We start from the raw sequence: 45,122 nt of genomic DNA, 5'->3' as shown, positions 1-45,122 counted from the left end.
ATCCCCCCCCCGTTGGGGCCCCCGGGGCCCCCCCCCGGCCCGCCGCCGCGCTCCCGGGGCCGGCACCGGTACCGGTGCGCCGCGAGGAGCGGCGGCACCCGTGCAGACCGCCGCCGCCAGCGCGGCCAGGACCTCACGGCGCCGGGGAGGCCGGGACCCGGCCGTCATCGGGCGCCGACCGGCGGCAGGGGCCGGCCCGCCGTCGCACCGGCGCCGGAGCTGGACACGGTGACGGGGGCCACCGGCCTCCTTCGTGCGGCGGCCGGGGCGCAGCGGTTGCGGTGCACGGGGCTCCTCCTCGGTCGGGAGGACCGTCCCCGTGCGGGGCCGCCGGGCCGACGGCCGTCCCGGCCCGTCCCCCGAACGGGAGACCGGATGCCGCCGAATGCCGGGCAGTGAGCCTCCGCCGTGCCCCGGAGTCAGCGGGGCGGGACCGGCGCACCGGAGACGGACGGCCGGTGACGGCGGGACGACCTGGTGGCGGAGGGCTCGGGCACGGAACGGGTCGGCTCACCGCGTCCGATCCGCACCACTCCCGTACCGCCCGCCCCCCGGTACCGCCCGCACTCCCGTACCGCCCGCACCCCCGTACCGCCCGTACCGGCACCGCCCGCACCCGCACCCGCACCGTCCGCGCGCCCGTTCCGGCCTGACGGGTTCCGCCCTGACCCGTCATGTCCGGATCCGGCTGCTCGGCGCCGGGCCGGCGCTGCGGTCGCACGCGGAAGCGGCGGCACGGTCCAGGACCGTGCCGCCGCACCGGAGTTGCGGGGATCAGGCGACGCTGACCGCGCTCCAGGCCGCCGCGACCGCGTTGTACTCGGCGCTGCCGGAGCCGTACAGGTCCTTGGCCGCGTTCAGGGACGCGGTGCGCGCGCCCTTGTAGTCGGTGGTGGACGTCATGTAGACGGTCAGCGCCCGGTACCAGATCTTGGCGACCTTCTGGTTGCCGATGCCGGTGACGGTGGAGCCGTTGCAGGTCGGGCTGTTGTAGGTGATGCCGTTGATCGTCCGGCTGCCGCTGCCCTCACTGGCGAGGAAGAACCAGTGGTTGCCCACGCCCGAGGAGTTGTGCACGTCCAGCTGGCCGACCTTCCTGCTCCAGCAGTCGGCCGAACGGCCGTCCAGCGAGGGCTTGTCGAAGCGCCGCAGCCACGGCGGGGTGGACTGGTCGCTGAACAGGTAGTCGGGGGTGTCGATGCCGTTGTTGGCGTACCACTCGACCATGGTGCCGAAGATGTCGCTGGTCGACTCGTTGAGGCCGCCGGACTCGCCGCTGTAGCGGAGGTTGGCGGTCGCGCTGGTGACGCCGTGGGTCATCTCGTGGCCCATGGTGTCGAGGTCGACCTGCTCCGGGTCGGTGGTGCCGTCGCCGTCGCCGGTCATCATGCAGAAGCAGGCGTCGGACCACTGGGCGTTGTCCCACTTGGTGCCGACGTGCACGAAGACGGTGGCGCCCTTGCCGTCGTTCTTGATGCCGTTCCGGCCGAAGGTGTTCTTGTAGTAGTCGTACGTCCAGGCGGTGTTGGCGTGGGCGTCGACGGCGGCGGTGGCCCGGTCGGTGGAGAACTTCCGGCCGTCGCCCCAGATGTTGTCGGCGTCGGTGTAGAGCGTGCCGGAGCCGGCGTTCAGGCTGCTCGCGGAGACGTTGCGGGCGTCCTTGGTGATGGTGCCCCGGGTCGGGTCGATCAGCGCGTACAGGCCGTTGGACTGCAGCGTGGTGTCGATGGTGACGGTGCCGGTGTACTCCGAGCGGCCGGTGCCGGAGGCCTCGTGCTCGGCGTCGAACTGCTCGATCTCGGCGCCGGTGACGGCGTCGGTGACGACGACCCGGCCGGAGGGCTGGCCCTGCTTGCCGAGGCCGCTCACCGTGGTCTGCCAGGCGAGCCGGGCGGTGCCGTCGGCGGCCCAGACGACCAGTTGGGGCTGGGAGGTGGCGGACGAGATGCCGGGTGCGGCGGCCAGCGCCTTCGCGGCGGTGGCCTGTGCGGGGACGCTCGGGACGGTGCTCCGGACGGCGGGGCTGTGGCCCTTGGCCCGGGTCGAGTCCTTGAGCCGGCCGCGGGCGTCCTGGTGCACCACCAGGTCGCCGCCGATCACCGGCAGTCCCTGGTAGGTGCGGTCGAAGCGGACGTGCTGGGTGCCGTCGGGGTCGATCAGGACGTCCTTGACCAGGAGGTCCTGCCCGGCGCCGAAGCCGAACAGCTCGGCGTTGCGGGCGACGTTGGCCCTGGCCTTGGCGATCGCGGTGTCGCGGCCGGGGACGGCGGACGCGGTGGAGACCTGGACGCCTGCGGCGACGAGTGCGGCGGTTGCCGCCAGGGCGCCGGCCGTGAGGGTGTGCCGGCGAGAAGAGGAGGTGGGGCCCACTCTGTACTCCAGTCGGTAGTTGCTGGGTGCCGACTGAGAGCGTGGCCGTGAACAGACAAACACTTCTACGAAACAGTATGGAACTTGACCATTCCGTAGCCAAAGATGTGATGAATTCCGATCGAATCAGATCGAAATGAACAGGTGTCAGGACATACAGAAGGGGCGCGTGGGATGTCCCACGCGCCCCTGTGTCGGGTGGAGCTAGCTCAGCGTCCGCAGAGCCGCGGCGTCGAAGGGCTTCAGCTCGTCGTGGCGGCCCTGAAGGACCTTCAGCGCCCAGTCCGGGTCCTGGAGGAGGGCGCGGCCGACGGCGACCATGTCGAACTCGTCGCGCTCCAGGCGGTCCAGCAGGTCGTCGATGCCCTGCACCGGCGAGCCCTCGCCGGCGAAGCCGCGGATGAAGTCGCCGTCCAGGCCGACCGAGCCGACGGTGATGGTGGGCCGGCCGGTGAGCTTCTTCGTCCAGCCCGCCAGGTTGAGGTCCGAGCCCTCGAACTCCGGCACCCAGTAGCGGCGGGTGGAGGCGTGGAAGGCGTCGACGCCGGCGGCGGCCAGCGGTGCCAGGATCGCCTCCAGCTCGGCCGGGCTCTCGGCGAGCCGGGCGCTGTACGCCTCCTGCTTCCACTGCGAGTAGCGGAAGATCACCGGGAACTCCGCGGAGACGCGCTCGCGCACCGCGGCCACGATCTCGGCGGCGAAGGTCGTCCGGGCCACCGGGTCGCCGCCGTAGGCGTCGGTGCGGCGGTTCGTCCCGGCCCACAGGAACTGGTCGAGCAGGTAGCCGTGGGCGCCGTGCAGCTCGACGCCGTCGAAGCCGATCCGCTCGGCCGCGGCGGCGGCCTCCGCGAAGGCGCCGATGACGTCGTCCAGGTCGGTGCGCGTCATCGCCCGGCCGGTGCCCTCGGTGCCGTCGATGCGCAGGCCCGACGGGCCCACGGCGGGGGCGTCGGCGTAGGGCGGCTCGCCCTGCTTGCGGACCATGCCGATGTGCCACAGCTGCGGCACGATCGTGCCGCCCTCGGCGTGCACGGCCTCGGCGACCTTCGCCCACCCGGCGAGCTGCTCCTCGCCGTGGAAGCGCGGCACGCGGTCGCTCTGCCCGGCGGACTCGTGGCCGACGTAGGTGCCCTCGGTGACGATCAGGCCGACACCGGCGGCGGCCCGCCGGGCGTAGTACGACCGGACGTCCTCACCGGGGACGCCGCCCGGGGAGAACATGCGCGTCATGGGGGCCATGGCGATGCGGTTCGGGACGGTCAGCCCGTTCAGTGCGACGGGACGGGAGAGCAGGTCGGCCGCGCGGGTGGCGGACGATGCGGTGGCGGTCATGGGTGAGTTCCTCGCAGGCACCGGACGACGACGTATGTACGTGCATGTACTGGTGTCTGCCAACCGACGCCACCGCGGCCGCATTCCTCCCGGCCGCCGGACGCCGGGTGATCCCGGTCACAGGCCCGGCGGTCGTGCCCCGGGGGCGGCCGCGCCCGAGCCGCGCCCCGGGTCGTGCTTCGGATCGCGCCTCAGGCCGCGCAGAGTCCGCGCGGGAGTTCGACGACCTCGGCGCCGGTGCTGTGCAGGAACCCGGCCACCGAGCGCGCCGTGGGCTCGTCCAGGGAGAAGGCCCACGGGCCGGGGACGAGCACGGTGTCCACGTCGCCGGCGGCGGCCAGGGCGAGCAGGCTGCGCAGGCCGTCCCGGGCGAGGCAGGACGAGCCGACCGTGTCGATCAGGACCCGCGGGCAGGCGAGGCCGAGCGAGGAGGCGTGGTCCTGGAGGGCGTGCAGCTGGGTGAGCATCTCCCAGCGGTCGTACGGATAACAGCGCAGGTAGATCGCCGCGCGGCTGCGGGCGGGGCTGAGGGTCATCGTCGTCCCTTCGGCAATGGGCTGCCCGCCCTCCGGGGCTCCGCGCCGTGTCCCGGGAGGGTCCGGGGGCCGGTGCGGATCCGCGCGGTGGCGGGTGCGGCCGTGTACTGCCGAAGGGGGCGCGGGGGTGGTGCGCGTCGCCCCGCGGGAGGTGGGTCACCGCGGCCGAGATGTCCATCGTGACCCACTGTGTCGGCATTTGTCTAGACCTACTCGGCGGTGCATCCGGGTTCCGGCCCCGCCGCGGGCGCCGGAACCCGTCCGGATCTGCGCGGGTGCCCTCCCGGCGCGGGGCCGGCTCCGGCCCGGCGTCCCGGGCCGACGGCGCTACGCAGCGTGTCGCACCGCGGCCTCCTCGCGGCGCCGCGCGGCCTCCGGCGGTAGCGTGCCGGGGGCGGGCGGCTGCGCCCGCCGGGCCGTACCGACGACGGGGAGACCGGAATGGCGATCCAGCGCATGGACAACGTCCTCGTCGTGGTCGAGGACCTCGACGCCGTGGTGTCGTTCTTCGTCGAACTCGGCATGGAGCTGGAGGGGCGGGGGCCGGTCGAGGGACGCTGGGTCGAGCGGATCATCGGGCTGGAGGGCGTCCGGCAGGACGTCGCGATGCTGCGGACCCCGGACGGCCACGGCCGGGTGGAACTGGCGAAGTTCCACGCCCCGGCGGCGGTCCGCGGCGCGGCCGAGGACGCGCCGACGAACACGCTCGGCATCCGCCGCATCATGTTCGCCGTCGACGACCTCGAGGACACCGTGGCCCGTCTGCGCGCCCGGGGCGCCGAACCGGTCGGCGAAGTCGTGCAGTACGAGGACGTCTACCGGCTCTGCTACGTCCGCGGGCCCGAGGGCATCGTGGTCGGACTGGCCGAACAGGTGGGCTGACCCGCCCGCGCGCCCCGGTCAGGCGGCGGCCGTCCGGCGCCGGGCCAGCCGGGGGCGCAGGCCGACCAGCAGTGCGGCGACGGCGGCCCAGAGCGCGAGCGTGACCACCGGTCCGGCCAGGTGGGCGCCGCCGAAGTAGCTCAGGTCGCTGATCGCGCGGACGGCGGCGCCCGGCGGCAGCAGTGCCGAGACGGCGCGGGCCGCGGCGGGCAGCAGGTCGGCACCGATGGTGGCCCCGCTGGTGGCGTTGCCGACGGTGAGCAGCACCAGGGTCGCCACCGGGAGGCCGACCGGGCCGAGGTAGGTGCCGAGCAGCTTGGTGGTGAAGGCCGCCGCCGCGGCCAGCAGGGAGAGCGTGAACGCCAGCGGCAGGACGGGGGCGGGCACCGCGCCGAGGACCGGGCCCGCGATGACCGCACCGACCGTGCCGATCGCCGCGGAGGTGCCGAGCAGCAGCCAGTACCGGTGGCGCAGCCGGAGCTGTCCGGCCAGGCCGAGCGCGTTCGAGCCCAGCACGAATCCGGCCAGCGTCACGCCGAAGGCCATGTAGAACCCGGCGACCCCGCGGGCGTCGAAGTGCGCGAGCGGGACGACGTCCACCGTGTCGACCCGGTCGCCCGCACCGTGGGCGTACGCCTCCACGAGTCGCGTCACGGCGGTCGTGGTGGACGCCCCGGCGGCGCCCGCGGTCTGGAGGGCGAGCCGGCCGGGCCCGTCGGCGGAGAGTGCGGCGACCACGTCGCCGTGCTCCACCGCGTGGCGCGCGGCCGCGGCGTCGGCGGCGGGGTGCACCTCGACGCTGTCGCCGAGCGCCCGGCCCACCCGGTCCGGCAGGCCCGGTCCGGAGACGGCGATCGGGACGCGGTGCGGCTGGGGGTCGCGCTGCAGACCGACGTAGGAGGTGATGAAGGCGGCGGCGACGATCAGCGCGATCACGACGGGCTGGAGCCAGGCCCGCAGCGGGGGGCGTCGGGGTGCGGGCGCGGGGGCGGTGTCCATGGCGGGGCTTCCTGGTGGGGCGTCGGTGCGCGGTGCCGGCGGCGGGCCGGGCGGTGCGCCGTCGATGAATACGAGCATATGCTCCTATTGAGGGAGCGGCAAACGGCCCCGTCGTACGTGCGAGCACATGCTCCTATCCTGGAGGGGAGGCTTGGAGGAGACCATGACACCTGCGCCGGCGAACACCGTCCCCGCGTGCAACAACCTCGCCCTCCGCAAGGCGGCGCGGTACCTCGGGGCCACCTACGACAAGGCCCTCGCCGAGGCCGGCCTGCGGGCCACCCAGTTCAGCATCCTCCAGGTGCTGAACGCGCACGGCGAGACCACGATCACCGGCCTCGCCGAGACCATCGCCATGGACCGCACCACTCTGGCCTCGAACCTCAAACCGCTCGCACGGGAGGGCCTGGTGACGGTCGGGGCCTCCCCGACCGACCGCCGGGCGCGGATCGCCGCGATCACCGACGACGGCCGGGCCCGGCTCGCCACCGCGGTGCCGCTCTGGCAGGAGGTGCAGGCGAAGTTCGAGGCGGCCTTCGGCGCGGGCGAGGCCGCCGCACTGCGCACCTCGCTGGACGCCGTCCTCGGCACCGGCTTCGAACCCTGGGCCGAGTAGCGGACGGCGTCCGCGGGTGTGCGCCCGTGGCCGGGGCTCAGGGGCGGAGAACCGCGCAGGTCGTCGTGCCGTGGGCGTAGACCTTCCCGTCGTGGGTGCCGACCACCCGCGCCTCGGCGGTGGCGGTGGTCCGTCCGACGTGGACGGCGCGCCCCTCGCAGCGCAGCGCCGGGGTGCCGGGCAGCACCGGCCGGACCAGGTGCACGCCCAGCTGGACGGTGGTGTACGCCGTCCCGGCGGGCAGCCGGGTCATCACCGCCGAACCGAGCGCCGAGTCCAGCAGCGTCGCCAGGAAGCCGCCGTGGACCGTCCCCATCGGGTTGAGCAGGTGGTCGCCCGGGTCGCCCTCGAACACGGCGAGGCCCTCGTCGACCTCGGTGAGCCGGAAGCCCAGGGTGCTCATGATCGAGGCGGCCGGCAGCCTGCCGTCGAGGGCGGCCCGGAGGATCTCCAGCCCGGTCATGCCGAGGAGCTCGGGGGTCGCGGCGGGGCGCGGGCGCCAGCTGTGCGTGCGGACGCGGTCGGCCGCGGTGGGTGCGGCGGGCATGTCGTACGTGGTCATGGCTCGACCCTAGGAGCGCCGGAGCCGGCCCGGGAGTGTCGGAACCGGCAGCTCACGCACCGAATCCGACACACCCTAACCGCCCCGGCCGGGCCGGTTAGGGTGTCCCGGTGAAAGCAGCCGTGCTCGTCCTGGACGGGGCCTTCGACTCCGGGCTCTCCGGCATCCTCGACGTCCTCCACTCCGCCAACGCCTTGCGCGGACACCTCGACGGGGCGCCGCCGCCGAGGTTCGACATCCGGACGGTCGGCGTGCGGCGGCGGGTGCGGACCGGGCTCGGTCACCGCGTCGACACCGAGAGCGTCACCGAGGCGGAGGACGCCGACATCCTCGTCGTGCCCGCCCTCATGGAACGCCGGCCGGAGGCGCTCCTCGACCTCGTCGCCTCGCCCGGCCAGCGCGCCGCCCGCCGCGTCCTGGCCGAGGCCAGGGAGCGGCGGACCCCGCTCGCCACCTCCTGCACCGGCACCTTCCTGCTCGCGGAGTCCGGGGTGCTCGACGGCCTGCGGGCGACGACCAGCTGGTGGCTGGCTCCGGTGTTCCGCGAGCGCTACCGCAGGGTGACGGTCGACGAGAGCCGGATGGTCACCACCAGCGACGGAGTCACCACGGCCGGTGCCGCCTTCGGCCACCTCGACCTGGCGCTGGCCGTCGTGCGGACGCACAGCCCCGCACTCGCCGACCTGGTGCGCCGCTACCTCGTGGTCGACGACCGGGCCTCGCAGGCCGTTTACACCATCCCCTCCGAGCTGGCCCGGCACGACCCGCTGGTCTCGGCCTTCGAGCAGTGGGTCCGGGCCCGGCTCGGCGAGCCGCTGTCGATCGCCGAGGCCGCCCGCGCCCTGGGCGTCAGCGAACGCACCCTCCAGCGGACGGTGACCCGCACCGTGGGCCGCTCGCCGATCCGGCTGGTGCAGGACCTCCGGGTGGAGCAGGCCGAGCACCTGCTGCGCACCACCTCCCTGCCGCTCGCGGCGGTCGCCCGACGGGTCGGCTACGAGGGGCCCGGCCCGCTGCGCGCCCTGCTGCGCGACCGCCGCGGCGTCGGCGCCCGGAGCCTGCGGGTCTGACGGGCGCCCGCCGCGCCGCCGGCCGTCAGGCGGACTCGGTGGGCAGGCCGGCCGCCACCCAGTCCTGGATGTCCTCGCGGTACTTGCGGACGTCGGTGTAGCCGAGTGCGGTGAGCCGGTCCGCGACCTGCCCGCTGTTCGGGCAGGCCTCGTTGGAGCAGTACGTGACGACGGCGGCGCCGAGGTCGGGGAGCAGGCCCGGGGCGAGCGCGTCCACCTCGGCGCGCACCAGCGGGACGGCGCCGGGCAGGTGCCGCGCGGCGTAGTACTCGCCGAGCGTGTCGAGGACGGTGACGGTGCCGGCCTCGATCGCGGCCGAGCACGTCGCCGCACTGCTGCCCGAACTCGGCGAGCAGCGGATCCGGGCCGGCGCCCGACGGCTCGCCGCCCGGCTGGCCACGCCCCGGCGCGCCTGACCGCCCGGCCGTCGCGGCTTCCCCATGTGGTTGCCCCGGGCTCCCACTGCCGTGGCCGCCGGGGGAGACGACAATGGAACGAGGTCCGGCCGGGCGACCCGGCGCCGTCGTCCGCCGTCGTCACGACCGTCGTCGTCACGACTGGGGGACACCCTCATGGGACAGGCAGCCATCAGCGTCGTCGGCCTCAGCAAGCGGTTCGGCGGGGTGACCGCGCTGGACGGGGTGGACTTCGACGTCCCGGCCGGCAGCATCTTCGGCCTGCTCGGACCGAACGGCGCGGGCAAGACCACCGCCATCCGGATCCTCACCACCATCCTGCGGCCGAGCGGCGGCCGGGCCGTCGTCCTCGGACACGACGTCGTCCACGAGGCCGCCGCCGTCCGCCGGCTGATCGGCCTGGCCGGCCAGTACGCGGCCGTCGACCCCAACCTCACCGGACGCGAGAACCTGCGGCTGATCGGCCGACTCACCCAGCTGCCCCGCGCCCGGGTCCGCCCGCGGGCCGCCGAACTCCTCGACCGGTTCGACCTCGCCGACGTCGGCGACCGCCCCGTGCGCACCTACTCCGGCGGACTGCGCCGCCGTCTCGACATCGCCGCCGCCCTCGTCCCCGAACCGCCCGTGCTCTTCCTCGACGAACCGACCACCGGCCTCGACCCGCACAGCCGCACCGCCCTGTGGGACCTGATCCGCGAACTCGTCCGCGACGGCACCACCGTCCTGCTCACCACCCAGTACCTGGAGGAGGCCGACCGCCTCGCCGGCCGGGTCGTGGTCGTCAACGAGGGCCGGATCATCGCCGACGACACCCCCGCCGCCCTCAAGACCCGGCTCGGCAACACCGTCATCGAACTCGGCATGGGCGACGAGACCCGCGCCGCGCAGGCCGCCACCGTCCTCACCGACCGCCTCGGCGAACCGCCCGAACGCGAGGGCGTGCTGCTCCGGCTGGGCTCCCGCGACGGATCCCGGCTGCTGCTCGACGTCCTGCACTCCCTCGACGGCAACCGGCTCGTCCCGCAGACCGTCACCGTCCGCGAGTCCAGCCTCGACGACGTCTTCCTCGCGCTGACCGGCCACCGGACCCGGGCCGCCCGGCCCACCGGGGACGGCGCCGACGGCCGGGCGACCACCGGAGGCACCCCGTGACCGCGACCGCCGCCACCGGCACCGGCCGGCTCGGCACCCGGATCACCGCACCCGTGCGGGACGGCCTCGCGGTGGCCTGGCGCAACCTCGTCGCGCTGCGCCGCGTCCCGCGGCTGCTCGTCTTCTCGACCATCCAGCCGCTGGTCTTCGTCCTGATGTTCCGCTACGTCTTCGGCGGCGTGGTGGCCCCCGCGCTGCCGCCCGGCGTCGGCTACGTCGACTTCCTGATCCCCGGCATCTTCGTGCAGACCGCCGTCTTCGGCTCGATGAACACCGCGATCGGCCTGGCCACCGACATGCAGACCGGCCTCATGGAACGCTTCCGCTCGCTGCCGATGGCCAGATCGGCCGTGCTCTCCGGCCGCACCACGGCCGACCTCGCACGGAACGTGTTCGTGGTGTCGCTGATGACCGCCGTCGGCTTCGCCCTCGGCTTCCGGATCCACGCCGGGGTGGCGGCCTTCCTCGGCGGCGTCCTGCTGGTGCTGGCCTTCGGCTTCGCCATGTCGTGGATCTTCGCGGTGGTCGGCATGGCCGTCGGAGACCCGGAGACCGCGCAGGCCGCCGCCTTCCCGGTGCTCGCACCCCTGGTCTTCGCCTCGTCCGCGTTCGTCCCCGTCAGCACCATGCCCGGCTGGCTGCAGGCCTTCGCCGAGCACCAGCCGGTCTCCAAGACCGCGGAGGCGGTCCGCGTCCTCGTCCTCGGCGGCCCGGCGGGCACCGCCGTCTGGGAGGCCCTCGCCTGGGACGCGGGCATCGTCGCCGTTTTCGCGCCCCTCGGCGTCTGGCTCTACCGGCGGGCCGTCTGACCGGCCGCCGGCCGGGGCCCCGCGACGGGAGCGCGGGAGCCCCGGACCGGGTCAGCCCCGCGGCAGCGCGCGCGGCTCGTCGACGACGGCGCGGGCCAGCACGGCCGTCTCGGCGATCACGTCGCCGGCCTTGCCCCGGGGGCCGTTGCGCAGCAGGACCTGGCGCTCGCCGAGGAACTCACTGGTGCTCCGGTCGAAGATCCACTCCTGCCGGACGCCGTCCGCCGAGGTGAGCCCCACCCCGACGCCGTGCCGGCCCACGGCGTCCACCGAGTCCGGGACCAGCTCCACGCCGGGGATCTTCGCCGCGGCCCGGTAGAGCGCGGCGGTCACCGCGGGCGGGGCGATCTGCTCCCCGAGCAGGTCGCCGATGGTGCCGAAGGGCCGCTGGTCCGTCCACTTCCGGTCGTGCGGCTCGGAGTTGAGCAGCTCGAACATCTCGTCCGGGTCGGTCGGCAGCCCCGCGAGGAACCGGTAGGTCGGCGCATGCAGGTCGGGGGTGGCGTTGGTGTCCAGCGGCAGGGTGCCGTCCGGGTTGGGCCGGCCGGTGTCCGCCGACTTCATGTCGGCCGCGTTCACCAGCGTGCGGTCCAGCAGCAGACCGGGCTTGCGGCCGTCCACCGAGAGCCAGACCTGCCGCTCGTGGAGCGTGCCCGGGACCGGCCCGTCGGGCGTGTGGTCCGGGAACCTGACCAGCGACTTCACGAAGACGAACTGGCCGTCCCTCACCTCCGGGGCCGGCTTGCTCGCCGCCACCGCGGCGATCCGGTCGAGCAACTGGACGGTGGCCGCCGGAGCCGCCGGAGCCGCCGGAGCCGCCGACGCCGGGGCGCCGGAGGACGGGGCGGACGGGGCGGGCGCCGCCGTGGTCCCCGCCGTGCCGTCGCCGCCGCCGAGCACCAGGGCCAGCGACAGCGACAGCGCGCCCGCCAGGGCGGGCAGGGCGATCCGGGCGAGCCGACGCCGTGGCCGTGCAGGCCCGACGTGCTCCGTGCCGATCTCGTTCATCAGATGATTCCTCAACAGCTGGTGGCGGTCGGCGGGGAGCGCCGGTCCGTCGTGCTCCGGGATGCCGTTCATGCGCCCTTCCCCTCCACCGACCGGACCGCAGGGACGCGGTCACCCCGTACCTGTCCGCTGCGCCCGGACGGTTCCGCACCTCTTCGCACCGCCGCCAACTCCTCCTCCGCCAGGCCGCGCAGTCGGGTCCGCGCCCGGGACAGCCGGGACCGGACGGTGCCGACCGGCACCCCGAGCGCCTCGGCCGCCGCCGCGTAGTCGAGGCCCGACCAGACGCAGAGCGCGAACACCTCCCGCTCACCGCGGCGCAGCCCGGCCAGCGCCCGCCGGGTCGCCGCCAGCCGGGCGTCGTCGTCGAGCCGGCCCACCAGCTCGTCGGTGAAGTCCGGCACCGCCTCCCGCTCCGGCAGCAGCGCCATCGCCGCCCGGTGCCGGCGGCCGGCCCGGGCGGTGTTGCGCAGCACGTTGGCGGCGATGCCGAACAGCCACGGCCGTACGCTGCCGCCGTCCTCCAGCAGCTTGCCGCGCAGCCGCCAGGCCTCCAGGAAGGTCAGCGAGACGACGTCCTCGGCGGCGGCCCAGTCCCCGAGCGTCCGCAGGGCGTAGCCGTAGAGGGCGTCGGCATGGTCATCGAAGATCTCCCCGAAGGCGCTCTGGTGCCCGGCGCGCAGCCGGGACCGCAGTGACGGTTCCACACCCCTACCTGTCCGCTCGTCCGGTGCGGTTCCCCGTCGATCTCCGCACGCCCGCAACGCCCTTCCGGACGCCCGGCGGGTCCGGTCGAGCGGCGGCGGTCAGGGCGCGGCCCGCTCCTCCGGCACGACCGCGAAGGCCTCGATCTCGACCAGGAAGTCGGGCCGGGCGAGCGCCGCGACCTGCACCGCGGAACTGGCGGGCGCGTGCTCCGGGTCGAGCACCTCGTCCCAGACCGTGCGGACCGCCGACAGGTCGGCGATGTCGGCGAGGAAGAACGTCAGCTTGACCACGTCCCGCCAGCCCGCGCCGACGGCGGCGAGGCAGCGCTCAAGGTTGGCGAAGACCTGCCGCACCTGGGCGAGCGGATCGCCCGCGCCGACCAGCTCGCCCTCCTCGTCCAGCGCCACCTGCCCGGCCACCGAGACGAACCGCCCCCGCCCGCTCACCACATGGCTGTACCGGCCGCTCGGCGCGACCCCGGCCGGCTCCATGATCCGGGTGATCTCCGACATGACGTCACTCCCTCCGACGGCCGGGCACCCTGCGCGGCCGTGCACGACCCCGCCATCCTCGCCGCCGGGCCCACCGGCCGACACCGAATATCGCACCGGGCGCGGCGGTGACGGGGCGTCTGTCGGTGGTGCCTGATCTGATTCCGGCGGGAACACCTGGCGGGGAGGGCGGCGATGGGCGTACCGACCGACTACTTCCGTGCGCCGGACGCGGATGCCGTTCGGCGGGTGCTGGAGCGGACGGAGGGCTGGTCCCCGCTGTCCGGCCGGCAGGCGGCCTTCGACGGCGTCCGGTCGAAGGGACTGGATCCCCATGTCGTCCTCGGGAAGCTCGTCGCGGCCGTCCGGGAGGTGCCCTGGGAGGTGGACCTCGTCGGGGAGACACCTGTCCGGCCGCCCGGCCCGGAGCCCGCCGCGGGCACGATGGTGGACGACGACGATCCCCGGGCGACCGGCCCCTGGGTGGCCGAACTCGGCGATGCCGCCCGCGACACCCTCGCCGGGGTGGCGGACGGGGACGTGCCGGCGGTCGCCGCACGCTGGGCGCGGGCGGAGGAACTGCACGGTGCCGACGGGGAGGACCTGCAACCGGTGGTCGGGCTGCTGGTCGGGCTGGCCCGACGTGCCCGGGCGGACGGTGAGTCGCTCTACTGCTGGACCTGCCTCTGAGACCGGGCTCCGACAGGTGGCGCGGCCACCGGTGGTGGGGCCCGGGAGGCTCTTCGCCGATGGGCGCGGCTTCCCGGGGCCGGGCCTGCGGGGCCGCTGACGGATCGGCCGCAGTGCTCCCGGTCGGACGCCCAGCGGATGCCCTCCGCCAGCCCGCCCCACGAGATGCACGTGTTCTTGGCGCTGAGCTTCACCGGGCCGGCGTAGAACTTGCAGTAGCCCCGGTCGGGGGGCTCCACGAGGTCGCTCTGGCGGATGGTCTGCACCCGCAGGTCGTACGTCCTGGTGCCGTTCGGGCTCCGCACCCAGGTGACGGCCCAGTTGCTGGACCCGTTGGAGAACAGGTAGGTGTCGGCCACCGTGCCGAGGGCGTGGTGGTCGATCTGGTAGTAGCCGCTGCCGCAGGCGCCGCTCGGCGTCGTCGCCGCCTCGGCCGGAGCGGCGACGGACACCGTTCCCGCGACCATGCCCGGAGCGCTGAGCGCGAGGGCGGCTATCCGCTGTGACGTGCGCATGAATCTCCCATTCGCATATCCCCGACCGGGTCTGACGTGGGCGCGACAGCAGCGACCAAGATCGTTCAGCTGCGGGCCGGGGCCGGCCGCCGGACCGATCTCGTCCGGTTCGGCTGCAACCTGACACCAGGTCAGGAGCGTTGTCCATGCAGGGACGGTCGAACGGGTGACCGGTCCGCGGGCGCGGCCGCCGAGGCCGGCCCGCTCGTACCGCAGCCGGCCGCCCCGGCTGCCCCCGAGGAACGAGGACGAGGATGAGAACCTCACGCGGCCTGGCCGGCCTGCTCGCGGTCGGCGTGGCCGGCGCCGTCACCGTGGCGCTGCTGCCGGGCTCCGACGGCGACCGGGAGTCCGCGGGCGCCGTCCCGGCCGCCGCGGCGGGCAGCGCGACGGCCACGGCGCCGCCGACCCGGACGCCCGTGCCGTCGCCCTCGCCGACCTGGGACGGCGTCGTCCGGTCGATCGGCGACGGCTCCACCTCCGACACCGGGCCGCAGCCGAACCGGCCGCCGGTCGAGAAGCTCAAACCCGGTGAGAAGCCGCCGCAGTTCGTGGTCTTCTCCTGGGACGGCGCGCTGGAGAACGAGGACCACCTGTTCTCGCACTTCCGCAAGGTCGCGCAGGAGAACGACGCCCACATGACGTTCTTCCTCAGCGGCATCTACCTGGTGCCCAACTCCAAACGGTCGCTGTACCACCCGCCGCAGCACGCGGTCGGCAAGGCGGACATATCCTTCCCCACCGACGCCCACCTGCGGGCGACCCTCGAACAGGTGCGGCAGGCCTGGGTCGACGGGAACGAGATCGGCACGCACTTCAACGGCCACTTCTGCGGCCCCAAGGGCGGCGGCGACTGGAGCGTCGCGGAGTGGCGGAGCGAGCTGGACCAGGCCCGCTCCTTCGTCACCGACTGGAAGACCAACACCGGGATGAAGGACGTCCCGGCGCTGCCGTTCGACTACACCCGGGAGCTGGTCGGCGGCCGCGCCCCCTGCCTGGAGGGCCAGAAGAACCTGCTCGCCGCGGAGAAGGCCTCCGGGTTCCGGTACGACGCCAGCTCGCCGGGCGAGTTCCAGGTCTGGCCGGCCAAGAAGGACGGCATCTGGAACTTCCCGCTGCAGATGGTCCCCTACCCGGGCAAGTCCACCCAGGTCCTGTCGATGGACTTCAACTTCCTCGCCAACCAGTCCGGGGAGAGCACCAACGGCGATCCGAAGAAGTACCAGGCCTGGGAGCGGGAGACCCGCGACGGCTACCTCAACGGCTTCGAGCGGGTCTACAACGGCAGCCGCGCACCGCTGTTCATCGGCAACCACTTCGAGACCTGGAACGGCGGCATCTACATGCAGGCCGTCGAGGACGTGGTGAAGGGCGTCTGCAAGCGCGAGGGCGTGCGCTGCGTCTCCTTCAAGGAACTCGCCGACTGGCTCGACGCGCAGGACCCGAAGGTGCTGGAGCGGCTGCGCGGCCTCGACCCGGCCCAGCCCGCCGACTGGTCCGCCCTGGTCAAGTAGCCGCCCCTCCGGGACCGGGCGCCGCCGCCCGGTCCCGGAGGGCGGACGGTCTACCGGCCGGTCCGGGCGGTGACCTGTTGCGCGTAGGCCGTCCAGATCCGGGTCGGGTAGGTGGAGACGGGGTCGGTGGTGGGTGAGCCGCCGAGGCCGTCCAGCGGGAGGAGCTGCATGCTCGTCGCGTCCATCCGGAACACCGTGACGGCGGTGGCGACCTGCCCCTGGTAGCCGACGAACCAGCCGGCGGTGCGGTCCTCGGTCGTCCCGGTCTTGCCGGCCGTCCCGGGGCCCGCCGCGGCGGCCTCACGGGCGCTGCCGGAGCGGACGGCGTCCCGCAGCGACTCGTCGACCCGGTCGGCGACCTGCTCCGGCAGCGCCCGGAAGGGAGCCGGCCGGATCAGCACGACCGGCGTGCCGTTGCGGGTCACCGACACCACCGAGTACGGGTCGGTGTGCATCCCGCCGGCCGCGAACGTGCCGTAGGCCGAGGCCGTCCGGATCGCGCTGGGACGGGAGTTGCCCACCGAGAAGGACGGCACCAGGTCGCCGAGGGTGTCCGGGAGCAGTCCGAGCCCGGCCGCGGTCGTCCGGACCCGGTCCAGGCCGACGTCCATGCCGAGCTGCATCATCGGGCCGTTCACCGACTGCGCGACCGCGTCGCGCAGGCTGATGCTGCCCCAGTTCTTGTGGCCGTCGTTGGCGGTCTTCGCCATCTTGCCGTCCCGTCCCCAGTACGGGCCCTCCGGCGTCATCACCGGGATCCCGTCGCCGCCGTCGTAGCGGGTGGCCGGGGCGACCGGGCTCCGGCCGCCCTCCCGGCCCTTGCGGACGCCCTGGTCGAGGGCGGCCGCGTAGACGATCGGGGTGAAGGCCGTGCCGACCGGGACGTTGGAGGTGTTGGCGTTGTCGAAGCCCTGCTTCAGGTAGTCGGGCCCGCCGTACAGGGCGAGGATCCGCCCGTCCGCCGAGACCGAGGCGGCGCCGATCCGTGCGTGCCGGTCGGCCTCCCGGGCCGGGTCCAGCCGGGGGCCGGCGCTCTGCACGGCGGTGGTGAGATCGGCCGTGCGCTGCCGGTCGAAGGTGGTGCGGATCTGGTAGCCGCCCAGGTCGAGCAGGGCGGGCGTGATCGCCGAATGGGAGACCAGGTAGCTCTCGGCCAGGTCCACCAGGTACCCGGTCTGGCCGCCGAGGCCCCGGGCGACCGGCGGTGCCACCGGTCGGGGGAAGTCGGTGTAGCGGGCGCGTTCGGCGGCCGAGAGCTTCCCGGTCTCCACCATCCGGTCCAGGACCCACGACCACCGCTCGACCGCCCGCTGGTAGTTGTCCTTGCTCAGCGACGGGTCGTACAGCGAGGCGCCCTTGAGCAGCGAGGCGAGGAAGGCCGCCTCGCTCGGGTTCAGCGCCGACACGTCCTTGCCGTAGTACGCGGCGGCGGCCCGCTGGATGCCGTAGCTGCCCCGGCCGAACCAACTGGTGTTGAGGTAGCCGGCGAGGATCTCGTCCTTGCTCAGCCGCTGGTCCAGCTTGACCGCGATCACGATCTCGCTGGCCTTGCGCGAGAGGTCGCGCTCCTGGGTCAGGTAGATGTTCTTGACGTACTGCTGGGTGATCGTCGAGCCGCCCTGGGTGTCGCCGCCGGTCACCATCGCCCAGACGGCCCGGGTGATGCCGGTGGGGGAGACGCCCGCGTCCGAGTAGAAGGTCGCGTTCTCCGCCGCGAGCACCGCCGAGCGGACGGACTCCGGGACCTTCTCCAGCGGCACCTCCTGCCGGTTCACCCAGCCGGTGCGGGCCATCTCGGTGCCGTCCGACCAGTAGAAGACGTTGTTCTGCTGGGTGGCGAAGGAATTGAGGTCGTCCGGGACGTGCGTGGTCGCGAACAGCCAGACGACCGCGCCGACCAGCGCCGCCACCCCGGTCAGCAGGACGGCCAGCAGCTGCCGCCAGGACGGCAGCCACCGCCGGAAGCCCCGCAGCCCGGGCCGCGGGTAGGCCGGTCGCATCCGCCGGAGCACCCGGCGGACCCGTCCCGTCCGCGCTCCGGCCCGCCGCCGGCGCCTCCCCGATCCTGCAGTACCGCTCCGGCGCCGTCCTGGGACACGCACACTCAGCTCCGATCCGTCGACGACAACGTCACCCCCCGCCCTATAGACGCGCGACGCACCCCGTCCCGGCCTTGTGATCTTCGCCATGCCGCGCTGCGGGGGTGTCGACTTGACGGATGATCAGCCGCCGTGTCCGGCGCCCGCACCACGTGGAAGCCGTGCATCCCGACGCGCCGGCCGTCCACCACCGGCTCGACGTCCTCGCCCGCGTCGACGCAGCCCTCGGCCCCGAAGCCGAAGAACTCCGGCAGCGCCCGCTCGCCCAGCACGAGCGGATGGAACGGCAGCGGGTACGGCGCCCCCCGCCGTCGAGCGGCGGGCAGGGCTCCACCGGGTGCCGGCCCCGGGGCTGGTGTCGGTGGCGGATGGGAGAGTCCGGGCGGACGCCGGGCCGGGGGAGAGGGACACCGTGACGGAACTGCCGGAGATCGTCGGACGTGAGGACTCCGACGCACTGATCGTCAGGACCGACTACACCGACCAGGCTGCGTGGCGTGCGGTGGTGGCCGCGGCGAGCCGGGCCCGGGGCCTGCACGGCGAGTACGAGGCCGAGGTCCACCTGGTCGACGACCCGGTGTGGACCGGGGCGACGCCGGAGGCGGTCCGCGCCGCGGCGGGCCGGGACACCGACCTCGGGGTGGTGTTCCTCGCCGACCGGACCACGATGGAGTCGGCCCGCCTCGCCCTGCTCGCCCTCGACACCGGCGACGAGGAGGATCCCGCCGACGACCCGCCGGCCCGTGAGTTCCGTGCGTCCCCGGCCGCCGTGCACGAGGTGCACGTCAACCTGATGATCGCGAACCTCGACTTCGCGGACTTCGCCGAGGCGGCGACGGAGGACCCGGAGGGCATCCTCGAGCACCTCTGACCTCCGGCGGCACCGGGCGGGAAATCCGCACCCATCCGCACCACCGGCCGAGCCGAATACCGGTTGTGAGCAACGACCATGACCACCGGACAGACCGCCGCAGGGCGAGGCTCGGACGGGCGTGCGCCGCCGGTGCGGTGGGCCTGGTGGCCGCCGGGCCGGCACTGGCGGCGGGCGAACTCACCGCGGCGTTCACCGGCCCCGGCAGCTCCCCGGTCCTCGCCGTCGGCTCGGCCGCGATCGACCTCGCCCCGACCTGGCTCAAGGAGTACGCGATCCGCTCCTTCGGCACCCACGACAAGGCCGCCCTGCTCGCCGGCATCTACACGGTGGCGGCCCTGCTCGCCGTCCTCTCCGGGCTGGTCTCCCGGCGGCGCCCCGGCCTCGGCACGGCCGTCGTCGCCTTGTTCGGCGCCCTCGGCGTCTGGGCGGCCGCCTCGCGCCCCACCGCCCGGGCCGCGGACGCGCTGCCCTCCGTCGCCGCGGGCCTCGCCGACGCCACCGCCCTCTGGTTCCTCTCCCGTTCGCTGCGCAACGCCACCGCGAGCGCCCCGGCCCTGCCCGTCGACCCACCGGGCTCCCCGGACCCCGCCACGACCGGCCCCCGCCGGCGGACCGTCCTGGTCGCCACCGGCGCCACGGCCGGCGTGGCCGCCCTCGGCGCCGCCGGGGGCCGCCACCTCGCCGACAGCCGAGGCGACGTCGGCGCCGCCCGTGCCGCCGTCCGACTGCCCGCCCCCGCCGTCCCCGCCCGGCCCCTGCCCGCCGGCGTCCACCCGGCCGTGCCCGGCCTCACCGCCTTCGTCACGCCGACCGCCGACCTCTACCGCGTCGACACCGCCCTCACCCTGCCCGCGATCGACCCGCGGGACTGGTCGCTGCGGATCCACGGCCTGGTCGACCACCCCGTCGTCCTCAGCTTCGACGACCTGCTGCGCCAGCCGCTGGAAGAGCTCGACCTCACGCTGACCTGCGTCTCCAACGAGGTCGGCGGCCGGTACGCCGGGACCGCCCGGTGGCTCGGCGCGCCGCTGCCCGCACTGCTGCGCCGGGCCGGGGTCAGGCCCGGGGCCGACCAACTGGTCGGCCGGTCCCGGGACGGCATGACGATCGGCACCCCGCTGGAATCCGTCCTGGACGGCCGCCGGGCGCTGCTCGCCGTGGCGGTGAACGGGGAGCCGCTGCCGGTCGCGCACGGCTTCCCCTGCCGGAGCCTGGTGCCCGGCCTCTACGGCTACACCTCCGCCACCAAGTGGCTGGTCGAGCTGGAGGTCACCCGCTTCGCCGCCTTCGACCCGTACTGGGTCAGGCGGGGTTGGGACCGCACCGGTGAGGTGCGGACCGCCTCACGGATCGAGGTGCCCGCGCCGTTCGCCCGCGTCCCGGCCGGCGACGTCGACCTCGCAGGGACGGCCTGGGCCACCCACCGCGGCGTCGCCGCCGTGGAGGTCCGCGTCGACGGCGGCCCCTGGCAGCAGGCCGGGCTCGCCGCCGACGGCGGCCCGGACCTGTGGCGCCAGTGGTCGCACAGCTGGCGCGGCGCCATCCCCGGAACCCACCGCATCGAGGTCCGCGCCACCGACGCGGCCGGCCGGACCCAGTCCGAAACCCGCACGCTCCCGTTCCCGTCCGGTTCGACGGGTTGGCACAGCACGGTCGTCACCGTCGTCCGATAACCCAGGAGGATCCCGTGTCCCGTCTCTCCCGCTCCAAGTCCTTCGCCGTCCTGCTCGCCGCCGGTGCCCTCGCCCTCGGCCCGGTCGCCTGCAGCAGCAGCGGTACCGACTCCTACGGCGGTGCGGACGCCCCCGCCACCGCCATGCAGACCCCGGCGGGCCAGTCCCCGGCCGGACAGGCCCCGGCCGGGGAGGCCGCGCCGGCGGCCGGGCAGCCGTTCGGTGCCGGGTGTGCCGCCGTGCCGTCCCAGGGCGCCGGATCGTTCGCCGGGATGGCCCAGGACCCGGTCGCCACCGCCGCGTCCAACAATCCGGCACTGTCCACCCTGGTGGCGGCCGTGACCAAGGCCGGGCTGGTCGACACGCTCAACTCGGCGCAGAACGTCACCGTGTTCGCGCCCACCAACGACGCGTTCGCGAAGATCCCGAAGGCGACGCTGGACGCCGTCCTCGCCGACAAGGCCAAGCTCACCAAGATCCTCACCTACCACGTGGTGCCGGAGCGCCTCGCCCCCGCCGCCCTGCCCGGCGAGCACAAGACCCTGGAGGGCGGCGCCGTCACGGTCACCGGCTCCGGCGAGGACTTCACCGTCAACGGCAACGCCAAGGTCGTCTGCGGCAACGTCCGGACCGCCAACGCCACGGTCCACATCGTCGACACCGTCCTGATGCCGGCCTCCTGACCGCGGCGCGTCCGATCGGCGGCCCGTGCGTCAGCGGCCGGCCGCCGATCGGGCCGGCCCCTCAGCGGGGCGGAGCGAACGGGGCGAAGCCGTGCGGCGCGGTGGGGAAGGCGTCCGTGAGGACGTCGGAACGGATCCGGCCGGTGAGGGCGGCGACGAGGAAGCCGGCGAACGGCAGGTCGTAGTGCTCCCACCGGGCTTCGCGGGCCGCGTTCACCATGACCGTCCATGCGTCGGGGTGCCGGCCGGGGCGGACGAGCCAGTACAGGAACTCGCCGTTGTCCGTCGACGCCCAGGGGATCAACCGGGCTCCCGGCTCGCGGAGTTCGGCGGGCGGCTCCTCCGAGCTCCCCCAGAGATGGTCGAAGGCCTCGGCCCGTTCTTCGGCCGCGTCGACGAGGTCGTGGTACGGGTTGGGGGAGTCCGGCTCCAGGACGTACAGGTAGCCGTCGACGTGCCCGCCGCCGACGCGTTCGACGAACTCCCGGTAGTCACCGGGGAGTCCGGACCCCAGCGCGGCCCCGACCGCCGTCCAGTCCTTGGCGCGGCTGCGGTGGGGCCCGGGGAGCAGCCGGACGAGCTGCTCGACCGCACCGCGCGCGACGGCCGCCCCTGCCGTGTCGTTCACCGGGTGGCGGCCGGTTCGGCGGCGGGCCCGGCGGCGAGCAGCGTCCGGGCCAGGGCGCGGAGTTCTTCGTCGGGGTGGCCCGTGGCGGAGAGTCCGGAGTCGGTGAGCAGGCGGAGCGGGGAGAAGGCGAGACCGCGGAGGGTCGGGCGGAGCTCCTCGGGGGTGCGGCCGATGGCGGCGAGGGCGCGCAGGGCCGCCAGGCCGACGGGGCTGGGGCCGGCCAGGCCTGCGAGGACGGGGACGGCGCGGTCCGGGGAGCCGGTGATCCGGTGGTGGGCCTCGGCGGCCGCGAGCCGCGTCCAGTCGCCGCCGTCCAGCAGCCGTTCGACGACCGGCAGCAGCGGAGCGGCGGCGGCGCCCAGTGACTGCAGGTGGGCCAGGTACCAGGAGGTCTGACCGCCGCCCGAGAGCAGCCGCTCGAAGGTGCGCAGCGCCGGGCCGGCCTCGCCGGTGAGCCGGTGGTGGGCGGCGGCCGCCGCGCCGCTCAAGGCGGAGTCCGTGCTCAGCGCGGCCTCCTGCAGCAGGCCGGTGACCTCCTCGGTCCGCTCGCCGAGGAGCCCGAGCAGGCGCGCGGCGACGATCGCGGCGCGGCCCGTCCGCAGGCAGTCGGTGAGCTCGGGCCGGGCCTGCCGGGCGGCCGGGCCGAACCGCTCCAGGGCGCCGACGAGGGCGACGGCCGCGTTGCCGTCGGCGCCGGCGGCCAGCGCGCGGCGGATCGCGGGCACCAGCCGGTCGGCGGCGTCGGGGAAGGACCGGGCCGCCGCCGAGAGCAGCGTGCTGCCGGGGTGGCCCGGCACCGGGTCCGTTGCCCGGCCCGGCCCGTGGTCCGGCGCCCGGTCCGGCGCCTCGTCCAGCAGCAGGTCCAGCGCCCGCGGGTCGCGGGCGTGCACCAGCGCGAGGAGGGCCGCCCCGGAGCTCGGGTCGTCGGCGACCGCGTGCCGGTGCAGGGTGTCGCGGAGTTCGGCGCCCGGCTCCGGCAGGTGCCTGATCCAGTCGGCGAGGACGTGGAGCCGGGCGCCACGGGTCTGTGGGTCCGGCTGGTGGGGCAGGGCGGCGAGCAGCAGGTCCACCACCTCGGGCTCGCGGTCGCGCCAGGCCTCCGCGACGTCCCGGGCCAGCCAGGAGCCGCACGAGCCGAGGTCACCGGCGGCGATCCAGCGGGCGGCCACGGCGAGGGCGGCGTCCGCGTCCCGGACGAGCAGTGCGGCCAGGCGGTCGCCCCTGACGGTGCCGTCGGCCCACGGGAGGTCGTCCTCCCGCGGGCCGGGTTCGGCGCCGTCCGCGGCGACCACCGCCACGAGCTCGGGCCGGTACGGCGGCCCGGACCGTTCGGCCTCCAGGACGGCGACCGCCAGCCTGACCTCCCGCAGCGGGTGGTCGAGCGCCCCCGTCCCCCGCCCGAGCAGGGCCAGCACGGTCGCCGCGTCCGCCCGGACCGCCGGCACCGGATCGGCCGCGTACACGCCCTCGACCAGCGTCGGAGCGGCGGAACCGGCGGGGAGCAGGTCGGCCACGGCCCCGACCACCCGGAGCGCGGCCCGCCGGACGGACGGCTCGGCGTCCCCCAGGCAGGGCAGCAGGTCCGGCAGGACGCGGCAGAGCTCGGTGCAGACGGCGGCCACGTCGGCGCCGAGTCGGGGCGGCGAGCCGGCGGCCGACGGGTCGTGGTCGGCCATCACGGCGAGCAGCATCAGCAGGTCGGTGCGGTGGCCCGGGGCGTGCCGGACGGCGTGCGCCAGGAAGGGGACGGCCGGGCCGGAGGCCTCGTAGACCGTGCCCTGGTGGTGGATGTTCCCGAAGAGTTCGTGGACCGCCTCGGAGGCGGCCTCCTCGTCCTCCCCGTAGAGCGCGCGGATCAGCTCGGGCACGTCCTCGGCGGGACCGTAGGCGTGGTCGAGGGCGTCCCACTGGACGCCGTCCAGCTCGTCCGGAGATCTCATGGTGCGCGTTCCCGTGGTGCTCGGTCGATCGGGTGCCGCCGACCCTACCCACCGCCGCCGACAACGGGCGGGGGTGTTGCGGGTCGGTGCCGCGCCCGGTGGCCGCGTGCGGGTGGATCTTGGGCTGATACGGTGTCACGCGCCGTTCGCCCAGGGCGACATGCCGGTCCGGGAGCCGGTCGTCGCGGCGACGGCACGTCCACGGTCCACGGGGGAAGGTCCATCACCATGTCCGCATCCGCACGCGTCCTTCGCGCCTGCCTCGCCACCGCTGCCGCCGCAGCCCTGCTGACCGCCTGCGGCTCCGACGGGGGCAGCGGCTCCGCCGGTTCCGCGGCGTCCGTCGCGCCCGCCACCACGGCCACGTCCGCCGGTACCTCCGCCGTCCCGCAGGCCGCGGGGACGCCGAGCACCGGCGCCACCGCGGGCAAGGAGCCGTGCGGGCCGGCGGCCGGTGCCAAGTGGGTGTACGTCGAGGGCATCCAGACCGAGACCACCGGCCTCCTGCTCAACGGCAGCGCCCCCAAGGTCACCTGCCACGACGGTGCCACCGCACCGACCGTCGAGCGGCAGCCGGACGCCCCCACCGACACCTACCCCGTGGCGTCCACCGCCAAGGTGCTGCTGCAGACCCCCGGCAAGCAGCCGGCGCCCGCCGCGACCGCCGCCGACCTCGCCAAGCTCTTCAAGGCCCACGGCGAGGGCAAGAACGCCTCCGGCGCGTTCGGCTGGCAGGGCAACGTCTTCACCGTCCGCACCGACGCCCACAACACCGTCGTCTTCATCGCGCAGGGTCTGAGCGTCAACCCGTAAGCGGGCTCCAGGCTGCCGGCCCTCCTCCGACGACCGGGGCGAGGGACCGGCGGCACACCTGCCCCGGCGCCGGCCGGAGCCCCGGAGCACCGGAGCCGAATTGACCCTCCCCCTGCGTCAGGCCCCAGGCTGAGGTCGACGAAAGGGCACGGGGATGAACTACTCCGTCGGACAGGTCGCGGCGTTCGCCGGGGTGACCGTCCGCACACTGCACCACTACGACCGGGCGGGACTGCTCTCGCCGAGCGGCCGCAGCGACGCCGGCTACCGCCTCTACGACGACGCCGACCTCGCCCGGCTCCAACAGATCCTCTTCTACCGGGAACTCGGGATCCCGCTCGACGGGATCGCCGAGATCCTCGCCGACCCGGACGCCAACGCCCTGCAGCACCTCCTGGACAGGCAGCGCCGGTTGGGCGAGGAGATCGCCAGGCTCCAGCGGCTCGCCGAGGTCGCGGAACAGGCGATCGCCGTCCAGCGGACCGGCGTCGCGATGACCCCGCAGGAACGCTTCGAGGTGTTCGGCGAGATCGCCTTCGACCTCAGCTACGCCACCGAGGCCCAGCAGAAGTGGGCGCACTCCGAGGGACAGCGCGAGTCCATGGCGCGCGCCGCCGCCCACAGCAAGGAGGACTGGCGCCGGCTCATGGCCGAGGCCGCCGCCTGGCGGACCGAACTGCTCGCCGCCTTCGACGACGGCGAACCGAGCGACGGAGAGCGGGCCGGCGACCTCGCCGAGGAGCACCGCCTGCACATCGCCCGCTGGTTCACCACCTGCCCGCCCGAGATGCACCGCCGGATCGCCGACGACTTCGCCGCCGACCCGCGCGCCTTCGCCCTGGTCGTCCCGCCCTCCCAGCAGCGGCCGGGCCTCGCCGAGTACCTGCGCGCGGCCGTCCACGCCAACGCCGACCGCCGCACCGCCGACCCCGGCCGCTCCGACGCCGGGGAGACCCGATGAGGATCCTGATCGCCGCCGCCGGATCACGCGGTGACATCGCGCCCTACACCGGCCTCGGCGCCGAACTGCGCCGCGCCGGGTACGCGGTCGCCCTCGCCGCCGCCGACCCCTTCGCCCCCCTCGTCCGTGCCGCCGGACTGGAGTTCCGCAGCCTGCCCGCCGACACCAAGGCGCGCCCCGGCATCGGCACCGGCCCCGGCACTGCCCCGGACCGGCGCGAACTGATGCGCACCGCCGCCGCGTTCGTCACCGAACTCGGCCAGGGCTTCGCCGACGCCGTGGACGGCGGTGCGGACCTGCTCCTGCTGTCCGCCACCACGGCACCGCTCGGCTGGCACCTCGCCGAGGCCACCGGCATCCCGAGCCTCGGCGTGCACCTCCAACCCACCGCCCCCACCGGCGACTTCCCGCCGACCGTCCCCGGCGTCCGACCGCTCGGCCGCTTCGGCAACCGCATGACCGGACGCCTCGCGCTCCGCGTCGCCGACCGCCTCTACGACCCCGCCGTCACGCAGCTGCGGCGCCGCCTCGGGCTGCCGCCGTGCTCCGCCGCCGCGATGCGCCGCCGGCAGGAACGGGCGAACCGGCCCGTCCTGTACGGCTTCAGCACCGCCCTGGTGCGCCGCCCCGCCGACTGGCGCCCCGGTCTCGAGATCGCGGGAACCTGGTGGCCCCATGTCGACGCCGACGACCGACTGCCTCCAGAGGTGGAGGACTTCCTGCGGTCCGGCCCGCCGCCCGTGCTCGTCGGCTTCGGCAGCATGGCCTCCGGCGAGGGGGAGCGGCTGAGCGACCTCGCCGTCCGGGCGCTGCGCCGCGCCGGCCTGCGCGGCATCCTCCAGGCCGGCGCCGCCGGACTCGCGGCCGAGGGCGACGACGTGCTGACCGTCGGGGACCTCCCGCACGCGCTGCTGTTCCCGCGGCTGGCCGCGGTGGTCCACCACGCCGGCGCCGGCACCTCGGCCGCCGCACTGCGGGCCGGCGTGCCCGCGGTCACCGTGCCGGTCACCGCCGACCAGCCGTTCTGGGCCGGACGGCTGGCCGCGATCGGCGCCGCCGCCGACCCGATCCCCTTCCGGTCCCTCACGGCCGAAGCCCTGGCCGAGTCACTGCGCCGGATCGTGCACCGGCCGGCGTACGCCCGGGCCGCCGCGGGGGCCGCCGAGCACATGGCGGGCGAGGACGGTGCGGGCCGCGTCCTGCTGGCCGTCCGGCAGCTGACGGACGGCTGACCGGAGCCGCGGTGGCGGGCGCTCCTCGGTGGCGGCCGTTCCCCGGTGGACGGACAATCCATCGTGGTCCTGGAGACACCGGAGGCGGCATGACAGACCCGCAGACCATCCTCGAACACGCCCGCCACGGCGCCGCACCGGCGAACTGGCGGGTCTTCACCAAGAAGCGGGGAAAGCTGTCCGGCCTGCTGCACGGGTCCTCGCGCGACCCCGACCCGCTGCTGGTGATCACTCCCGAGGGCGCCGTCGAGTACCGCGACGACCGGACGCCGCCGGACGTCATGGGCTTCGCCGACCTCGACGGGGTGGAACTGAAGGTCCGCGGGCAGAGCTTCTCCGACAGCAGCACGGTGAGCATCGCCGTCTGGCTGGACCTCCGCTACCGCGGCGGAGGCAAGGCGAAGTGGCGGCCCGCGGCCTTCGGCGACGACCTGCAGGCGATCCAGGGATTCCTGGAGGCCTACGGCGCCCACAAGGCCCTGCGCGGCGGCTGACACGCCCGCACGGCCGGAGGCGCGCGCCAGGAGGCGTCCGGTGCGCCTCCGAGGACACGCGCCAGGGTTCCGGCCCGTGGATGCTGCTGGTCTCGAGAGCCGGGCCCTGACCTTCTCCGGGTGGATTCCGCCGGAGCTGGTCTCGCTGCTGGTGGAGCGCGGCCGGCCCGACGACGGGTCGCCCTTCTGACGCACGCCGTCCCGCGGGGTGGTCCTGACGGTACGGCCGCCCGGGAGTTGCGGCAGTGCGATACTCGCGGACGAATGATCAGCATCCGCCGTGGCCGGGCCGGCCGGCCCGCCGTCGACAGTGGAGCCATGGACCGTACCGCAACACCCCCAGCACCGGCCCGCCGCATCCGCCGGGCCGTCCTCGCCGGCCCGGCGGTCCTCGGTGCCGCGGTCGTGGCCTTCCTCGCGCAGCGGCCGCTCCACCACCACCGCGACGGGTGGCACGCCTGGCTCGGCACGATCAACGGCGTGGTGTTCCTGACCACGGCCGGGCTGCCGCTGGCCGCGCTGGCCGTGTGGGCGCTGGCACGCCGTCGGAGTGCCACCGGCACCTCGCCGGGGTGGGCGCGGCGCACCGCGCTGGCCGAGGTCGGCATCGCCTACGGGACGCTGCCGTGGGTGTGGATGATCATGCTGCCGGGTGCCGGGGCCGGCACCGCTCCCCGCCGGGTGAGCCTGGTGCCGCTGCGGGACCTGATCGAGGTCCTCGCGGGCAGCCCGGTCACGGCGGCCGTCCAGGTCGTCGGCAACCTGCTGGTGTTCGCGGCACTCGGCTGCTTCGCCCCGATGCGGTTCGCGGCACTGGCGTCCGTGCCGCGGATCCTGGCGCTGGGGGCGGGCTGCTCCGTCCTGGTCGAGACGGCGCAGTACGTGCTGTGGCTGGACCGGGTGTCCTCCGTGGACGACGTCCTGCTGAACGCCGCCGGCGCCGGGCTGGCCGCCCTCGCCTCCCGCCGCCGGTGGCGTGCCGCCGACCCGGCACCGTCGGACCGGCCCCGACCGGCCCCGCTACCGGCACGCTGAACCAGCCCGGCGGACCGCGCGGCTCGGCACCGTCAGGCGCCCGACCGTGAGGGAGGACCCGGCCGTCTCCCTTCGGCCGGTCAGAAGCGGCGGCGCCACCATCGTCCGGTCGACCTGAGGGTGACCACCAGCAGCAGGACGAAGACGAGGCTGCGCCACAGGTCGCCGGAGTCGCCCGACCGGCCGGTGTAGGCGAGGGCGCCGTAGAGGAACGCGGCGCCGTCGATGCCGAGCAGGATCAGCAGCATCCGGGTGTCGGGCGCGAGGGCCGCGAGGCCGCCGGCCGGATAGGCGGGGGCGCGGCGGCCGGGGTAGCCCGGGCTGCGGGAGGGCTTGAGGCGGGTCTCGCACACCGCTGCCAGGAGGGCCCGCTGCGCCGCCCTGCGGTCCAGCCCGACGAGCGACACCGGTTCGAGGTTGTCGAGCAGCGCGCCGCCGTGGCCGGGGACGACCTCGACCGGGACGATGCGGCGGCGTTCGCCCGCAGGGTCGGTGCGCAGGAACGCGGACCACTGGGCGCGGGAGTCGGCGGACAGTCGGTAGTCCGGCGACAGGACGGCGATCAGGCGCTCGACGTTCCCGAGGTCGCTGTCCTCCGCCAGCACCCGGTTGGTGCCGGGCAGGGCGTGGTCCCAGGCGCGGAGGCGGACGCTGTACCCGGCCGATTCGAGCTGCCAGCCGATCCATTCGGCCCAGGACAGGTCGTCCTCGGCGTACGAGACGAAGAAGTCGATCACGGTGTACCGGTCCGTTCTCCGCCGGGCGGCCGGCGGATGATGTGCGGTCAGGAGCGACCGGGGAAGGGCGGATCCGGGTTCCGGGTGGCGCGCGGGTCCTGCAGGCCGTCGAGCAGCCGCCGGCGGGCGGTGGCCTCGTCCACGTCGTGGAGCGGGATGTGGATGCGCGGCCCGAGCAGCCCGTCGAGCTCGAAGTCCTCGACGAGGAGCGGGACGAGGAGCCGGCGCCGGCCGTCCGGGTCCAGGCGGAAGACCGCCGACCACTCCGCCGCGGTGAATCCGGAGCGCATGTACGCCTGGCTGAGCAGCAGGACGAGGCGCTGCGAGCCGGCCAGCGCGCGTTCCATGGCGAGGACGAAGTTGTCGCCGACGGCGAAGTCCAGGAACTGGACCACGACCGTGTGGCCGGCGTCCTCCATCACCTCGGCCGTCCACTCGGCCCAGGCGCTGTCCGCCCGGGTGTAGCTGATGAAGAAGTCGGCCTTCCGCGGTGCTCCGGTCGTCATCCGGGTTCTCCTCTCGTCCAGGTGCACACATCGGGTCGGTGCGGGTCGCCGGGGCCGCGCCGGTCAGCGGGTCTGCAGGTCGGTGTCGAGGACGACGGCCCTGTCGTTGCCGAGCATCCCCAGCCCGTAGGCGGGTACGGCGCCGATCGCGCCGGAGCCGAAGACGAGCGAGGTGTCCTTCACCTCGGACCGCACCGAGCCGTCCTCGGCGCTCAGCAGCACCACGCCGCGCGGCCCGTTGACCCCGACCAGACCGGACCGCACCACGGCGGGCTTCGTCTCCTCGACCGGGATGCTCCAGACCGGCGCCGTCATGTCGGTGACGCGGTAGAGCGCCAACCGCTTCCCGCCGTCGGCGGTGGCGAGGATCCTGCCACCGCCCTGGACGACGTCGGCGAGCCCCTTCGGAACGGGCCCCCGGGCGACGACCCTCCCCGTCCGCACGTCGTAGGCGAAGACCGCCCGGTCGGTGCTGTGGAGGATCCTGACCGGGCCGTCCGGGTACTCCTGCGGGTTCGGGAGCGGCGGCACGTCGACGGACCACCGCTGCCGACCGGTGACCAGCGAGAAGCCCTTGACGGTCATGCCGCTCGCCGGATCCACGTCGGGCTGCTCCAGCCGGACGCCGTACGGGGAGTACTCGGCGCCGCTGCGGGACGCCTCGCCGTGCCACAGCTCCTTGCCGGTGTCGCCGTCGAGGAGCGTGCTGCCGTGCAGCGAGACGAGGACGGTGTGCGGGTGCCCGTCCTCCTCGTCGGTGCCCTCGACGGCCTCCGCGCGGCCGGCCGAGTCGTCGTCGCGCTGCTCCGCGGGCACCCAGTCCTCGACGGGACTCCTCCAGAGCGAGCGGCCCGTCCGGGCCTCCAGGCACTCGACGAAGAAGTGGTTCTCCGCCTTGGTGAGCGCGCCGGCGGGAGTCACGGCCCGGGAGACGACGTAGACGTGGTTGCCGGCGGGAATCCGCGCGGTGCCCTGCGGGTCGTCCCGGGTGAAGGCCAGGGTGCCGTGGACGACGTCCACGACCGTCGTCCGGACGGGGTCGTCGGTCCAACAACCCGTCATCATGAGGCCGCCGGCCAGGAACTGCGTGCTGATGACGGGGACGCCGCCGGTGCCGGGGCAGGGTGCCAGCGAGGTGAGGCGGTCCAGCGGCAGGACCGTCCCCGGCGCGGCGCCGGCGGACGCCGTCGTGGCACTCGCACCGGCACCGGCGGACGGAGCCGCGGCGGCACCGCTCGACGGTGCAGCCGCGGAGGCGAGGCCGCCGGAGCCGGACGGCGGCGATCCGCCGGAGGAGCAGGCGGCCGACAGCAGCAGGGCCAGCGGCAGGACGAGCAGCCGGCCGGCGGCCCGGCGGCCGGGACGGTTCCCTGCGGCAGTCCGGCCGCCGCGTGCTTCGGATCGCACCATGCACCTCGCTTGTGTCCGTCGCCGGGCTGCCGCCGTCGCGGCGGTCGGCTCCCCGGGCTCGTGGGCCGTACGCCGGAAGGGATCCGGGCACCGTGCGCGCGGCCGCGGTCTTTCCACGGGCTGCGCCGGGGCGGCCGATCGGGACAGATCCTGCCACCGGTCCGGAGCACGGCAGGCGGGGATTTCGGACCGTACCGGTGACCGCGGCCCGCCGTTCCCGAGGTCCCGGTGGCGCGCGCCCGGGCGGCGGACCCGCCCCGCCCCCGCCGCCCGGCGGACCGACGACCACGAACGGAACGGGCCCCCGGCGGCCGCACGCCGGGCGCGCGGCTCCCGACCGGCCCGTGCAGCGGCGCACGGCGCGGCAGGGGAGCGCGCGGGCAGCGCAGAGGAGCGCGGCACCGGCGGGTGGGGGCCGGCCGGCGCCGTGCGGGCCGCGGCCCGCCGCCGCGCCGTCTCCGTACACCCGTTCGGAGGCGGCGACTTGGCCAGTTGCGCATCTGTTCACTTCTGCGTGTGGCAGCGCCCGGTGCCCCCGGGCCGATACGGTCCCCGGAGCGCGTCGCGGAGGCCGCCGACACCCACGAGCCCTCGTGCCCGGTCACAGGCCGGGCCTGTGACCTGCGTTGCTACAGTCGAACCAGTACGCGAACCCACGACACGGACGGTGACCCCATGCATGCCGGCGCCCCGCAGCAACCCTCTGTCGCCACGGTGCCGCTCTACCAGATCAAGGCGGAGTTCTTCAAAACCCTCGGCCACCCCGTGCGGATCCGGGTCCTCGAACTGCTCAGCCAGCGCGAGCACGCCGTCGCCGAACTCCTCACCGACGTCGGCGTGGAGGCCTCCAACCTCTCCCAGCAGCTCGCCGTGCTCCGCCGCGCCGGGGTGGTCACCTCCCGCCGCGACGGCGCCACCGTGATCTACCGGATCGCCAGCCCCGAGGTCGCCGAACTGCTCGCCGTCGCCCGGTCGATCCTGACCGACGTGATCACCGGCCGGGCGGAGCTGCTCGGCGACCTCCGCCCGGGCCCGCTCGGCTGACCGACCGTCGTCCGGGCCGTCCGGGGCGGCGTCACACCTCCCGGCCGGTGCCGTGGGCGACGTCCGCGACCAGCCGGGCCGTGGCCGGGGCGGCGATCCCGTGGGCGGCGGCGGCTCGCAGCACGGCGCCGCCGATCGCGTCGAGTTCGAGCGGCCGGCCGGCCTCCGCGTCGCGCTGCATCGAGGACTTCATCGCGTGCGGCGAGCGGTCGAAGAAGGCGAGCACGTCCTCGGCCGTCACCGCGGTGCCCGCGGCCCGGGCGACACCGGTGATCTCCTCGACCACGGCGACGAGTTCCGGGCGCAGGTCGCTGCGGACCGTTCCGGCGTCCGTCCGGTACCGGGTGGTCAGCAGGGCGAACGGTGCCAGGAAGGCGAGCTTCTCCCACAGCATCGAGGTCTCGTCGGACCGCAGGGTCGCGCCCAGGCCCGCCCCGCGCAGGGCCTCGGCCAGGTCGTCCGCCGGTCCGGCGAGTTGGACGTCGGCGAACGGGCTGCCGTGGCGGATGCGTCCCGGAGCGGTGCGGGTCGCCTCGACCCTGATCGTGCCGGCGACCACCCGCGTCGCGGGGCGGCGTCCGCGCAGCACGGCGAGGTGGTCGAGTCCGTTGAGCAGCGGGACCACGGCGGCGCCGCCGAGGACCCCGGCCGGGACCCGGTCGAGCGCCGACTCCAAGGCGGTCTGCTTGACCGTCACGAAGAGGGCGTCCACCGGCTGCCGCAGCAGCGTGTCGGCCTCGACCGCGACGGTGAACTCCCCGAACCGGGCGCTCTCGACGTGCAGACCGTCCCTGCGCAGGACGGCCGCGGTGGACTCGCCGGCCAGGCAGACGACGCGGTGTCCGGCACGGGCGAGCAGCGCGCCGATCAAGCCTCCGACGCCGCCCGGTCCGAGGACGGCCACGGTCAGGGGGGTGGTGGTCACATGTGCTCCTGTGGTCTGCGGGTCCGGTGCGGCCGAGTGCCGCGAAGTGCCCCACGGATCACCGCACTTCACGGCCGGCGCCGATGCGGCTCTCCGCGCGGGCGAATTGCGGCTCTCCGTGCGGGCGAACAGGGGACCGTGCGGGTCGACACCCGCCGCCGCACCCGCCCGTCCGGATCGGGTGGAGGCGGCGGCGGGTTGCCGCCCTGGGCCCTGCAGCGATGATCAAGCATGGTGAAAACCCAAGTCAATCCTCGGATTCGCTGCCACGGACCCAAGCGATACCTTGGGTCACCGTGACACTCGACGACCTCCGCGTCTTCACCGCCGTCTGCCGGACGGGCTCGCTGAGCGCCGCCGCCCGGGACCTCTCCTGCACCCAGTCCGCCGTCAGCCAGCACGTGAAGCGGCTGGAACGCGAGCTGGGCCTGAGCCTGCTCGAACGGCACACCCGCGGCGTGCTGCCGACCGCGTACGGGCGCATGCTCGACGCGGCCGTCACCGAGGGACTGGGGTGCATCGACCACGCCCTGCGGCGGCTCGAGGACGCGGCCCGCGCCGGTGTCGGCCCGGTTCGGGTCACCACGGGTGCCACCACCGTGCGGCATTTCATGGCCGCGGCCGTGGTCGACTTCCGGCGGCACTTCCCGCGGGCCAGCCTCGAGTTCCAGACCGAGACCGCCAGCCGTGGCTGCTTCGACGCCCTGGCCGCAGGCAGCGTCGACCTCGCCTGGATCACCCTCGGGCCCGCCGCCCGCGCCGTCGAGCAGCGCCCGGTGGTCGAACTCCCGTGGTCCCTCGCCGTCTCCGCCGCCGACCCGCTCGCCACGAGGACCGAGGTATCGCCGACCGACCTGCAGGACGCGCGGCTCATCGGGCTCCCCGAGAACTCGACCGCGCGGCGCCAACTCGGTGCGTGGCTGACCGAGTCCGGGATCCGGCCGGTCTTCGACACCAGCGTCACCGACTGGGACACCGCGATCCTCCTCGCCGAACTGGGCCTCGGCCACGCCGTCGTCCCGACCCTGCCCGCCTGGAGCGGCCCCGGCCACCCCGACCTGCGGCTGATCCCCGTCCCCGGACTGCCGGCCCTCACCGCGGGCTGGGCCGTCCGCCGCTGGGACGCCCTCTCACCGCTGGCGCTCGCCTTCGCCGAGACCGTCGAGCGGCACTGCGGCACCGCAACCCTCCCGCGACACCCGGCCGACCGGCTCACCCCGCCGGAACCCGGGCGCCGGTAGGCCGCTCCTGCCGGCTCCTTCCGCCCATGGCACACCGACCGGTGGCCTGTCCGGGATTCGCCGTACTCCGGTACGGGTTCGCCCGGGCCGTGCATGATCGGGCCGTGGAGAGACCTGGGGGGACGTGGTGGGAACACCGCCGCGACCGCGAACTGGCCGCGCTCGTCGACGAGCTCGCGCTGTGGGGCCACGAGGACCTGGACGACCCGGGCGCCGGGGAGCTGGCCGCACTGATCCGCCGGAGCGCCCGCGAGGCGGCCGGGCCGCATCCGGCCGACGCCGTGCCCGGCACGGCCGCACACCTGGAACTCGCCGCCGCCGCGGCCCGGGAGGCGGACGCCTTCCGCGGCTCGTTCCTGCCCCAGGTCGTCCGGAACCTCACCCGAGCCCGCAACCACCTCCGACACGCCCGCGCCACCCGCCAGGCGGACCACCCGGGGTGACCCTCGGCGCCCCCGCCCGACCATCCTGCCCTCCGGCCGCCACGGAAAACCGGGGGACACCCCCACGGCCGGTGCAGCAGGATGACGCGGTGACTCCCGCCCTGCTCGGCCTCGCCGCGAACCCGGCCCTTCCGCCCGCCCTGGTCGACCGACTGATCGCCGCAGCGGACGAGGAGCTCGCCCAGGAGCTGGCGCTGCGGCCGGACCTGAGCCGTACCCAGGTCCGCAGGCTCGCGGCTCGGTCCCAGGCGGCCGCCGTCGGGCTCGCCCGCGAGGGCAGCCTGCAGCCGGCGGACACCGATCCGGCCGTGCAGCCGCTCGCCGCACTCGCCCTGCTCGACGAAGGAGCCGGACTGCCCCGATGGGCCCGCCACTTCGCCTCGCACCCGCGGGCGGAGCACCGGGAGAAGCTCGCCGCCTGCCCGGACCTCCCACCGGACGTGGCCCGCACCCTCGCGGACGACCCGGACCCCGCGGTCGTCGCCGAACTCGGCTCCTGGGCCCCGGCGCACCTGGCCGCCGAACTCGCACGGCATCCGCACGCGCAGGTCCGCCGGGCGGTCGCAGGCAACCGGTCGACCCCGCCCGACCTGCTGGCCGCGCTGCTCACCGGTGAAGGACTCCCGCCGGCCCGCTCCTGCCGGGTCTGCGACCAGGAGGACGTGCCCTTCGTCCACACCGCCGACTGCCCCCGCCGGGACTGTGCGCTGCTGCCCGGCGACGAATGCGACGGATCCCACCGGTCCGCCGTGCACGAGATCCAGTGGCAGGCACTGCACAACCCGGCCACCCCGGCAGCGGCCGTGGCCCGGTTCGCCGACTGCCCCTCCGCACTGCTGCGCCGCCTCGTCGCGGCCCGCGGAGGCCTGCCGCAGCGCGTCTACAGCCGGCTGGCCGGGGACCAGATGCCGATGGTCCGTGCGGAACTGGCACGGAACCCCTCGACCGGCGAGGCCCTGATCCGGCAGCTCGCCGAGGACCGCGGCCACGACGTCCAGCGGTCCCTCGCGCACCACCCGCACCTGCCGCTGGACGTCCTGGCCCGGCTGGCCCGCTCGACCCGGCTCGGTCCGGTGCTGCTCCCACGCGTCGCCGCGGCCACCCCCGCGGAGACCGCCGGTCTCGCCGCGGCGGCCGACCCGACGCTGCGGATGCTGGTCGCCCTGCGCCGTGACCTGCCGGACGCGGTCCGCGACGCGCTCGCGTGCGACCCTGACGCCAAGGTGCTCAAGGCGATCGCCCCGCACCCGGGCCTCACCGAGGTGCAACTGCTCGCCATGATCGGTCGTCACGGTCCCCGGGTGGCCGGGCAGGTCGCCACCAACCCCGGTGCGACCGCGGCCGTCCTGGAGGCGCTGACCCGCCCGCCGGCCGCGGTCCGGAAGGCCCTGCGCGAGATCGCCCGGCACCCGAATTCACCGGTCCCCGCACTCCTCGCCTGCCTGGACGACCCCCGCGCCCGTCCCGTCGCCGCCGCACGTCCGGAACTCCCCGCCGGAGTCGTCGTCGGACTGCTGGCCGACGAGGACCCGGAGGTCGCGGCGGCGGCCGCCGCCAACCCCGCCCTGCCCGCCGACGCGATGAGGGCGCTGCTGCCCTGAGGCGTGTGGCGGGAGGCGGGCTCGGATACGTGGCAGTGCGGTCCGGTCGCGTTCGGGCCGGGGGAGTCCGACGGTGCCGGGTGGCTGTTCGAGCTGCTGGTGGACGGCAGCGCCGAGGCCGTCCGCCGTGACGCCGAGGACCACTACGGGCGCGCCGTCGACCCGCAGGCCGTCGCCGCGGTGCTGGCGGGCGTCCCGCTGGACCGCCGGACGGGCCGCGCGGTGGCGGACGGCTGACCGCGGACCTCAGTCCCGGCCGGGGACGCCGGTGCGCTGGCGGTCCTCGTCGGGTGTGCTCGGGCGCTCGCCGGGCTCGCAGTGGTAGCAGCGGTAGGTGCGCTCGTCCTTCCGGTACCACTGGTGGTCGCCGCAGTCCTTCGCGCCCTTGGGGAACATCCACATGAGGGCGGCGGGCAGTGCGCCCCTGGCGTCGGTGCGCCACCGGTAGCGGCCGGTGCTGCTCAGAAGAACCACCCCGGGGTCTCGCGGTAGGCGGGCATCGGGTAGTCACAGACGGAGCCGGCCGAGCGGTACTCGGCCGCCGTCCGGGCGGCGATCCCCGCGCCGGCGTGGTCGAGCGCGTCGGAGCCGACGACCGCGGTCAGCGCGATCGCCGCGTAGACCAGCGGTGCCGCGATCCGGCTCGGGGTGTCGATGACGAGGTGCATCACACCGATCGCGCACACCAGGCCGGCTCCGATCATCACCGAGACGACCACCCAGAAGACGGCGCCGAGCGAGGCCGGGTTCTTGCACAGCAGGTACTCGTGCGGCGGCTCCACCCAGGTCCGCTCGTAGACGGCGGCGGCGACGAGGAGCACGCCGCCCATCGGGAGCAGCGCCCAGCGCCGGGAGACGGGTCGGGTCCGCTCGGTGGTGACGTGCAATGCGCTGTGCCTTCCGGTTCGGCGGGGCCGGAGGGAGCCCGCGCCGTTGATCCGGGAGAGCGTAGCGGACGGCGGTGAAGCGGCCGCGACCAGTGCCGATGCGCCGTCACCTGGTGCTGCCGGGCACGGCCGCCGGCGGGTGACGGGTCGTACCGGAAGGCGAGGAGTCAGTACGGTCCACGCGGACGATCGACGGCGGACGAACGGGGGACTGATGACGGCGGGACGTCGCAGACGGATCACCCGGGGGCTCAGGGGCCTGGCGCTGGCGGCGCTGCTGGCGTACCTGCCCGGGGTTCAGGCCTCGCACTCGGGCGGGCTGGTGGAGGCCGAGCGCTGGTTCGACCACCCGGTGCTGCTGGTCGGGGCGGCGGTGGTGCTGACGGTGGCCTCGGTGGTGGTCGAGTTCGAGTTCCGTACCCGGTGGTCGCAGATCGGCTGCGCGGCGGCCCTGGCGGCGCTCGTCCTCGTCGGCACGCCGATCGTGTTCCTGGCGGTCACCCTCGGCGGTGACGGGAGACCGGTCGACCGGAAGGTCCACCCGGGCCACCCGGACCGGGTGCCGGCCGTGACCGACATCGCCTTCTCGATCGACCCGACCTACCGCGTGGAGCTCCTGACCGGCAGCGGCTGGTCCGCCCGCCACTGGGAGCCGGGGGTGTGGGACGAGCGCGACGGGCGTGGCTTCTTCACGTCGGCCGAGTGGTCGGGGCCGGACCGGATCACGGTGACCACGGAGAAGGAGATCGCGGTCTTCACCCTGGATCCGGCCACCGGCCGGCCGGGCGAACCGAGCGTCGTGCGCCGATAGGGGCGTCGTCAAAGGTCGTGGGCGCCCCCAGCCGCCCCCGGCGCCCCTGAGCCGACCGTCCGAGCGCCCTTCGACGGCGCGTCCGAGGCCGGCTCGGGCATGATGGCCCGGTGAAACTCGACGTCGTGCTCGCCGGTGACCACGTCCGCCTTCCGGGGCCCGTCCCGGGTGCCGCCTCCGGCGGGGAGCGCATCGTCCCCGCGACGGCCGTGCGGGACGCCGATCCGCAGGCCGACCCGCCGGAGATCCGGACCGTCCTGGGCGAGACCCTCTTCGTCCCGGCCGGCAGGCGGGCCGCACTGGAATCGTTCTGCACCGCCAACGGGATTCCCCGGCGGTCCAGGCCCGACGTGTGGGGCGACCTCCTCGAACCCTTCCTCGACACCGAGTTCACCCCCGGGCGCCTGGCCGCCACACGGGCCCGGCTGCGCCGGGTCGGTCTCGGTGACGAGGAGGTGGCCGCGATCAGGGCGAGGGTCGCCCCGCTGATGCGCGCCTACAACGCCGTCCACCAGGACTGGCACCACCTCGGCCTCGCCGACCTCCTGGACGCCGCCACCGCCGCCCGGATCCCTGAGCACCGGCCGGTCGGGTCCACCGACGCGGACGCGTTCCGCACCTGGGCCATGGAGATCGCGGACCTCGGCTTCCCCGGCCCGGGCGTTGAGGTCGGCCCGGGGCATTGAGCCCGGCGGGGCGTCAGTTGCGCAGGGTGGCGGCGGCCTTGAAGGTGCGCAGGACGGGGGCGGTCTCGATGCGGGTGATGGCGTCGAGGGCGATGCGCCGGGTCAGGTAGTGGTGCAGGGCCTCGGCGTTGCGGCAGAGGGCGTGGGCGACGAGGTTGGTGGGGCCGGTCGTGGCGGCGACGACGGCGAGTTCGTCGTGGGTGGCCAGGGCGGTGGCGACCTCGTCGAGTCGGCTGGGGGCGACCTGCATCCAGAGCAGGGCGGAGACGGTCGCGCCGAGCAGGGCGGGTTCGATGTCGATGTCGAAGAACAGGGCGCCGCGTGCCCGTAGGTCGGTGAGCCGGCGGGCGGCGGTGGCGGGTGTGGTGCCGGTGGCGGCGGCCAGCTCCGCGTAGCTCGCCCGGGCGTCCTCGCGCAGGGCCGCGAGCAGGCGCATATCGGCGTCGGTGAGCAGGTACGCCTCGCCGTCCGGCTCCGCCGGTTCCACGGCCGTGGCGTCGTGGGCGCGGAGCCGGGCCTCCTGTTCGGCGGTGAGCGTGCGGATCCGGCCGCGCCAGGCGGTCGGGCCGCCGACGTAGGTGTGCAGCAGGTAGTGCGCGGAGACGGCGGTGATGCCGGCGGTGCGCGGGATGTCACGGAGCAGGAGGGAATGGGCGTCCGGTCCGCCGGGTGCGGTGTGGACGATCGCGACGATCTCGGTGCCGCCGGAGGTGAGCCGGACCCAGGAGGTGTCGGGCCGGCGGGCCAGTGCGGTCGCCAGGTCGTGGGCGGTGCGGGTGGCGGCGGTCAGCCGGAGGAACCACTGGTGCGTCCGGGTGCTGCGCGGGGTCGGCAGGGCGACCACCCGCAGGCCGCCCTCGGCGTGCAGGCGGCGGTAGCGGCGCCCCGCGGTCTGGGTCGAGCAGCCGAGCACGTCGGCGACGAGGGTGAACGGGGCGCGGGCGTCCACCTGGAGGGCGTGGATCAGGCCGCGGTCGAGGTCGTCCAGTTCGAGCACATTCGCCAATCTAGCGGTGCTCGGTGGAACGGATCCACGATTCGGGCCCGGTGGATGGAAGCGCGCCGGGGCACGGCGCCAGGGTGGTGGACGCGGGCCGCCGCCCGCCACGACCAGCCACGGGGGACCCATGACCCAGCACTCCGACACGCCCGCCGCCCGCCCGGGCCACCGCACGCCAACCGTGCCCGACCGGCCGGCCCCGGCCGCGTACCGGTGGCGGTGGACCGCCCTGGTCGCGCTGCTCACCGCCGAGGCCATGAACCTGCTCGACGCGACGGTGGTGCAGGTCGCCGGCCCGGTCATCCACGCCGACCTGGGCGGGCCCGCGGCCGCGATCCCCTGGTACGGCGCCGCCTACACCCTCGCGTTCGCCCTCGGCCTGCTGACGGCCGCGCGCCTCGGCGACATCGCCGGCCGCCGCCGGGTCTTCCGGACCGGCGTCACCGCGTTCGCCGTGGCCTCGCTGGCCTGCGCGCTCGCTCCGAGCGGCGGTGCGCTGATCGGTCTGCGGGCGGTGCAGGGGGCCGCCGCGGCGCTGATCGTCCCGCAGACCTTCGGGCTGATCCGGGCGATGTTCGAGGGCGCGGAACTCCCCAGGGCCCTGGGCGCCATCGGGCCGGTGATGGGGCTCGCCGCGGTGCTGGGCCCCGTGCTCGGCGGGGTGCTGACCCACGCCGACGTGTTCGGCACGGGCTGGCGAGCGGTGTTCCTGGTGAACCTGCCGCTCGCGGCCGCCGTCCTGGTGATCGCCCCGCGCCTGCGCGAGGACCGCGCCCGGGTGCGGCCCCGCCTCGACCCGGTCGGCATCGTCCTCTCCGCGGCCGGCACCGCGCTGCTGGTCTGCCCGCTCGCCTCCGGCACCGGCGTGCCGGGCCCGGCCGCGGGAGTTGCTGCCGGGCTCGGCGCAGCCGTCCTCGCCGCCTTCGCCGTGCAGCAGCGCCGGGCCGCTGCGGCCGGCCGCACCCCGCTGGTCGAGCCGTCGCTGCTCCGCGGCCGCGCCTTCCCGGCGGCCCTGGCCACCTCGACGCTGTTCTTCGCCACCATGAACGGCCTCATGATCACCGTGGTGCTGCACCTGGAACTCGGCCTGCACCACGGCCCGCTCGCCACCGGGCTGACCCTGCTGCCCTGGTCCGCCGGGCTCGCCGCCGCCTCCTGGGCCGCGGGTGCCCGCCTCGTCCCCCGGTACGGCACCCGGGTGCTGCACGCGGGCCTCGCCACCCTCGCCGCCGGGCTGGCCGCCGCGGTGCTCGCCCACCGTGCCGCGCCCGCCGGCCACTACCCGCCCGGCCTGCCGTTCGCCCTCGCCGCGGCCGGCCTCGGCGTCGGGCTGTTCACCCCGCCGTTCTTCACGGCGGCGCTGAGCCGCGTCTCGCCGCAGGAGACCGGGTCGGCGGCCGGGCTGCTCAACGCCGTGCAGCAGCTGGGCGGCACGCTCGGCACGGCGCTCGTCGCGGGCGTCTACCTGGCCGGCGGCGGCGCGGGGCGGCCCGCGACCCTCGGTGCGCAGTACGCCCTGGGGACGGCGGGTGCGCTGCTGGGGGCGACCGCGGTCGCCGCCCGGCTGATGACCGCAGGCGGTCGTGCGGACGCGGCGGAAGGACCCCGCTGATGGCGTGCCGACGGTGGCCGCCGGCACCCGTGCCGTGCGGCGGCCGGAGGGGACCGTACGGGTTTTGCCGCCGCCACAGCGGTTAGCTGCCCTCAGAGGGGTGCACCGCTCCTCGCCCGAGCCAGAGGAGGAGCCGGCCGATGAAGGTCTCCGACTACGTACTGCAACGCCTCCGGGAATGGGAGGTGGAGTACGTCTTCGCCTACCCCGGCGACGGAATCAACGGGATCCTCGCCGCCTGGGGACGGGCCGAGGACCGGCCGCGGTTCGTCCAGGCCCGGCACGAGGAGATGGCCGCCTTCGAGGCCGTCGGCTACGCGAAGTTCTCCGGCCGGACGGGCGTGTGCGCGGCCACCTCCGGCCCCGGCGCCATCCACCTGCTGAACGGCCTGTACGACGCCAAGCTCGACCACGTTCCGGTGGTGGCGATCGTCGGCCAGACCGACCGCAGCGCGATGGGCGGCTCCTATCAGCAGGAGGTCGACCTGCTGAGCCTCTACAAGGACGTGGCCTCGGAGTTCTGCGAGATGGTCACCGTCCCCGAGCAGCTGCCGAACGTGCTGGACCGGGCGATGCGGGTGGCCACGGCGAAGCGCACCGTCACCGCCGTGATCATCCCGGCCGACGTGCAGGAGCTGGACTGGGAACCGCCCGCGCACGCCTTCAAGCAGGTGCCCTCCAGCCTCGGTCTCGGCCGCTGGGCGCCGATCCCCGCCGAGGAGGACCTCGCCCGGGCGGCGGAGATCCTCAACGCCGGCGAGAAGGTCGCGATGCTGGTCGGGCAGGGCGCCCGGCACGCCCGCGCCGAGGTCGAGGAGACCGCCGAACTGCTCGGCGCCGGTGTCGCCAAGGCCCTGCTCGGCAAGGACGTGCTGCCGGACACCCTGGTGTACGTCACCGGCTCGATCGGCCTGCTCGGCACCCGCCCGTCCTACGAGCTGATGCGGGACTGCGACACCCTGCTGGTGGTCGGTTCCAGCTTCCCGTACACCCAGTTCCTGCCGGAGTTCGACCAGGCCAGGGCGGTGCAGATCGAACTCGACCCGTCGATGGTCGGCCTGCGCTACCCCTTCGAGGCCAACCTGGTCGGCGACGCCGCCGAGACCCTGCGCCGGCTGATCCCCATGCTGGAGCGCAAGGAGGACCGCAGCTGGCGCAAGACCGTCGAGGAGAACACCGCCCGCTGGTGGGAGGTCATGCAGCGCAGGGCCGAGGTCCCCGCCGAACCGCTCAACCCGGAGCACGTGGTGCACGCCCTCGACGCCCTGCTGCCCGAGGACGCGATCGTCGCCGCCGACTCCGGCTCCGCCGCCAACTGGTACGCCCGGCACCTGCGGATGCGCGGCACCATGCGCGGCTCCCTCTCCGGCACCCTCGCCACCATGGGCCCCGGTGTGCCGTACGCGATCGGCGCGAAGTTCGCCCACCCCGACCGGCCGGCGATCGCGATCGTCGGCGACGGCGCCATGCAGATGAACGGCCTCGCCGAGCTGATCACCGCCGCCAAGTACTACCAGGAGTGGTCGGACCCGCGGCTGGTCGTCGCCGTCCTCAACAACCAGGACCTCAACCAGGTCACCTGGGAGATGCGCGCCATGCAGGGCGCCCCCCAGTTCGAGGCCTCGCAGAGCCTGCCCGACGTCCGCTACGCCGACATCGCGGTGCTGCTCGGCCTGCACGGCGTGCGCGTCGAACGGCCGGAGGACGTGGAACCGGTGTGGCGTCAGGCCCTCGCCGCCGACCGTCCGTTCGTCATCGACTTCCGCACCGACCCGGCCGTCCCGCCGATCCCGCCGCACGCCAGCTGGGACCAGATCAAGTCCGCCGCCTCCGCCGTGCTGCACGGCGACAGCGACCGCGCCGCCGTGGTGAAGCAGGGTGTGAAGGCCAAGATCCAGGAGTTCCTGCCCGGCGGGGGGAAGAAATGAGCGCCGTGCGCAGTCTCCGGGAGCACCCGGCCGCCGCGGCCACTCGGATGGCGGCCAACGTCCGGTACGGCCGCATCGAACGGTCGCTGTCGCTGCTGACCTCCGCGGGCGCGCTGATCACCGCGGCGGAGATCTACCTGGAGCACGACCGGGCCGGCTTCGGGAACCGGATGATGTGGTGGCCCGTGGCGCTGGGCCCGCTCGGCGCCGCGGCCGGCATCGCCGGCTTCCGCAGCGAACGCGCCGCGCACACCGTGCTGCCGGTGGTCTCCGCGGCCGTCGTCGCCAACGGGCTGCAGGGCACCTGGCTGCACGTCCGCGGCATCGCGCAGAAGCCCGGCGGCTGGTCGATGGCCCGCTTCAACATCGAGACCGGGCCGCCGCTGTTCGCCCCGCTGCTGGTCACCATGGTCGGCGGCATGGGCCTGCTCGCCTCCGTGCTGCGCCGGGAGCGGTGAGCCGTGGGAGGACAGCACCTGCCGATCGGCCGCCGCGTCCCGTCGGGGGAGAGCGGCCGCCGCTTCCCGGACTTCGACGTCCTCGACCAGGTTCCCCACTGGGACCCGGCCACCGGGGCCACCGTCGTCGGCCGCCTCGCCCGCCAGCCGGACCTGCGGTTCTTCACCCCCGCCGAGGAGGCGACCGCCGGCGCCCTGTTCGACCGGCTGCTCGCCCAGGACGGCCCGCCCGGCGCCCCGAAGGTACCCGTGCTGCAGATGGTCGACGCCCGGCTCGCCGAGGCGCAGACCGACGGCTGGCGCTACAGCGACATGCCCGAGGACGGCGACGCCTGGCGGGCCACCCTCGCCGCCCTCGACGAGGACGCCGCGGAGCGGTACGGCGCCGCCTCCTTCGCCGACCTCGACACCGGGCAGCAGAAGGAGCTGGTCCAGGCCGTCCAGGACCTGCACGGCAAACCCTGGCACGGCCTGCCGGCCCAGCACGTGTGGAGCCTGTGGACCCGCTACGCCTGCACCGCCTTCTACGCCCACCCCTGGGCCTGGAACGAGATCGGCTTTCCCGGCCCGGCCTACCCGCGCGGCTACCAGCGCCTCGGCATCGGCCTGCGCGAGCCCTTCGAGGCGGCGGACGCGGACCCCGTCGACCCGGCAGACCCCCGTGACGGAAGGAGGACCGGATGAGCGGCGCCGTACGCAGCCGGCTCCGCGAGGCCGCCGGCACCCTGCGCCTCACCGCCTCCTCGCAGAAGGCGATCCGCGAACGCAACGCCTCCGCCTGGCTGCTGCCCGAGGACGGCGCCCGCTTCGACCACCGGCTGGTCGAGCACATGCGGCGCTTCGACGACACCGAGGAGGTCGACCTCGTGGTGGTCGGCTGCGGGGCGGGCGGCGCCACCCTCACCCAGCGGATGGCGCACGCCGGCTGGTCCGTGGTCTGCCTGGAGGCCGGGCCGTTCTGGGATCCGGACACCCACTGGGTCAGCGACGAGGCCGGCTCCCACCACCTGTACTGGACCGAACCGCGGGTCATCTCCGGCACCGACCCCGTCCCGATGGGCTCCAACAACTCCGGCCGCGGCGTGGGCGGTTCGACCGTGCACTTCGCCGGTTTCGTGCCCCGCTTCCACCCCTCCGACTTCTCCACCCGCACCGACGACGGCGTCGGCGCCGACTGGCCGATCCGCTACGAGGACCTGCGGCCCTCCTACGAGCGGATCGAGCAGGAGCTGCCGGTCGCCGGCCAGTACTGGCCCTGGGGCGACCCGCACCCCTACCCGCACGCCCCGCACCCGGTCGGCGGCAACGGCGAGGTCCTGCTGCGCGGCGCCGACGCCCTCGGGCTGAACGCCCGGGTCGGCCCGGTCGCCATCACCAACGGCCGCTTCGGCAACCGCCCGCACTGCATCTACCGCGGCTTCTGCCTGCAGGGCTGCAAGGTCAACGCCAAGGCCTCCACCCTGATCACCCACGTGCCCGACGCGCTCGCGCACGGCGCCGAGATCCGCACCGAGGCGATGGCCGTCGCCGTCGAGACCGACCCGCAGGGCCGCCGCGCGATCGGCGTGCGCTACCTGCGCAACGGCCGCGAACACCTGCAGCGGGCCCGCACGGTGGCGGTGGCCGGCTACTCGGTCGAGACCCCCCGGCTGCTGCTCAACTCCGCCAACCGCCGCTTCCCCGACGGCCTGTGCAACGACCACGACCAGGTCGGCCGCTACCTGATGGTCC

The 45,122-nt window shown here is 75.1% G+C and carries 48 protein-coding genes (1 of these 48 cut by a window edge); 27 read left to right on the top strand and 21 right to left on the bottom strand.

Annotated elements, in window-relative coordinates; genetic code table 11:
• Nucleotides 1–774 precede the first annotated feature (774 nt).
• The 3 genes from AB0442_RS16915 to AB0442_RS16905 all read right to left on the bottom strand — a co-directional run bounded on the left by AB0442_RS16915 (nucleotide 775) and on the right by AB0442_RS16905 (nucleotide 4,238).
• Nucleotides 775–2,370 (bottom strand): M4 family metallopeptidase, encoded by a 1,596-nt coding sequence (locus AB0442_RS16915; protein WP_366163568.1) that lies wholly within the window; start codon nucleotides 2,368–2,370, stop codon nucleotides 775–777.
• A gap of 204 nt (nucleotides 2,371–2,574) precedes the next feature.
• A complete protein-coding gene (locus AB0442_RS16910) occupies nucleotides 2,575–3,702 on the bottom strand; it encodes an NADH:flavin oxidoreductase (RefSeq protein ID WP_366163566.1) in 1,128 nt (375 codons plus the stop codon).
• Between the two features lie 191 nt (nucleotides 3,703–3,893).
• Nucleotides 3,894–4,238, bottom strand: coding sequence for a hypothetical protein (locus AB0442_RS16905; RefSeq protein ID WP_363544026.1), 345 nt, complete (start codon nucleotides 4,236–4,238; stop codon nucleotides 3,894–3,896).
• 441 nt (nucleotides 4,239–4,679) lie between these two features.
• Here AB0442_RS16905 and AB0442_RS16900 point away from each other — a divergent pair, with 441 nt between their 5' ends.
• Nucleotides 4,680–5,120 carry a VOC family protein gene (locus tag AB0442_RS16900; RefSeq protein WP_366163565.1) on the top strand — a complete coding sequence of 147 codons (441 nt, stop codon included), beginning with the start codon at nucleotides 4,680–4,682 and terminating at the stop codon, nucleotides 5,118–5,120.
• 18 nt (nucleotides 5,121–5,138) lie between these two features.
• Here the strand turns inward: AB0442_RS16900 and AB0442_RS16895 are convergent, their stop codons facing one another.
• Nucleotides 5,139–6,119, bottom strand: a complete 981-nt coding sequence (locus AB0442_RS16895; RefSeq protein ID WP_366163563.1) for a hypothetical protein — start codon at nucleotides 6,117–6,119, stop codon at nucleotides 5,139–5,141.
• A gap of 163 nt (nucleotides 6,120–6,282) precedes the next feature.
• Here AB0442_RS16895 and AB0442_RS16890 point away from each other — a divergent pair, with 163 nt between their 5' ends.
• The gene (locus tag AB0442_RS16890) at nucleotides 6,283–6,735 is read left to right on the top strand and encodes a MarR family winged helix-turn-helix transcriptional regulator (RefSeq protein ID WP_366163562.1); all 453 of its coding nucleotides are present in this window, start codon (nucleotides 6,283–6,285) and stop codon (nucleotides 6,733–6,735) included.
• 37 nt (nucleotides 6,736–6,772) lie between these two features.
• On the opposite strand, the gene AB0442_RS16885 is transcribed toward AB0442_RS16890, so the two are convergent.
• Nucleotides 6,773–7,297, bottom strand: a complete 525-nt coding sequence (locus AB0442_RS16885; protein WP_366163560.1) for a PaaI family thioesterase — start codon at nucleotides 7,295–7,297, stop codon at nucleotides 6,773–6,775.
• Nucleotides 7,298–7,407: 110 nt separating this feature from the next.
• Here AB0442_RS16885 and AB0442_RS16880 point away from each other — a divergent pair, with 110 nt between their 5' ends.
• Nucleotides 7,408–8,367 carry a helix-turn-helix domain-containing protein gene (locus AB0442_RS16880; RefSeq protein ID WP_366163558.1) on the top strand — a complete coding sequence of 320 codons (960 nt, stop codon included), beginning with the start codon at nucleotides 7,408–7,410 and terminating at the stop codon, nucleotides 8,365–8,367.
• A 25-nt stretch (nucleotides 8,368–8,392) separates the two neighbouring features.
• Here AB0442_RS16880 and AB0442_RS16875 read toward each other — a convergent pair whose 3' ends face one another.
• Nucleotides 8,393–8,767, bottom strand: coding sequence for a rhodanese-like domain-containing protein (locus tag AB0442_RS16875; RefSeq protein WP_366163556.1), 375 nt, complete (start codon nucleotides 8,765–8,767; stop codon nucleotides 8,393–8,395).
• Nucleotides 8,768–8,939: 172 nt separating this feature from the next.
• On the opposite strand from AB0442_RS16875, the gene AB0442_RS16870 reads away from it, so the two are divergent.
• On the top strand, nucleotides 8,940–9,935 hold the full coding sequence (locus AB0442_RS16870) for an ATP-binding cassette domain-containing protein (RefSeq protein WP_366163555.1): 996 nt from the start codon (nucleotides 8,940–8,942) through the stop codon (nucleotides 9,933–9,935).
• The gene (locus AB0442_RS16865) at nucleotides 9,932–10,744 is read left to right on the top strand and encodes an ABC transporter permease (RefSeq protein ID WP_366163553.1); all 813 of its coding nucleotides are present in this window, start codon (nucleotides 9,932–9,934) and stop codon (nucleotides 10,742–10,744) included. Before AB0442_RS16870 ends, AB0442_RS16865 begins: the two co-directional genes overlap by 4 nt.
• Before the next feature lie 51 nt (nucleotides 10,745–10,795).
• Here the strand turns inward: AB0442_RS16865 and AB0442_RS16860 are convergent, their stop codons facing one another.
• The 3 genes from AB0442_RS16860 to AB0442_RS16850 form a co-directional block, all read right to left on the bottom strand.
• Nucleotides 10,796–11,824, bottom strand: a complete 1,029-nt coding sequence (locus tag AB0442_RS16860) for a CU044_5270 family protein (protein WP_366163551.1) — start codon at nucleotides 11,822–11,824, stop codon at nucleotides 10,796–10,798.
• Nucleotides 11,821–12,459, bottom strand: coding sequence for an RNA polymerase sigma factor (locus AB0442_RS16855; RefSeq protein WP_366163549.1), 639 nt, complete (start codon nucleotides 12,457–12,459; stop codon nucleotides 11,821–11,823). The genes AB0442_RS16860 and AB0442_RS16855 overlap by 4 nt, the downstream gene beginning before the upstream one ends.
• A 99-nt stretch (nucleotides 12,460–12,558) precedes the next feature.
• Complete coding sequence (locus tag AB0442_RS16850; protein WP_366163547.1) at nucleotides 12,559–12,972, bottom strand: RidA family protein; 414 nt, start codon at nucleotides 12,970–12,972, stop codon at nucleotides 12,559–12,561.
• Nucleotides 12,973–13,146: 174 nt separating this feature from the next.
• On the opposite strand from AB0442_RS16850, the gene AB0442_RS16845 reads away from it, so the two are divergent.
• On the top strand, nucleotides 13,147–13,641 hold the full coding sequence (locus AB0442_RS16845) for a hypothetical protein (protein WP_366163545.1): 495 nt from the start codon (nucleotides 13,147–13,149) through the stop codon (nucleotides 13,639–13,641).
• Here the strand turns inward: AB0442_RS16845 and AB0442_RS16840 are convergent.
• Complete coding sequence (locus AB0442_RS16840) at nucleotides 13,620–14,156, bottom strand: hypothetical protein (protein WP_366163543.1); 537 nt, start codon at nucleotides 14,154–14,156, stop codon at nucleotides 13,620–13,622. The two genes, AB0442_RS16845 and AB0442_RS16840, sit on opposite strands and share 22 nt — an antisense overlap.
• A gap of 254 nt (nucleotides 14,157–14,410) precedes the next feature.
• On the opposite strand from AB0442_RS16840, the gene AB0442_RS16835 reads away from it, so the two are divergent.
• The gene (locus tag AB0442_RS16835; protein WP_366163541.1) at nucleotides 14,411–15,670 is read left to right on the top strand and encodes a hypothetical protein; all 1,260 of its coding nucleotides are present in this window, start codon (nucleotides 14,411–14,413) and stop codon (nucleotides 15,668–15,670) included.
• A 50-nt stretch (nucleotides 15,671–15,720) separates the two neighbouring features.
• On the opposite strand, the gene AB0442_RS16830 is transcribed toward AB0442_RS16835, so the two are convergent.
• The gene (locus AB0442_RS16830) at nucleotides 15,721–17,670 is read right to left on the bottom strand and encodes a transglycosylase domain-containing protein (protein WP_366163539.1); all 1,950 of its coding nucleotides are present in this window, start codon (nucleotides 17,668–17,670) and stop codon (nucleotides 15,721–15,723) included.
• A 104-nt stretch (nucleotides 17,671–17,774) separates the two neighbouring features.
• Nucleotides 17,775–18,041, bottom strand: a complete 267-nt coding sequence (locus AB0442_RS16825; protein WP_366163537.1) for a hypothetical protein — start codon at nucleotides 18,039–18,041, stop codon at nucleotides 17,775–17,777.
• Nucleotides 18,042–18,181: 140 nt separating this feature from the next.
• Between AB0442_RS16825 and AB0442_RS16820 the strand changes: the two genes are divergently transcribed.
• The 3 genes from AB0442_RS16820 (at nucleotide 18,182) to AB0442_RS16810 (ending at nucleotide 20,999) form a co-directional block, all read left to right on the top strand.
• Nucleotides 18,182–18,640 (top strand): hypothetical protein, encoded by a 459-nt coding sequence (locus AB0442_RS16820; RefSeq protein WP_366163536.1) that lies wholly within the window; start codon nucleotides 18,182–18,184, stop codon nucleotides 18,638–18,640.
• A 65-nt stretch (nucleotides 18,641–18,705) separates the two neighbouring features.
• Nucleotides 18,706–20,316 (top strand): molybdopterin-dependent oxidoreductase, encoded by a 1,611-nt coding sequence (locus tag AB0442_RS16815; protein ID WP_366163534.1) that lies wholly within the window; start codon nucleotides 18,706–18,708, stop codon nucleotides 20,314–20,316.
• 14 nt (nucleotides 20,317–20,330) lie between these two features.
• On the top strand, nucleotides 20,331–20,999 hold the full coding sequence (locus AB0442_RS16810) for a fasciclin domain-containing protein (RefSeq protein ID WP_366163532.1): 669 nt from the start codon (nucleotides 20,331–20,333) through the stop codon (nucleotides 20,997–20,999).
• 61 nt (nucleotides 21,000–21,060) lie between these two features.
• Here the strand turns inward: AB0442_RS16810 and AB0442_RS16805 are convergent, their stop codons facing one another.
• Both AB0442_RS16805 and AB0442_RS16800 read right to left on the bottom strand, forming a co-directional pair.
• On the bottom strand, nucleotides 21,061–21,627 hold the full coding sequence (locus AB0442_RS16805) for an SMI1/KNR4 family protein (protein ID WP_366163530.1): 567 nt from the start codon (nucleotides 21,625–21,627) through the stop codon (nucleotides 21,061–21,063).
• Nucleotides 21,624–23,567: a hypothetical protein gene (locus tag AB0442_RS16800; protein WP_366163529.1), complete on the bottom strand. Its 1,944-nt coding sequence runs from the start codon at nucleotides 23,565–23,567 to the stop codon at nucleotides 21,624–21,626. Before AB0442_RS16800 ends, AB0442_RS16805 begins: the two co-directional genes overlap by 4 nt.
• A gap of 228 nt (nucleotides 23,568–23,795) precedes the next feature.
• Between AB0442_RS16800 and AB0442_RS16795 the strand changes: the two genes are divergently transcribed.
• The 5 genes from AB0442_RS16795 (at nucleotide 23,796) to AB0442_RS16775 (ending at nucleotide 28,102) form a co-directional block, all read left to right on the top strand.
• Nucleotides 23,796–24,380: a hypothetical protein gene (locus AB0442_RS16795; RefSeq protein WP_366163527.1), complete on the top strand. Its 585-nt coding sequence runs from the start codon at nucleotides 23,796–23,798 to the stop codon at nucleotides 24,378–24,380.
• Nucleotides 24,381–24,534: 154 nt separating this feature from the next.
• A complete protein-coding gene (locus AB0442_RS16790; protein ID WP_366163525.1) occupies nucleotides 24,535–25,341 on the top strand; it encodes a MerR family transcriptional regulator in 807 nt (268 codons plus the stop codon).
• The gene (locus tag AB0442_RS16785; protein ID WP_366163523.1) at nucleotides 25,338–26,573 is read left to right on the top strand and encodes a glycosyltransferase; all 1,236 of its coding nucleotides are present in this window, start codon (nucleotides 25,338–25,340) and stop codon (nucleotides 26,571–26,573) included. The genes AB0442_RS16790 and AB0442_RS16785 overlap by 4 nt, the downstream gene beginning before the upstream one ends.
• Before the next feature lie 89 nt (nucleotides 26,574–26,662).
• Complete coding sequence (locus AB0442_RS16780; RefSeq protein WP_366163521.1) at nucleotides 26,663–27,067, top strand: hypothetical protein; 405 nt, start codon at nucleotides 26,663–26,665, stop codon at nucleotides 27,065–27,067.
• A gap of 318 nt (nucleotides 27,068–27,385) precedes the next feature.
• Nucleotides 27,386–28,102, top strand: coding sequence for a VanZ family protein (locus AB0442_RS16775; RefSeq protein WP_366163520.1), 717 nt, complete (start codon nucleotides 27,386–27,388; stop codon nucleotides 28,100–28,102).
• A gap of 80 nt (nucleotides 28,103–28,182) precedes the next feature.
• Here AB0442_RS16775 and AB0442_RS16770 read toward each other — a convergent pair whose 3' ends face one another.
• From AB0442_RS16770 to AB0442_RS16760, 3 genes are all read right to left on the bottom strand, one after another.
• Nucleotides 28,183–28,839, bottom strand: coding sequence for a toll/interleukin-1 receptor domain-containing protein (locus AB0442_RS16770; protein WP_366163518.1), 657 nt, complete (start codon nucleotides 28,837–28,839; stop codon nucleotides 28,183–28,185).
• 47 nt (nucleotides 28,840–28,886) lie between these two features.
• On the bottom strand, nucleotides 28,887–29,345 hold the full coding sequence (locus AB0442_RS16765) for a toll/interleukin-1 receptor domain-containing protein (RefSeq protein WP_366163516.1): 459 nt from the start codon (nucleotides 29,343–29,345) through the stop codon (nucleotides 28,887–28,889).
• Nucleotides 29,346–29,408: 63 nt separating this feature from the next.
• A complete protein-coding gene (locus AB0442_RS16760) occupies nucleotides 29,409–30,755 on the bottom strand; it encodes a hypothetical protein (RefSeq protein WP_366163514.1) in 1,347 nt (448 codons plus the stop codon).
• Between the two features lie 675 nt (nucleotides 30,756–31,430).
• Between AB0442_RS16760 and AB0442_RS16755 the strand changes: the two genes are divergently transcribed.
• Nucleotides 31,431–31,799 carry a metalloregulator ArsR/SmtB family transcription factor gene (locus tag AB0442_RS16755; RefSeq protein ID WP_344624899.1) on the top strand — a complete coding sequence of 123 codons (369 nt, stop codon included), beginning with the start codon at nucleotides 31,431–31,433 and terminating at the stop codon, nucleotides 31,797–31,799.
• Between the two features lie 31 nt (nucleotides 31,800–31,830).
• Here AB0442_RS16755 and AB0442_RS16750 read toward each other — a convergent pair whose 3' ends face one another.
• Complete coding sequence (locus AB0442_RS16750) at nucleotides 31,831–32,724, bottom strand: 2-dehydropantoate 2-reductase (RefSeq protein WP_366163512.1); 894 nt, start codon at nucleotides 32,722–32,724, stop codon at nucleotides 31,831–31,833.
• A 296-nt stretch (nucleotides 32,725–33,020) separates the two neighbouring features.
• On the opposite strand from AB0442_RS16750, the gene AB0442_RS16745 reads away from it, so the two are divergent.
• The 4 genes from AB0442_RS16745 (at nucleotide 33,021) to AB0442_RS16730 (ending at nucleotide 36,246) form a co-directional block, all read left to right on the top strand.
• Nucleotides 33,021–33,965 carry a LysR family transcriptional regulator gene (locus tag AB0442_RS16745; RefSeq protein WP_366163511.1) on the top strand — a complete coding sequence of 315 codons (945 nt, stop codon included), beginning with the start codon at nucleotides 33,021–33,023 and terminating at the stop codon, nucleotides 33,963–33,965.
• Nucleotides 33,966–34,069: 104 nt separating this feature from the next.
• Nucleotides 34,070–34,408, top strand: a complete 339-nt coding sequence (locus AB0442_RS16740; RefSeq protein ID WP_366163509.1) for a hypothetical protein — start codon at nucleotides 34,070–34,072, stop codon at nucleotides 34,406–34,408.
• 89 nt (nucleotides 34,409–34,497) lie between these two features.
• Nucleotides 34,498–36,009, top strand: coding sequence for a hypothetical protein (locus tag AB0442_RS16735; RefSeq protein ID WP_366163508.1), 1,512 nt, complete (start codon nucleotides 34,498–34,500; stop codon nucleotides 36,007–36,009).
• Between the two features lie 3 nt (nucleotides 36,010–36,012).
• Nucleotides 36,013–36,246 carry a hypothetical protein gene (locus AB0442_RS16730; protein WP_366163506.1) on the top strand — a complete coding sequence of 78 codons (234 nt, stop codon included), beginning with the start codon at nucleotides 36,013–36,015 and terminating at the stop codon, nucleotides 36,244–36,246.
• 9 nt (nucleotides 36,247–36,255) lie between these two features.
• On the opposite strand, the gene AB0442_RS16725 is transcribed toward AB0442_RS16730, so the two are convergent.
• Both AB0442_RS16725 and AB0442_RS16720 read right to left on the bottom strand, forming a co-directional pair.
• Complete coding sequence (locus AB0442_RS16725; protein WP_366163504.1) at nucleotides 36,256–36,483, bottom strand: hypothetical protein; 228 nt, start codon at nucleotides 36,481–36,483, stop codon at nucleotides 36,256–36,258.
• Nucleotides 36,471–36,896, bottom strand: coding sequence for a hypothetical protein (locus AB0442_RS16720; protein ID WP_366163502.1), 426 nt, complete (start codon nucleotides 36,894–36,896; stop codon nucleotides 36,471–36,473). The genes AB0442_RS16725 and AB0442_RS16720 overlap by 13 nt, the downstream gene beginning before the upstream one ends.
• Nucleotides 36,897–37,110: 214 nt before the next feature.
• On the opposite strand from AB0442_RS16720, the gene AB0442_RS16715 reads away from it, so the two are divergent.
• Both AB0442_RS16715 and AB0442_RS16710 read left to right on the top strand, forming a co-directional pair.
• Nucleotides 37,111–37,707: a hypothetical protein gene (locus tag AB0442_RS16715; protein WP_366163500.1), complete on the top strand. Its 597-nt coding sequence runs from the start codon at nucleotides 37,111–37,113 to the stop codon at nucleotides 37,705–37,707.
• Nucleotides 37,708–37,817: 110 nt separating this feature from the next.
• Nucleotides 37,818–38,393, top strand: coding sequence for a hypothetical protein (locus AB0442_RS16710; protein WP_366163498.1), 576 nt, complete (start codon nucleotides 37,818–37,820; stop codon nucleotides 38,391–38,393).
• Nucleotides 38,394–38,406: 13 nt separating this feature from the next.
• Here the strand turns inward: AB0442_RS16710 and AB0442_RS16705 are convergent, their stop codons facing one another.
• Complete coding sequence (locus AB0442_RS16705) at nucleotides 38,407–39,390, bottom strand: Lrp/AsnC family transcriptional regulator (protein ID WP_366163496.1); 984 nt, start codon at nucleotides 39,388–39,390, stop codon at nucleotides 38,407–38,409.
• A 130-nt stretch (nucleotides 39,391–39,520) separates the two neighbouring features.
• On the opposite strand from AB0442_RS16705, the gene AB0442_RS16700 reads away from it, so the two are divergent.
• The 5 genes from AB0442_RS16700 to AB0442_RS16680 form a co-directional block, all read left to right on the top strand.
• Nucleotides 39,521–41,005, top strand: a complete 1,485-nt coding sequence (locus tag AB0442_RS16700) for an MFS transporter (RefSeq protein ID WP_366163494.1) — start codon at nucleotides 39,521–39,523, stop codon at nucleotides 41,003–41,005.
• Between the two features lie 140 nt (nucleotides 41,006–41,145).
• Nucleotides 41,146–42,933: a thiamine pyrophosphate-requiring protein gene (locus AB0442_RS16695; protein WP_366163492.1), complete on the top strand. Its 1,788-nt coding sequence runs from the start codon at nucleotides 41,146–41,148 to the stop codon at nucleotides 42,931–42,933.
• Nucleotides 42,934–42,938: 5 nt separating this feature from the next.
• Nucleotides 42,939–43,391: a hypothetical protein gene (locus tag AB0442_RS16690; protein ID WP_366163490.1), complete on the top strand. Its 453-nt coding sequence runs from the start codon at nucleotides 42,939–42,941 to the stop codon at nucleotides 43,389–43,391.
• 3 nt (nucleotides 43,392–43,394) lie between these two features.
• The gene (locus AB0442_RS16685; RefSeq protein WP_366163488.1) at nucleotides 43,395–44,075 is read left to right on the top strand and encodes a gluconate 2-dehydrogenase subunit 3 family protein; all 681 of its coding nucleotides are present in this window, start codon (nucleotides 43,395–43,397) and stop codon (nucleotides 44,073–44,075) included.
• Nucleotides 44,072–45,122, top strand: partial view of a GMC family oxidoreductase gene (locus tag AB0442_RS16680; RefSeq protein WP_366163486.1) — the 5' portion only. 671 nt of this gene lie beyond the right edge of the window; 1,051 of the gene's 1,722 nt are visible here — the first part of the coding sequence; it begins with the start codon at nucleotides 44,072–44,074; its stop codon lies beyond the right edge, outside the window. Before AB0442_RS16685 ends, AB0442_RS16680 begins: the two co-directional genes overlap by 4 nt.

Origin of the sequence: Kitasatospora sp. NPDC085895 (assembly GCF_040702125.1) — a bacterium.
GTDB lineage: Bacteria > Actinomycetota > Actinomycetes > Streptomycetales > Streptomycetaceae > Kitasatospora > Kitasatospora arboriphila.
The sequence above is the reverse complement of the archived record's forward strand: the minus strand, read 5'-3'. Positions and strand labels throughout refer to the sequence as shown.

Excerpts from the sequence above, each read along its gene's own strand:
- AB0442_RS16910 (WP_366163566.1), bottom strand. The coding sequence starts at position 3,702 with ATGACCGCCACCGCATCGTCCGCCACCCGCGCGGCCGACCTGCTCTCC.
- AB0442_RS16905 (WP_363544026.1), bottom strand. The coding sequence starts at position 4,238 with ATGACCCTCAGCCCCGCCCGCAGCCGCGCGGCGATCTACCTGCGCTGT.
- AB0442_RS16900 (WP_366163565.1), top strand. The coding sequence starts at position 4,680 with ATGGCGATCCAGCGCATGGACAACGTCCTCGTCGTGGTCGAGGACCTC.
- AB0442_RS16895 (WP_366163563.1), bottom strand. The coding sequence starts at position 6,119 with ATGGACACCGCCCCCGCGCCCGCACCCCGACGCCCCCCGCTGCGGGCC.
- AB0442_RS16890 (WP_366163562.1), top strand. The coding sequence starts at position 6,283 with ATGACACCTGCGCCGGCGAACACCGTCCCCGCGTGCAACAACCTCGCC.
- AB0442_RS16885 (WP_366163560.1), bottom strand. The coding sequence starts at position 7,297 with ATGACCACGTACGACATGCCCGCCGCACCCACCGCGGCCGACCGCGTC.
- AB0442_RS16870 (WP_366163555.1), top strand. The coding sequence starts at position 8,940 with ATGGGACAGGCAGCCATCAGCGTCGTCGGCCTCAGCAAGCGGTTCGGC.
- AB0442_RS16860 (WP_366163551.1), bottom strand. The coding sequence starts at position 11,824 with ATGAACGGCATCCCGGAGCACGACGGACCGGCGCTCCCCGCCGACCGC.
- AB0442_RS16850 (WP_366163547.1), bottom strand. The coding sequence starts at position 12,972 with ATGTCGGAGATCACCCGGATCATGGAGCCGGCCGGGGTCGCGCCGAGC.
- AB0442_RS16845 (WP_366163545.1), top strand. The coding sequence starts at position 13,147 with ATGGGCGTACCGACCGACTACTTCCGTGCGCCGGACGCGGATGCCGTT.
- AB0442_RS16840 (WP_366163543.1), bottom strand. The coding sequence starts at position 14,156 with ATGCGCACGTCACAGCGGATAGCCGCCCTCGCGCTCAGCGCTCCGGGC.
- AB0442_RS16835 (WP_366163541.1), top strand. The coding sequence starts at position 14,411 with ATGAGAACCTCACGCGGCCTGGCCGGCCTGCTCGCGGTCGGCGTGGCC.
- AB0442_RS16830 (WP_366163539.1), bottom strand. The coding sequence starts at position 17,670 with ATGCGACCGGCCTACCCGCGGCCCGGGCTGCGGGGCTTCCGGCGGTGG.
- AB0442_RS16800 (WP_366163529.1), bottom strand. The coding sequence starts at position 23,567 with ATGAGATCTCCGGACGAGCTGGACGGCGTCCAGTGGGACGCCCTCGAC.
- AB0442_RS16795 (WP_366163527.1), top strand. The coding sequence starts at position 23,796 with ATGTCCGCATCCGCACGCGTCCTTCGCGCCTGCCTCGCCACCGCTGCC.
- AB0442_RS16790 (WP_366163525.1), top strand. The coding sequence starts at position 24,535 with ATGAACTACTCCGTCGGACAGGTCGCGGCGTTCGCCGGGGTGACCGTC.
- AB0442_RS16785 (WP_366163523.1), top strand. The coding sequence starts at position 25,338 with ATGAGGATCCTGATCGCCGCCGCCGGATCACGCGGTGACATCGCGCCC.
- AB0442_RS16780 (WP_366163521.1), top strand. The coding sequence starts at position 26,663 with ATGACAGACCCGCAGACCATCCTCGAACACGCCCGCCACGGCGCCGCA.
- AB0442_RS16775 (WP_366163520.1), top strand. The coding sequence starts at position 27,386 with ATGGACCGTACCGCAACACCCCCAGCACCGGCCCGCCGCATCCGCCGG.
- AB0442_RS16765 (WP_366163516.1), bottom strand. The coding sequence starts at position 29,345 with ATGACGACCGGAGCACCGCGGAAGGCCGACTTCTTCATCAGCTACACC.
- AB0442_RS16760 (WP_366163514.1), bottom strand. The coding sequence starts at position 30,755 with ATGGTGCGATCCGAAGCACGCGGCGGCCGGACTGCCGCAGGGAACCGT.
- AB0442_RS16755 (WP_344624899.1), top strand. The coding sequence starts at position 31,431 with ATGCATGCCGGCGCCCCGCAGCAACCCTCTGTCGCCACGGTGCCGCTC.
- AB0442_RS16715 (WP_366163500.1), top strand. The coding sequence starts at position 37,111 with ATGACGGCGGGACGTCGCAGACGGATCACCCGGGGGCTCAGGGGCCTG.
- AB0442_RS16700 (WP_366163494.1), top strand. The coding sequence starts at position 39,521 with ATGACCCAGCACTCCGACACGCCCGCCGCCCGCCCGGGCCACCGCACG.
- AB0442_RS16695 (WP_366163492.1), top strand. The coding sequence starts at position 41,146 with ATGAAGGTCTCCGACTACGTACTGCAACGCCTCCGGGAATGGGAGGTG.